Source organism: Streptomyces sp. NPDC059957 (genome assembly GCF_042730015.1).
GTDB lineage: Bacteria > Actinomycetota > Actinomycetes > Streptomycetales > Streptomycetaceae > Streptomyces.
Genome location: NZ_JBHWMB010000043.1, coordinates 1 through 57,671 on the forward strand (window position 1 = coordinate 1; position 57,671 = coordinate 57,671).

Sequence of the window (57,671 nt, forward strand, 5' to 3'; positions counted from 1 at the left end):
AACCGGAAAAACCTTCCCGGCCAAAACACGAGTGCTTGCTGTCACACTCCTGTTGGCAGGGCGTAGGGAGGAAGGGGGGGGTGTGCCGACACCCCCTAGAGCGGCAGCGAGCGGAACTCGTCCAGGACGGCGAAGCCGGTGCGGTCGTAGAGGCTCATCGCCACCTCGTTGCCGCCGAAGACGTTGAACATCAGCGCCCCGTCGCCGCCCTGCCGGGCGGCCCACGCGCCGACGGACATCGCGGCGCGGCCGTGGCCCTTGCCGCGGTGCTGCTCGTACACCTCCAGCGAGAAGCCGAAGGTGACGCCCGGCAGGAAGCCGTGGTTCACCCAGCCCGTGCCGATCACCTGCCCGTCCGCCTCCATCGCGTAGAAGGCGTGCCCGGGGGTGCGGTGACCCTGCGGGAGGTACCGGGCGAAGTCCTCGTCGGACTTGACCTGGGCCTGCTCCGGGGTCAGGGCTCCGGCCCGGACGATGTCCGCGACGTACGCGGCGACCTCGCCGGCGTACCAGCCGGGGTACTCGTCCGCGGTGAGCGGGCGGACGGTGAGGCCCGGCGGCAGTGCGGGGCGCTCGGCCACGGCGCGCAGCCGGTTCTGCCCGCGCACGCGATAGCCGGCGAACAGTCCGGCTGTGGCTGTGCCTGTGACTGCGGGTCCCGGTTCGGCTCCTGCTCCGCCGGTCAGCCGGACCTCCACCCGCCCTGCGCCCCGCTCGGCGCACCACCGCTCGGCCCACGTGCGGGCCGCGGTCGCCGAGTCCGGTCCCGACGCCGTCAGGTCGTGGATCCGGCCCACGGCCGCCCCGTTGTCCTCGGACACCCCGACCGCCGCGATCCACCCGGCGTCGTCGCCCGTGGCCACCGTCCAGTCGTCGACGCCCTTCAGCGCCCGTTCCAGCAGGGCCCGGGCCAGGGCCTGCGAGCACCCCGCTGCCCGGTACCCGGCGAGCACCCGCTCCTCGAAGCCGCCCCGCCACTCGGACCGGTCGGCCACGATCCCTATGCCGCTCGTCCCGCTGTTCCCGCTCGTGCCGCTGTTCCCGCTCGTGCCGTCCATCCGGCCACCCTAGGCAGGGCCGCCGAGGGGGCTCCAGGGGATTTAGATCGCTTCCTTGCGCGTCAGGAAGTTGAAGGAGATCCATCCCGGCAGCACCGGCAGCCAGAACGTCACCACGCGGAACAGCAGCACCGCCGAGAACGCCACCTGGCCGTCCAGCCCCGCCGCGACCAGGCCCAGCGTCAGCGCGCCCTCCACCGCTCCGATGCCGCCCGGTGTGGGAGCGGCCGAGCCCAGGGCGTTGCCGGCCAGGAAGACCACCGCGATGCTCGCGTAGCTGATGGCCTCGCCGCCGCCGAAGGCGCGGATCGAGGCGTCCAGGCACATCACGAAGCAGCCCGTCAGCAGCAGCATCCCGCCGATGCCGGTCAGCAGTTTCTGCGGCCGCTGGAGCACGTCCAGCATGCGCGGGACCACTCCCGCGAACAGGGCCCGCACCCGGGTCGCCACGAACTTCCGCAGGAAGGGCACGGCCGTGACCACGAGCACCAGCACGGCCACCGTCAGCAGACCGGCGATGACGGTCCTCGACGGGGTCATCTCGGGGGTCTTCTCGGTCCCCGTCAGATAGCCGAAGGACAGCAGCAGCAGGATGTGGCTCGCCAGCCCGAAGAGCTGCGAGGCGCCCACGCTGGCCACCGCCAGCCCCGGCCGGATGCCGGCCCGCTGCAGGAAGCGGGTGTTCAGCGCGACACCGCCGACCGCCGCCGGAGCCACCAGCTTCACGAAGGATCCGGCGACCTGGGCCAGCACGGTCCGCAGGAACGGCACCCGCTCGGGCACGAAGCCCAGCAGGCTCATCGCCGCCGCGAAATAGGTGAGCGCCGAGAAGGCGAGCGCCACCCCGACCCAGCCCCACTGCGCGTCGCCGATGGTGGTCGCGAAGTCGACGTGCGCGATCTGCGTGACCAGGAAGTACGCGCCGAACGCGCCCGCGATGAACGACACCAGCGTGCGCGGCCGGATCCGCTCCAGCCGGGCCGGCTCCACCGGCGCCTGCGGGCGGATCAGGAGCACCTGCTGGCGGATCTGGCTCAGCAGGTCCTCCTCGCGGGCCCCGTCGAGCGCGTCGTCCAGGGCCTTCTTCTCGGCCTTCTTCTCGACGGCCGAGCGGGTGGCGGGCGAAGCGGAGCCCGCCTCGCGCAGGGCTTTCGCCGCCCGCGAGGATTCCAGTACGGCCTCCCGCTCGCGGTCCGCACGCTCCCGCGCCAGCTTGCGCAGCGTCGCCCGCGTGGAGCGGCTCAGCGCGATCGGCTGGAGCAGCGGCAGACAGTCCGCGACCGCGTCCGGGCCGAGCACCGACACCGCCGAGGCGACCGAGCGCTCGGCGCCCACCCGCAGGCCGAGGGTGGTGAGCAGCTGCGCGATGTCCATGCGCAGCACGAGGTCGCCGGCCGCGATCTCGCCGCCGCGCAGGTCGGTCAGGGTGATGGTGCCCGCCGCGGAGCCGCCGCCGGCGGTGCCGCTGCCGCTGCCGCTGCCGGAACGATCCACCACGAGGGCGTCCCCGGTCAGCCGCCGGTGCGCGATCCGCCGCGACTGCAGGGCCCGTACCTGCTGCCAGGCGTTGCGGCTCAGCTCGTCGGTGATCTCCTCGTCGGCCAGCTGGTCCAGGCTCCGGCCGCCCAGGTGCTCGTAGACGAGCATCACGGCGTCCGGACCCAGCTCGGAGGTGGCGATGAGCTTGGGCGCGTTGGCTCCGGCGGCGATGGCCGCGTACGCGAGCAGCGCCTCCTGCTCCAGCGCCTGGCGCAGGGACTGCAGACTGCGCCGGGTGGTGATCCCGCGCAGCGTGAGGCGGCGCCAGACCCGGTAGTAGAAGCCCTGGGCCTGCTGCTCCCGGTCCACGACGGTGACGTCGAGCGGCGGGCCGTCCTCCAGGGTGACGTGGTAGCGCCGCCCGCGGTCGCTGACCTCGGTGCTGTCGGGGCCCTCCGGGGACTCGGCGCGCATTGCGCTGACGGGCTGGAATCCGACCCGGCGCAGGCCCGCGAGGAGGTTCTGCCCGGTGGGGCGGACGTTCGGCGAGCCGACCGCGTACAGGGTTCCGTACGCGACGCTCCAGCCGATCAGTACGGTCAGGATGATCGAGAAGGGGGTGGTGTAGCCGCCCACCAGCATCGCGAAGGCGTCCAGCAGCAGGACCACCCACAGGGCGACGCGCCAGCGCGGACGCCGGGTCATCCCGACGGCGGTCATGTACGCGATCACGGGCGCGAGGTAGCCGTGCACCGGATCGGTGAGGGCCCCGTCGGCCATGGTGGGACGGGTGAGGGCTTCCTGGATGGTCGCGGGCGCGGCCTGGGAGACCCAGAGGTCGGTGGCGAGGGTGACCCCGTGCGCGAGGACGGCGGCGAGCACGCCGTCGGCGATGCGCAGTCCGTCGCGCTTGATCAGCCGTTCGATGGCGAAGGCCACGGGGACGAGGAGCACGGCGATGCTGGACACCAGCCCGGCGACCTTGATCAGTACGTCGGGCGCCTGGCCCGTGCCGTTGCTGATGTCGGCTTCCAGACCCGCGGTGGTGCCGTGGGCGAAGGCGGCGATGGCGAGGACGACGGCGATGCCGAGGATCCCGACGAGGAGGCGTACGAGGTCGGAGGGGCGGTGCACGCGGGCGGCGAGCAGCGGCTCGTCGACCTCGACCTGGTCGGCGGCCGTCGGGGTGTGGCCGTGCGGGGTGTCGACGTCCTCGGGGGCCGGGGCCGGGGCTGAGGCTGAGGGCGGGACCGGGACCGGGGCCTGGACCGGGACCGGAGCCTGGGACGGAGCCGGCGTCAGCTCCGCGCGGGTGTCCTTGCGACTGTGCTCGCGACCGTCGTCCCGGCTGTCGTCGCGGCTGTCGTCGCGGCTGTCCTCACGACCCTGTGGCGGGCCTTCGTCTGGGCGCGCGCCGTCGTTCGCCGCCGCGCCGTCCGGAGGACTCACACCCTGCTCCTTTCCCGTCACTTCCGTCTCTTCTTGATCACGTATCACGCGTCACCGCCCGGAAGATGGTGGCATGGACCGGCGGCCACGGGGGGCAGCAGGGTGCGAGCCGGTCCGGAACACCGGCTTCCACGCGCTTGCCGCTCCCGTACCGGTCCGGTGCGGCACCATGGGCCGAATGAGCGAAGAGCTGCCGGCGTACGCGGAACGGGTGCTGGAGGCGGCGGAGCGGATTCCGCCCGGCCGGGTGATGACGTACGGCGACATCGCGGAGTGGCTCGGCGAGGGCGGGCCCCGTCAAGTGGGCCGCGTCATGGCGCTGTACGGCGGAGCCGTTCCCTGGTGGCGCGTGGTGCGGGCCGACGGCCGTCCGCTGCCCGGCAGCGAGCGGCGGGCGCTGGAGAACTACCGCGCCGAGGCCACCCCGCTGCGACTGACCGGCGACGGCGAACCGCGGCTCGACATGCGGCGGGCACGCTGGGACGGGGACGGCGGGGACACAGCGCGGGACGAAGGTCACATGTGACAGCTTCGGCCATGTGCGGCCCGGAGGGGTGGTCGAAGGGACGTGCGAAGCCCCGTAAGGGGGACGCGTGGGACCGGATGGCAGTGAGGGCGCGCCCGAAGGCCGGTGCGAGGCCCGGCGCGACGCCCGGCGTGAGGACGGGAGTCCCGGGGAAACTGCGCCCGCCGCGCGCGTTGCCGTAGCGTTGCCTCTTCGGCTCCGACTCAGGCTCCGACTCAGGCCTCGGCTTCGGCTTGGGCTTGGGCTTCGGTTTGGGCCATCGCCTCGGCTCCGGCTCCGGCCACCGCCCGGGACGGCACCACAGGAGCAGCAGCAACCGCTGCGGCAGCGACCGCCGCAACGGCAGACCCACCAGGACCGGCACCCCACGTGAACACCTCTTCCTCCGACGGCCACCGCTCCGAGCGGCGGCGTACGCGGACCCCGGACGCGTACCGCCTGGTGCGTACCGGTGCGGAGCGGGTGGATCCCCCTGTGCTGGACGCAGGGCAGCGGGCGGTGGTTGAGCACACCGGCGGACCACTGCTGGTCCTGGCCGGACCGGGCACCGGAAAGACGACCACGCTGGTCGAGGCGGTCGCGGCCCGCGTGGAGTCCGGGACCGACCCCGCCCGCATCCTGATCCTCACCTTCAGCCGCAAGGCCGCGGTGGAACTGCGCGACCGGACCGCCCTGCGGCTCGGCGGAGCGCGCGCCCCGCAGGCCACCACCTTCCACTCCTTCTGTTACGGACTGGTCCGCTCCCACCAGGACGCGGAACTGTTCGCGGACCCGCTGCGGCTCCTCTCCGGCCCGGAGCAGGACGTCATGGTCCGCACCCTCCTCGAAGGCCAGCGCCGGATCCGCTCGATCCGCTGGCCGGACGACCTGCGGGCCGCGCTGACCACGCGCGGCTTCGCGGACGAGGTCCGCGCGGTGCTCGCCCGCGCCCGCGAGCTGGGCCTGGGCCCCACCGCCCTCTCCGACTTCGCGTCCCGCCTCGGCCGCCCGGACTGGAAGGCGGCGGCGGCCTTCCTCGCCGAGTACCTGGACGTACTGGACCTCCAGGGCACCCTGGACTACGCGGAACTCCTCCACCGCGCGGTCCTCCTCGCGGAGCGCACCCCCTCGCTCTCGTCCTTGTACGACGTGATCTACGTGGACGAGTACCAGGACACGGACGCCTCGCAGCTGCGCCTGCTGCGCGCACTGGCCGGCCCCTCCGGCCGGCTGACCGCCTTCGGCGACCCCGACCAGTCGATCTACGCCTTCCGCGGCGCGGACATCAACAACATCCTGGACTTCGAGAGCTCCTTCCCCGGAGCGCAGGTCCGCGCCCTCACCACCTCCCGCCGCTCGTCCGCGGTCCTCCTGACCGCCACCCGCCACCTGACCACCCGCATGCAGGTGCCGCGCCTGCCCTCGGCGGCGGTACGGGCCCACCGCGCGCTCGCGTCGACCCGCGAGGGCGGCCGGGTCGAGGTGTTCACCTACCCCACGGCCGGCGCGGAACTGGACAACATCGCCGACATCCTGCGCCGGGCCCACCTGGAAGACGGCGTGCCGTGGCAGGACATGGCCGTCCTGGTCCGCGCGGGCGGCCGTACCCTGCCGCAGATGCGCCGCGCCCTGATCGCGGCGGGAGTTCCGGCCGAAACGGACGGCACGGACGCCCCCCTCCGCCACGAGCCGGCGATAGCCCCCCTCCTCACGGCCCTCCGCACCCTCGCGGAATCCACAACCCCGAACACCCCACAGCCCCCACCCGAGCCGACCACCCCCACCCTCCCCGCCGGACAGCCCACCCCCGGCCTGCCCGCCGGACAGCCCACCCCCGGCCTGCCCGGCCAACAGGCCTTCCCCACGACCTCCGCCGAAGCAGGCCTGCCCGGCCGGCAGGCCGTGCTCGCCACCGCCGCCGAAGGCGCCTCGGAGCCCTCCGGCCCGCAGGCCGTGCCCGGCTCGGCCGGTGCCTCGGCCGGGGCCGAGGGCGAGCCGTCCGACGGAGTCGGGGCCGCTTCCGGCGCCGCCGGCGCCGGGGTGGGCGAGCTCGCTCGCGACCTCGGGGTGGGCGGGCGGGAATCTCCCCCCGCCGCCCAAGGCGGCACCGGCCGCCCCGGCCCCGCCGTCGAGCCCGCCGCAGCGGACGGAGCCCTGCCGGACGGGCGGCAGCCCACCGCAGGCGAAGGGTGGATCGGGGTCGAGGCCGCGCTCGTGCTGCTGTCCTCGCCGCTCGGCGGGATGGACGCCGCCGACCTGCGCCGCCTCGGCCGCGCCCTGCGCGACGAGGAGCGGGCCGCCGGGGTCAAGACGCCCGCGCCCTCCGACGTACTCCTCGCCAGAGCCCTCGCGGAGCCCGAGCGGCTCGTCGCCCACGACCCCGCCTACGCCCGCGGAGCGCAACGCCTCGGACTGCTGCTGCGCAAGGCCCGCGAGCTCCTCGCCGGCGGCGGCACCGCCGAGGAGGTCCTGTGGACCCTCTGGGACGGCACCCCCTGGCCGCAGCGCCTCGAGCGCGGCGCCCGCCGCGGCGGCCCCGCCGGCCGCAACGCCGACCGCGACCTCGACGCGGTCTGCGCGCTCTTCGACACCGCCGCCCGCGCGGAGGAACGTACCGGCGGCCGCGGCGCCCTCAACTTCCTCGAACAGCTCGAAGCCGAGGACATCGCCGGAGACACCCTCACCCCCCGCGCGACCCGCCGCGAGGCCGTCCGCCTCATGACCGCGCACCGCTCCAAGGGCCTGGAGTGGGGACTCGTCGTCGTCGCGGGCGTACAGGAAGGGCTCTGGCCCGACCTGCGCCGCCGCGGCTCCCTCCTCGAAGCCGACCGCATCGGCCGCGACGGCCTCGCCGAACCCCTCACCCCCGGCGCGCTCCTCGCCGAGGAGCGCCGCCTCTTCTACGTCGCCGCCACCCGCGCCCGCGAGCGCCTCGTCGTCACCGCCGTGAAGGCCCCCGCCGAGGACGGCGACCAGCCCTCCCGCCTCCTCACCGAGCTCGGCGTCCCCGTCAAGGACGTCACCGGACGCCCCCGGCGCCCCCTCGCCGTGCCCGCGCTCGTCGCGGAACTCCGCTCCACCACCGTCGACCCCGACGCCTCGCCCGCCCTGCGCGACGCCGCCGCCCGGCGCCTCGCCCGGCTCGCCGTGCTCACCGACGACGAGGACCGCCCGCTCGTCCCGGCCGCGCACCCGCAGCGCTGGTGGGGGCTGTACGAGCCCACCCGCAGCAGCGTCCCGCTGCGCGACCGGGACCACCCCGTGGCCCTGTCCGGCTCCGCCCTGGAGCAGCTCGCCAACACCTGCTCCCTCCAGTGGTTCCTGGGCCGCGAGGTCAAGGCCGACGCCCCCTCCACCGCCGCCCAGGGCTTCGGCAACGTCGTCCACGTCCTCGCCGACGAGGTCGCCTCCGGCCGCACCCCCGCCGACCTTGCCGTCCTCATGGAACGCCTCGACTCCGTCTGGGACTCGCTCGCCTTCGACGCCCCCTGGAAGTCCCGCCAGGAGAAGGACAACGCCCGCGCCGCCCTGGAGCGCTTCCTGCGCTGGCACACCACCGACCGCGGCGGCCGGGCGGCCGTGGCCACCGAGCACGATTTCGACGTCACCCTGGAAGCGGGGGAGTACGCCGTCCGGGTGCGCGGCTCCATGGACCGCGTCGAGGCGGACGCGCAGGGCCGCGCGTACGTCGTCGACTTCAAGACCGGCAAGTCCGCGCCGACCTCCAAGGAGGTCGAACGCCACCCGCAGCTCGCCGTTTACCAGCTCGCCGTACGAGAGGGCGCCGTCGACGAGGTCTTCGACGGCCTGCGCCCCGCACCCGGCGGCGCCGAACTCGTGCAGCTCCGCCAGGGCGCCGCCCAGCGCGACGGAGGCGACACGGTGCCCAAGATCCAGGCGCAGCAGGCCCTGGAGGGCGGCGCCCCCGGCGAATGGGTCGGCGACCTGCTCGCCACCGCGGCCGGCCGGGTCCTCGACGAGCGCTTCGCCCCCGTCCTCGGCAAGCACTGCGACCACTGCTCCTTCCGCGCCTCGTGCAGCGCCCGCCCGGAGGGCCGCCAGACGGTGGAGTAGCCCACGCACCGCCCCGGACATCCGGCCCCCGCCGAGGCACCCCGGCGGGGCACCCCGGCGGGGCATCGAGGCCGGGCACCCCGCCGAGGCACCCCGGCCCGGCACCCCTGCGGGGCATCGAGGCCCGGAACCCCCGGAACCCCCGGAACCCCCGGCGCTCCTGCCTCCGTGGCGGGGCCCGGGCTGGCCCGAGACAGCGGGCGCCCCGGCCGGGCACCACGGCCGGGCTTCCTGGGGGCTCCGCAGCCCTGCCCCCGCCCTCCGCCCCCCCCGGCTCTCCGGCATCCCGGCCCGGCATCCCGGCGGGGCATCGCGGCCGGGCATCCCCGGCATCCCCGGCATCTCCGGCACCCCGGCACTCCTGCCCCCAGGGGGAGGGCCCGGGGCCCCCGGCCGGGCATTCCGGCGGCGCACGGCAGCCCGCCCCCTGGCCCGGCCCCGGGCCGGCGGCCCGCCCCGCTCCGGGCGGGCGGGACTGTCAGAGCGGGCGGCTAGCCTTTTCATGTGCCCGCGCGTCCGTCCGTCCCTCCGGCCCTGCCGCTCTCCGCGCCCGCAAAAGCGCCGCAGGCAGCGGTCCTCACCGATCCCGAGCAGCTCAAGGAGCTCCTGGGGATCCCCTTCACGCCCGAACAGATGGCCTGCGTCACCGCCCCGCCCGCCCCGCAGGTCATCGTGGCCGGCGCCGGCTCCGGCAAGACCACCGTCATGGCCGCCCGCGTGGTCTGGCTGGTCGGCACCGGCGCGGTGGCACCCGAGCAGGTACTCGGCCTGACCTTCACCAACAAGGCCGCCGGCGAGCTCGCCGAGCGCGTACGGACCGCCCTCGCGCGCGCCGGGATCAGCGATCCGGACCCCTCCCCGGCCGAGGCCGACTCCGCGGGCGGGGAGCCGCGCATCTCCACGTATCACGCCTTCGCCGGCCAGCTCCTCAAGGACCACGGCCTGCGCATCGGCCTGGAGCCCAGCGCCCGGCTGCTCGCCGACGCCACCCGCTTCCAGCTCGCCGCCCGCGTGCTCCGCGAGGCCCCCGGGCCCTACCCGTCCCTCACCAAATCCGTTCCCGACCTGGTCAGCGACCTGCTCGCGCTCGACGGGGAGCTCTCCGAGCACCTCGTACCGCCGGAGCGCCTGCGCGCGTACGACACGGAGCTCCTCTCCGCCCTCGCGGACGTCAAGCTGAGCAACGAGGACCTGCGCAAGGTGCCCGAGGCGGTCCGCGGCCGCCTGGAACTGCTGGAGCTGGTCTCCCGCTACCGCGCGGCCAAACACTCCCGCGACCTCCTCGACTTCGGCGACCAGATAGCCCTCTCCGCGCAGCTCGCCACCACCCGGCCCGAGGTCGGCGCCCTGCTGCGCGAGGAGTTCCGCGTCGTCCTGCTCGACGAGTACCAGGACACCTCGGTCGCGCAGCGACTGCTGCTGTCCGGGCTGTTCGGCGGAGGCACCGGGCACGCCGTGACCGCCGTCGGCGACCCCTGCCAGGCCATCTACGGCTGGCGCGGCGCCTCCGTGGCCAACCTCGACGACTTCCCCGAGCACTTCCCGTACGCCGACGGCAGCCCCGCCACCCGCTTCTCCCTCAGCGAGAACCGGCGCAGCGGCGGCCGCCTCCTGGACCTCGCCAACGAGCTCGCCGCCCCGCTGCGCGCCATGCACGAGGGAGTCGAGGCCCTGCGCCCCGCACCCGGCGCGGAGCGCGACGGCTCCGTCCGGTGCGCGCTGCTGGAGACCCATGCCCAGGAGCTCGACTGGATCGGCGATTCCATCGCCCACCTGGTCCGTACGGGCACGGAGCCGCGGGAGATCGCCGTACTGTGCCGCTCGGGCGGGGACTTCGCGCGGATCCAGGCGGTCCTCGTCGAGCGGGACGTCCCGGTCGAAGTGGTCGGCCTGTCCGGCCTGCTCCACCTCCCCGAGGTCGCGGACCTCGTCGCCGTCTGCGAGGTCCTCCAGGACCCGGGAGCCAACGCCGCGCTCGTCCGGCTGCTCATCGGGCCGCGCTGGCGCATCGGCGCCCGCGACCTGGCCCTGCTGGGCCGCCGCGCCCGCACCCTGATCTCCCGCTCCCCCTCCTCCTCCGGCGACGACGACCGCCTCGCGGCGGCGGTGGAGGGCGTGGACCCGGCGGAGATCGTGTCGCTGGCCGACGCCCTGGAAACCTTCCTGGACGGTGCGGGCCAGTCGGCCCCCGACCAGCTGCCCTTCTCGGCCGCGGCCAGGGTCCGCTTCGCGCACCTGGCCCAGGAACTGCGCGACCTGCGGCGTTCCCTCTCGGACCCCCTGATGGACGTCCTGCACCGCGTCCTGTCGACGACCGGCCTCGACGTGGAGCTGGCTTCGTCCCCGCACGCGCTGGCGGCCCGCCGCCGGGAGACCTTGTCGAGCTTCATGGACGTGGCGGCCGGCTTCGCCTCGCTCGACGGCGAAGCCTCCCTCCTTGCCTTCCTGGCCTTCCTGCGCACGGCGGCCCAGTACGAGAAGGGCCTGGACCACGCCCTCCCGGGCGGCGAGAACACGGTCAAGGTCCTGACGGCCCACAAGTCCAAGGGCCTGGAGTGGGACGTGGTGGTGGTCCCCGACCTCTCCGCGGGCTCGTTCCCGAAGGAGAAGGCCCCGGAGGCCTGGACCTCGTACGCGAAGGTCCTCCCGTACGCCCTGCGCGGGGACGCCCCGACCCTCCCGCCGGCCCCGGAGTGGACCTCGCAGGGCCTGCGCGCCTTCAAGTCGGCCCTCAAGTCCCACAAGGCCGTCGAGGAACTCCGCCTCGGCTACGTCACCTTCACCCGCCCGCGCTCGCTCCTCCTGGCCTCGGGCCACTGGTGGGGCCCGACGCAGAAGAAGCCGCGGGGCCCGTCCTCCTTCCTCTCCGCCCTGTACGACCACTGCGCCGCGGGCCACGGCGAGATCGACGCCTGGGCCGACGCCCCCGCCCCGGACGCGGAAAACCCGTCCCTGTCCACGGACTCCACCCCGGACCACTCCTGGCCCCTCCCCCTGGACCCCACCTCCCTCACCCTCCGCCGCGAGGCGGCCGCCCTGGTCGAGTCCTACCTCCACCCACCCCGCGAGGCGTCCCCGCACGCGGGCTCCCGGGGCACCCGGGGCGACTCGGCGGACGCCGGCACCCGTGGCGACTCGGCCTACGCCGGGCCCCGGGGTGACTCGGCCTACGCCGGGACCCCGGGAGCCGCGGACCACACGCGGACCCGGGATCGGTCGCAGTACTCCGATCACCCTGGGCCCTGGGAGGAACCGGAGCACCAGGCGGAGCCCTGGGAGCACCCGCCCGCCCCGGAGGACGCCTACCTCTGGCCCCCGCACTGCGAAGACCCCGCCTACGACGAAGAGCCCCCGCCCCCGTGGCAGGACCCGTCCGACGCCCCCACGGCAACGACCGCCCCGTGGTCGGCCCCGTCGGACGCCTCCACGGCAACGACCGTCCCGTGGCCGGCCCCGGCTGACGCGTCGGCGGCCGATGCCCCGTGGCAGGACCCGTCAGGCGACCCCGCCATCCCGGACGCCACCCGGCCGCACGCCGGAGCGGACCAGCCCGCGCCCGCCGCCCGCCCCGGCACGGCGCTGCCCGCCGCCGCGGGCGGCACCCCGCAGGGGGTCCGGGGCGCAGCCCCGGTTTCGGGAAGGGGCGGGTTGGGGGAAGAAGAACCCCCGGCCCCCACCGACCCGTGGCCGGAGGCCGCGCCCAGTCCGCGCCCGGCCGCACCCGGCGACGACCTGTGGCCGCAGGACGAGGACCCGGCATGGGCTGAGTCAGGGCCCCGCCCGGCCGCCCCCGCAGACGACCTGTGGCCGCAGGACGGCGACCCGGCACGGTCCGCACTCCGCCCCCACCCCGCCGCACCCGATGACGACCTGTGGCCCGAGGACGGCTCCGCGACCGCGCCCCATCCCCGCCCCCACCCCGCCGCCCCCGGCGACCCGTGGCCCGGCGACGGCGACGGCGACGCAGACGGCGACGGCGCCGCGGCCGCGCCCAAGCCCCGGCCGCGCCGCCCCGCGACGCCCGCCGCCGGCGACGGCGGCGTCGAGGACCTGTGGCCCGAGTACACAGCCGGCCCCGGCCCCGCCCCCCGCCTGACCCCCGAAGACGCAAGAGCCATCGCCTCCTGGGACCGCGACCTCGACGCCCTGGAGGGCGAACTCCGCCGAGCCCGCGAGGCCGTCCGCGACGTGGAGCTCCCCCCCGCGCTCTCCGCGAGCCAACTGCTCCGCCTCGCCTCCGACGAGCAGGGCTTCGTACGCGACCTCGCCCGCCCCATGCCCAAGCCCCCGCAGCCCGCCGCCCGCCAGGGCACCCGGTTCCACGCGTGGGTGGAGTCCCGCTTCGACGAGCTCCCGCTGCCCCACCTCGACGTCCTCGACCCCCTCACGGACCTCCCCGGAGCTCCGGCCCCCGGAGGGGACGGCTCCGACCAGGACATCGTGGACGAGGCCGACCTCGATTCGCTCAAGGCGGCCTTCGAGCGGAGCGCGTACGCCGACCGGACCCCGTACCGCATGGAGGTCCCGGTCCAGCTGACCCTCGCCGGCCGGGTGATCCGGGGCCGGATCGACGCCGTGTACCGCAACGAGGAAGACGGCGGCTACGAGATCGTCGACTGGAAGACCGGCCGCACCACCGAGGCCGACCCGCTCCAGCTGGCCGTCTACCGCCTGGCCTGGGCGGAAGCCACGAACACCCCCCTCGCCGAGGTCACGGCAGTATTCCTGCACGTCCGCAGCGGCCGCGTGATCCGCCCCCGCAACCTCCCCGACCGCGCTCGTCTTGAGCAGATCCTCCAAGGCAAAACGGACACGGAAAGCGACCATCGAACGGACGGCTAGGCTCGTGGCCATGAGCGACACCCCGGCGGACAGCGTCGTCCGCACGTACATCGACACCCACCGCGCCGCCTTCCTCGAAGACCTCGCCGAGTGGCTCCGCATCCCCTCCGTCTCGGCCCAGCCCGAGCACGCGGACGACGTACGGCGCAGCGCCGACTGGCTGGCCGCGAAGCTGGGGGAGACCGGTTTCCCGGTCACCGAGGTCTGGCAGACGGCCGGCGCTCCCGCCGTCTTCGCCGAGTGGCCGAGCGCGGACCCCGCGGCCCCCACCGTCCTCGTCTACGGGCACCACGACGTGCAGCCCGCCGCCCTCGCCGACGGCTGGCACACCGACCCGTTCGAGCCGGTGATCAAGGACGGCCGGATGTACGGGCGCGGCGCCGCCGACGACAAGGGGCAGGTCTTCTTCCACACCCTCGGCGTCCGGGCCCACCTCGCCGCGACCGGCGCGTCCGCCCCCGCCGTGCACCTCAAGCTGATCATCGAGGGCGAGGAGGAGTCCGGTTCCCCGCACTTCCGCGCCCTCGTGGAGCGCGAGGCGGCCCGCCTCGCCGCCGACGTCGTGATCGTCTCCGACACCGGCATGTGGTCCGAGACCACGCCCACCGTCTGCACCGGCATGCGCGGCGTCGCCGACTGCGAGATCGACCTGTTCGGGCCCGACCAGGACATCCACTCGGGTGCCTTCGGCGGCGCCGTGCCGAATCCGGCCACCGTCGCCGCCCGCCTCGTCGCGGCCCTGCACGACGCGGACGAGCGGGTCACGATCCCCGGCTTCTACGACAACATCGCCGAACTCACGGACGCGGAGCGGGCGCTGATCGCCGAGCTCCCCTTCGACGAGAGCGAGTGGCTCCGTACGGCCAAGTCGTACGCGGCCTCGGGCGAGGCCGGCTACTCCACGCTGGAGCGCGTCTGGGCCCGTCCGACCGCCGAGGTCAACGGCATCGGCGGCGGCTACCAGGGACCCGGCGGCAAGACCATCGTGCCCGCCTCGGCGCACCTGAAGCTGTCTTTCCGCCTGGTCTCGGGGCAGGACCCGTACGAGGTCGAAACGGCCGTCACGGCCTGGGTCGCGGAGCGCGTCCCGGCCGGAATCCGGCATTCCATCACCTTCGGCGCCCCGACCCGGCCGTGCCTGACCCCGCTGGACCACCCGGCGCTGCAGTCGGTCGTACGCGCCATGAGCAGGGCCTTCGGCCAGAAGGTCCGCTTCACCCGCGAGGGCGGCTCGGGGCCGGCGGCCGACCTCCAGGACGTGCTGAACGCCCCCGTCCTCTTCCTCGGGATCTCCGTGCCCTCCGACGGCTGGCACTCGCCGAACGAGAAGGTCGAGCTCGACCTGCTCACCAAGGGCGTCGAGACGGCCGCCTACCTCTGGGCCGACCTGGCCGCCCACTGGAAGCCGGCGTCCGCTTGAGGACGCCACACGCGCCACACGCGCCACACGCGCGACGAGCACCACACACGCCACCGCACACCCGTCCGTCCTGCTGAGCCTGCCTGTGTCCCGCCACCGGGGGAGTTGGAAGTACCTGTGAGCACCCATACCGAGTCCGAGCGCCCGATCTCGCTGGCCGCGCCCAGCGGCATCGACCGCGCCGCGCACCACCGCCTCGACGAGGCGTGGCTCGCCGCGGCGTGGAGCCACCCCAGCACCCGCGTCTTCGTCGTCTCGGGCGGTCAGGTCCTGATCGACGACACCCCCGACGGCGGCACCGCGATCGTGATGACCCCGGCCTTCGAGGCCCCGGTCACCGAGACGCACCGGTACTTCCTGGGGACCGACGAGGACGGCGTACGGTACTTCGCGCTGCAGAAGGACTCGCTGCCCGGCCGCATGGACCAGTCGGCCCGCCCGGCCGGCCTGCGCGAGGCCGGAATGCTGCTCTCCGCGCGGGACGCCGGGCTGATGGTGCACGCGGTGGCGCTGGAGAACTGGCAGCGCATGCACCGTTTCTGCTCCCGCTGCGGCGAGCGCACGGTGGTCGCCGCGGCCGGGCACATCCGCCGCTGCCCGGGCTGCGGTGCCGAGCACTACCCGCGGACCGACCCGGCCGTGATCATGCTGGTCACGGATGACCAGGACCGCGCGCTGCTGGGCCGCCAGGTGCACTGGCCCGAGGGCCGCTTCTCCACCCTCGCGGGGTTCGTCGAACCGGGCGAGTCGATCGAACAGTCGGTCATCCGCGAGGTCTGGGAGGAAGCGGGCGTCAAGGTCGGCGAGGTCGACTACGTCGCCAGCCAGCCCTGGCCGTTCCCGTACAGCCTGATGCTGGGCTTCACGGCGCGCGCCGTGACCTTCGAGATCACCGTCGACGGCGACGAGATCCAGGAGGCCCGCTGGTTCTCCCGCGACGACCTGCGCACGGCGATCGAGACCGGCGAGGTCCTCCCGCCGGCGGGCATCTCCATCGCGGCCCGCCTGGTCGAGCTCTGGTACGGCAAGCCGCTCCCGAAGCCGGTCACGACCGCCTGACAGCCGGCCCCCGCACCGCCCGGACAGCGACGAAGGCCCCCGCTCCGCCGGGGGCCTTCGTCCGTCCCCGGTCAGGCGGTACTGCCCCCGTCGCGGCCGGCCGGTCGGACAGCGGTTCGGCGAGCGGGTCGGCCAGCGGTTCCGCCAGCCGGTCCAGGCGGACGCGCTGGGCCCCGGTCAGCCGGAGGCCCTCCGCGGCGAGGTTCTCCTCGAGGTGGGCGATCCGGGACGTGCCCGGGATCGGGAGGACCACCGGCGAATGCCCGAGGAGCCAGGCGAGCGCGACCTGCGTGGGCGTGGCTCCGGCCTCGGCCGCCACGGCGGCGATCTCGGCGGTCGCCCCCGACCGCCCCCAGGCGACGGTCGCCCACGGCAGGAACGCGATGCCCGCCGCCTCGCAGGCCGCGAGCACGGGCTCGTGCTCCCGGTCGAGCAGGTTGTAGCGGTTCTGCACGCTCGCGATGTCGACGATCTCCCGCGCCGCGTCGAGTTCGCCGACGGTGACCTCCGACAGCCCGATGTGGCCGATCTTGCCCTCGGCCCGCAGGTCCCGCAGCGTGCCGATCTGGTCGGCGAGGGGCGTCCGCGGATCGATGCGGTGCAGCTGGAGCAGCCCGATCCGCTCGACGCGCAGCCGGCGCAGCGCCTGCTCGACCTGCTCGCGCAGCGCGGCCGGCCGCGCGTCCTGCGTCCAGTCGCCCGACGGGACGGACCGGGCGATGCCGACCTTGGTGGTGACGAGGACCCCGTCCGGATAGGGGTGCAGCGCTTCGGCCAGCAGCTCCTCGTTGGCGCCCCAGCCGTACATGTGGGCGGTGTCGATCAGCGTGACGCCCAGCTCGACGGCCCGCCGGGCCACCGCGAGCGCACCCTCACGGCCCGGACCCGGGGCCGTGGGCAAGCGCATGGCCCCGAATCCGAGCCTGCGCACTTCCAGATCCCCGCCGATGCGAAACACGGTCGTAGTCGTCACGTGTCGTTCCTTCCCCCTTGATCAAGGGGGGACGCTAACAGGGCGGTTGACCGGACCCGCCCCGGAAACGCAGAAGCCCCCGCCTCGGCGGGGGCTTTCCGTGCGTGGTGCTCAGCACGTCAGACGGCGAGGGCCTGCTTGACCTGGGCCAGGCTCGGGTTCGTCATGACCGACTCGCTGCCGGCCGCGGAGGTGACGAGGACGGTGGGAACCGTCTGGTTGCCGCCGTTCGCCTTCTCCACGAACGCCGCGGACTGGGGGTCGAGCTCGATGTTGATCTCGGTGTAGGCGATGCCTTCCCGGTCCATCTGGCTCTTCAGCCGACGGCAGTAGCCGCACCAGGTCGTGCTGTACATCGTGACCGTTCCCGCGTCCTGCATGCTGCGCTCTCCATTCGTGGGTGCTCGTTGGCCCGATCGGCCCAGGTGCTTGAACGTACGGGACCGCGCCCCCATTCCCGGAGCGCCCGTACCCCGCTCCGGTACGCCCCAGGCCGGGTACGCCCCCGCTCCGGTACGACCATGTTCCTGTCGGACGAGCGCGGGCGGCCTGTGGACGGATTTCCCGGCCTCCCCACGAGACCTGGCAGCATGGCGGGGTGACATCAGCAACGCACTCCTCATCCTTCACGCCCGGCGCCGACTCGGCCGACGCGGTGCTCCTGGGCCTGGACCCGGAGCAGCGCGAGGTCGCGACGACCCTGCGCGGGCCGGTGTGCGTGCTCGCGGGCGCCGGTACGGGCAAGACCCGGGCGATCACCCACCGCATCGCCTACGGGGTCCGCTCCGGCCAGCTGATGCCGGCGAGCGTGCTGGCCGTCACGTTCACCAACCGGGCCGCCGGCGAGATGCGCGGCCGCCTGCGCGAGCTGGGCGCCGGCGGGGTGCAGGCACGGACCTTCCACTCCGCCGCCCTGCGCCAGCTCCAGTACTTCTGGCCCAAGGCGGTCGGCGGCGACGTGCCCCGGCTGCTGGAGCGCAAGATCCAGTTCGTCTCCGAGGCGGGCGCGCGCTGCCGCATCCGACTCGACCGGGGCGAGCTGCGCGATGTCACCGGCGAGATCGAATGGGCGAAGGTCACCCAGACGGTTCCCGCCGACTACCCGGCGGCCGCCCGCAAGTCCGGCCGCGAGGCACCCCGGGACCTGGCCGAGATCGCCCAGATCTACGGGACGTACGAGCAGCTCAAGCGCGACCGCGGCATGATCGACTTCGAGGACGTGCTCCTCCTCACCGTCGGCATCCTGCAGGACCGCCACGACATCGCCGAGCAGATCCGCACCCAGTACCAGCACTTCGTCGTCGACGAGTACCAGGACGTCAGCCCGCTCCAGCAGCGGCTGCTGGACCTCTGGCTCGGCGAGCGCGACACCCTCTGCGTGGTCGGCGACGCCAGTCAGACGATCTACTCCTTCACCGGCGCCACCCCCGACCACCTGCTGAACTTCCGCACCAAGTACCCGCAGGCCACCGTGGTCAAGCTGGTCCGCGACTACCGCTCCACCCCCCAGGTGGTCCACCTCGCCAACGGGCTCCTCGCCCAGGCCAAGGGCCGAGCCGCCGAGCACCGCCTGGAGCTGGTCTCCCAGCGCGAGACCGGCCCCGACCCGGTCTACGCCGAGTACGCGGACGAGCCCGCCGAGGCCGAGGGCATCGCCCACCGGATCCGGGACCTCGTCAAGGCCGGCGTCCCGGCGGGCGAGATCGCCGTGCTCTACCGCATCAACGCCCAGTCCGAGGTCTACGAGCAGGCCCTCGCCGACGCCGGGGTCCCCTACCAGCTGCGCGGAGCCGAGCGCTTCTTCGAGCGCGCCGAGGTCCAGAAGGCGATCCTCGCCCTGCGCGGAGCCGCCCGCTCCGGCGGCAACGACCGGCTGCTCGACGACGTCGTGGAGCTCGGCTCCCAGGTCCGGGCCGTGCTCAGCTCCACCGGCTGGACCAGCGCACCGCCCGCCGGTTCCGGCGCCGTCCGCGACCAGTGGGAATCGCTGGCCGCGCTGGTCCGGCTCGCCGAGGACTTCGCCCGCAGCCGGCCGTCCGCGACCCTGGCCGACCTGACGGTCGAGCTGGACGAACGCAAGGCCGCCCAGCACGCCCCGACCGTCCAGGGCGTCACCCTCGCCTCGCTGCACGCGGCGAAGGGCCTCGAGTGGGACGCCGTGTTCCTCGTCGGCCTGACCGACGGCATGATCCCGATCACCTATGCGAAGACCGACGAGCAGGTCGAGGAGGAGCGCCGGCTGCTCTACGTCGGCGTCACCCGCGCCCGGCACCACCTGACGCTCTCCTGGGCCCTCTCCCGGACTCCCGGCGGCCGCGGGTCCCGACGGCCCAGCCGCTTCCTGAACGGCCTGAGGCCGGGCTCCCTGGCGCCGGGAAGCAGCCCGGGCGGTCCGGTCGAGCCCGGGGCCCGCAAACGGGGCCGCCGCGGTCCGGCCGTGTGCCGGGTCTGCCGCAAGACCCTGACCGACGCAGGCGAGCTGAAACTGATGCGCTGCGAGGACTGCCCTTCGGACATGGACGAAGGCCTCTACGAGCGCCTGCGCGACTGGCGCGCGGTCCAGGCGAAGGAGCAGGGCATGCCCGGCTACTGCGTCTTCACGGACAAGACCCTGATGGCCATCGCGGAGGCCGCACCCTCGCAGGAGGGAGAGCTCTCGATGATCTCCGGAGTGGGTGCCCGGAAGCTCGAGCGGTACGGAGCCGACGTGCTGGCCATCTGTGCAGGTGGGGAGCCCGGGACGGAAGATCCTGACGACGCGTAGAAACTCGTCGTAAAAATAGTTTGCACATGCCCAGCGAAGCCCCATAGGTTCTTAGCAACGGAAACGGTGGCTTCTCCGAAGCCCCTGATCCGTGCTGTACTTATCCGAATACGCATGGGATGAGGCCTTCGGGCCGAAGTCCCCGAGACGCCGAGAGGAGGCGAAACCAGTGACCAGCTTCATCACCACCACCAAAATGACCGATCGCTCGGTTGTCGCTTCCTGCACGCTCGGCTCCTCCACGCTCCTCGCCCTCACGGGTACCGCTCTGCCGGGTACCGGTCTGTCCGTCATTTGCGCTGACAGCCCCGTCCTGCCCGCCGCACTGCCGGTCAGTGAGCGCAATGAGCGACGGACCAAGGCACCGGTGGCAGTACTGGCAGCAGAAGCCCAGGCGCATGGCGCCTATGCCTTTGCGGCCGCAGCCGGTGCCGGATCCCAGACGAAGCAGACGAAGAAGCAGCACCACCTGATGTGGGCCTACCGCGGGCTCGAACCCTGGAGTGATCCAGTCTGATCTGACGATCAGGCAGGCGCCTTCAGGGCCGCGGAACCCCACCCGGGATCCGCGGCCCTTCTGTTTGTCCCCGAACAGGGGACGACGGACCGAAGGGGCGAGGTACCCCAGCCGCCCCCGGCCGACCGGCCGGAACGACTAGACGAACAAGACGAGGAAGAAACCACCGTGCAACTCGAAGCGCACGCCCCGTCCGTACCGAAGACCCAGACCCTCTCCCCGCCCGCAGTCCCGGAGGACTCCACCTTGACTCCCCTCACCGCGCTGACCGCGCTCGACGACGCCATCGAGAACCTCGGCGTCCCCGTCGCCTGTCGCACCTACGACCCCGAGGTCTTCTTCGCCGAGTCCCCGGCCGACGTCGAGTACGCGAAGTCCCTCTGCGGCACCTGCCCGCTGGTCGAGGCCTGCCTCGCCGGTGCGCTGGAGCGCCGCGAGCCCTGGGGTGTCTGGGGAGGCGAGCTCTTCGTCCAGGGTGTCGTCGTCGCCCGGAAGCGTCCCCGTGGCCGTCCGCGCAAGAACCCGGTTGTTGCGGCATGACCGCCAACGGAACCATCGACCGCCCCCTCACGCACGACCCCCTGAAGCAGGCCCTCATGTCCCCCCACGCCACCACGAGCGAGCAGCCGCACGGCTCCGCCACCGCAGACTTCATCACCGCCGGCGCGATCACCTCGCGTCAGAACAGGACCCGCGAAATGCAACTCATCCCAGAAGCCATGGCTCGTGCCCATATGGACGACCGCATGCGTGAGGTCGACGCCGAGCGTCGCGCCGTGCGCCTGGTCGCCGCGCGGCGCATGCAGCGTCGAGCCGAGCGCGTCTCGCTGCGCGCCCGGCGCGCGCTGGCCATGGCCGTCATGCACTAAGAGAGAGCTGGAGCCGGCTCGAAGGAAATGACCGGGGGACCGGCCCGAAGGGGCCGGTCCCCCGGTGCGTTGCGGAGCGTCCGCCGGCCCCCGCGGGGATATCGTCTGGAGGTGGACCAGCCGACTCCCCACCCGGCCCCGCCGGGAACCGAGGCCCCGCCCGTCGTCTGCGCGCGCTGCGGCGCCCAGTCCCCGGCCGGCGCCCCGCCCACCTGGACCTGCTCCGTCGAGAACGGGACCAGACAGTACTTCTGCGTCGACTGCGCGCGAGCGAACCTCCGCGCCATCGAAGGCCGCCTCGACTCCGCCTGGTGGTGAGCCCCGGCCCGGGACCGCGCGCCCGGCTCAGCCCTCGTCGGGCAGGAACCCCGGCAGCCAGGAGTCCAGTTCCTCGCGGAGCCTGACCGTGGCGCCGAGCTGGCACAGCACCCCGATGGTGCTCAGCGTCACCCGGTGGATCAGCAGGTAGGAGGGCGGCAGATTGATCTGCCGGCCCAACTGGTGCGCGGGGGAGCGGGGGTCGGCGATCCGTGCGGCCTGACCGCGCAGCCAGGTCCGCGTGAAGGTGAACTCATCGGCCTCGGCCGGTTCGAGCATCGGCCTCAGATAGTCGAGCACCGCGTCGGCTTCCAGCTCGATGGACTCGCGCACGAACCCCTCCGCGCGCAGGTGTCCGTAGACCCCCTCGGCATCGGCGTCCAGGGCCATCCGCAGCGACCGGCCTATGGGCTTGGGCCAGCCGCCCGGCAGCCGGTCGACCGTCCCGAAGTCCAGTACGCCCAGCCGCATCCGACCGTCCGCCCCGGAGATCAGCCGGAAGTTGCCCGGGTGCGGATCGGCGTGCAGCAGCCCGGTGCGCGCGGGGCCGGAGAAGAGGAACCGGGCCAGCAGCTGTCCGGCGCGGTCGCGCTCCTCCGGGGTGCCGTCGGCTATCACCTCCGACAGCGGGGTCCCCTCGATCCACTCGGTCACCAGCACCTGGTCGCCCTGGTGCACCACGTCCGGCACGACCACGTCCTCGTCGCCGTCGAAGGCGTCCGCGTGCGTCCGCTGGGCCTCGGCCTCCAGCTCGTAGTCCAGCTCCTCCGAGACCCGGTCGCGCAGCTCCTTGATCAAGGGCTTGATGTCCATGCCCGGGATCAGCGGCCCCAGCAGTCCGGCGAACCGGCTCAGCTGCTTCAGGTCCGACAGCAGGGCCTCGCCGGCCCCCGGGTACTGGACCTTGACCGCCACCTGGCGGCCGTCGTGCCACACCGCCCGGTGCACCTGCCCGATCGAGGCCGCCGCGGCGGGCTTGTCCTCGAACTCCTCGAACAGATCACGCCAGTCCGCGCCGAGCCGCTCCGCCAGCACCTGGTGCACGGTGGCCGCGGGCAGCGGCGGGGCCGCCTCCTGCAGCTTCGTCAGTGCGGCCCGGTAGGGTCCGGCGACCTCTTCGGGCAGTGCCGACTCGAAGACCGAGAGCGCCTGGCCGAACTTCATGGCGCCCCCCTTCAGCTCTCCCAGTACGCGGAACAGCTGCTCGGCGGTGCGCTGCTGGAGCTCACGCGCCACGATCTCCGCCGACTTGCCGCCGATCCGCTTGCCGAGCCCCCAAGTGGCCCGGCCCGCTATGCCGAGCGGCAGCGCGGCCAGCTTGACGGTACGGGTGACCGCCTTCCGGGGAAGATCAGACATGAGCCCCTCCAATTCCCAGACAGCTGAGCCGGAAGCGGCGTTCGGGGGAGTCCCCCGAAGTCCTTCCCGGCCAAAGGCATCCTGTCATGACCCTCCGCGCCCACCCCGCCCGAGTCTCTTGCCCGGAACCCTGGGTGAATCCGCCGGTCGGCAGACGACGGCCGCACCCATGGGACAGCATGGCGGTGGAGCGGGCCGCGTAATGCCGGTGGAGGAGCTGGGGATGGCGGGGCGGAGACCTTCGAGGCAGGAACTGATCCGGCGGCGCCGTTCCGTCGGCTTCATCGGCAGGCAGGGCGAGGTCAGTGCCTTCCGGGACGCCCTCAGACAACCCCCGGAGGAAGCGGCGCAGTTCCTCTTCCACATCCGCGGCCCCGGCGGCGTCGGCAAGTCGACCCTGGTACGGCACCTGGAGACCATCGCGCGCGAAGGTGGGGCGGTCACCGCGTACGTGGACGAGTCGGTCGCGGACGCCATTGAGACGATGGAGCTCGTCAGCGCCCAGTTCGCCCAGCGCGGCCTGGCCATGAAGGGCTTCGACAAGCTTCTGACCACCTACCGCCAGCGCCGCCACGAGGCCGACGCCGGACTCCTCGCGGCCGCCACCGGGCCCGACCCGGTGACCGCGGGCGCCCCGCCCCCGTCCCCTTCCAGCATGATCGCCTCGCAGCTCGGCCTTGCCGGGCTCGGCCTGATCCCGGGCGTCGGCGCGTTCACCGGCGCAGTCGACCCCCACCAGGTGGCCGCCGGCGCGGACCGGGCCAAGGCCCTCCTCAGCACCCGGCTGCGCAACCACGGCGACGTCGAGCTGGTCCTCTCCCCACTGGACACGCTGACCCCGGTGTTCCTCGAAGAGCTCGCCGAGGTGGCACGCAAACACCCGTGGATCGTGCTCTTCTTCGACACCTATGAGCGCACCGGCCCGATGCTGGACACCTGGCTGCGCGACGTGCTGGGCAGCGAACGCTACGGGGAGTTCCCCGCGAACGTGCTGGTCACCCTGGCCGGACAGTCGAAGCTCGCCGCCCGCACCTGGGAGGACTGGCACGATCTGGTCACCGACTGGCCGCTGGAGGTCTTCACCGAGCCCGAGGCACGCCTCCTCCTCACCGGAAAGGGAGTCACCGACGAGCGGGTCGTCGAGGTGATCCTGCGCCTGTCGGGACGCCTCCCGGTCCTGGTCTCCACCCTGGCCGAGACACAGCCGGGCACGGTGGAGGAGGTGGAGGAGATCGGGGACCCCAGCGGCACCGCCGTCGAGCGGTTCCTCAAGTGGGTGCCCGACCCCGCCCGCCGGGCCGCGGCCCTGGCCTGCGCGTTTCCGCAGGAGCTGGACGAGGACGTCTTCCGGGCCGCGGTCGAGGAGGAAGCAGCCGAACTCTTCGGCTGGCTCCGGTCGATGCCCTTCGTCACCGACCGCTCGGGCCACTGCCGCTACCACGAGGTGGTCCGCAGCGCGATGCTCCGCCTGCAGCGCAGGCAGTCCCCGATCCGCTGGGAGCAGCTCCACACCCGGCTGGCCGACGCCTTCCGGCGGCGCCGCGAGCACCTGGAGGAGGCGACGGCCCCGTCCGAGGGCTGGTGGTCGGACGAAACCTGGCGCGGCCACCGCCTGGAGGAGGCCTACCACCGGCTCTGCGCCGACCCACGCACAGCCCTCCCGGCCGTCCTCCGGGACCTGGTTGACGCCTACGACCACGACATCACCACCCTCCACCGCTGGGTCGCGGCACTGGCCGCCGCGGCCCGCGACACGGACTCCCAGGCCCTGACCCGCTGGTCCGAGGACCTCCGCGCGGCCCTGGACCAGCCCGCCCCGGGCATCGCGGTTCTGACCCTCCTCCTGACCCGGGCCGGCCTCGCTCCCGAGGACAGGTCCCTGGCCCTGACCCTGCGCGGCCGGGACCGCCGCCTCGCAGAGGACTACGCGCAGGCCGTTGCCGACTACACCCAGGCCCTTGCCCTGGACCCGGGGGCCGAGCGTGCCTACCTCGGCCGGGCAGTGACCCACCTGCTCACATCGAGCGAGGACGAGGCGATCGCGGACTACACCCGGGTCATGGAAATCAATCCCGGCCACGTTTCCAGCCTGGTCAGCCGCGGGATGCTGTATCGCTGGGCCGACAGGTGCGAAGAGTCCCTGGCCGACTTGAACCGTGCGATGGAGTTCGTCCCGGACGATCAGCAGGCGCTCACGGACCGCGGCGCCACCTATCACGCGATGGCCCGATACGAGGAAGCCCTGGCCGACTTCACGCGCGCCCTCGCAACCCAACCCGTTGACGCGGCCCAGACCTTGGTGCATCGGGCCGGCACCTTCGAGTCGATGGGGCGCTACGAGGAGGCGTTCGACGATTACAGGCAGGCCGTCGCACTTTCCCCGGACGACGGCTCGGCCTTCCTCCGCCGCGGCCTCGCCCACCGGAAGGTGGAGAGGTACGAAGAGGCCCTGGCCGACTTCACGCGGGCTGTCGAGCTGAGGCCCGACGACGCCCGTCCCGTTGCCTGGAGAGCCGACGCGTACCGCGAACTGAGGCAACACGAGGCCGCGTTGGCGGACTACAGCCGGGCGATCGAACTCGACCAGGGCTACGGCTGGGCCCACACCGGCCGCGGCCAGGTCTTCCTGTCGCTGGAACGATACGACGAGGCCCTGAGCGACTTCGATCGCGCCATCGCCCACGAGCCGGACGAGCCGTTGGGGTTCTTCCTGCGCGCGATGACGTGGGTGAAGCTCGGCGGATTCGAGCGGGCTCTCGCGGACTACGACCGGCTCCAGGACCTGAGCTCTGAGAAGGGTTGGGGCATCAGACGAAGGGGTGACTGCCACCGCATGCTGGGCGCGTACGAGGAGGCCCTGGCCGACTACGGTCGCGCGGTCGAGATCCTTCCCACCAGCGCCTCCACGCTCACGGCCCGCGGTCTGGCCCACCGTCTGCTCGGCCACTATGACGAGGCGCTCGCCGACCTCGCCCGTTCCATCGAACTCGACCCCGATGACGCGTGGACGCACTACGAGATGGCCGTTGTCATGGCCGTGCTCCGACACCCGGACCGTGACCGCCACCTGACGCGCGTGGTGGAACTGCGGAGCGCTCCTGATGCCGAGGTGCCGGGTGTCCTCGAAGCGGACAGTCTTCTGCTCGCCCACTGCCTGAGGTCCGATGGGGAGCGGGCCGAGCAACGCTTCGCGGAGTTCCTGGAAGCCGCTCCGCTCCCCGGGCAGCTGCGCGCGCTGATCGTCAATCTCCGCAGCCTCGTCCCCGTGGTCCCCTCGGCCGAGACCCGCATCGCGCGGTACTGCCAGGTCGTCGAGGAGCGGATCGCCGCGCTTCCCCAGTAGCCCCCTCATGCCCCCACCCCCTGCCCCGCCGGGACGCTCGCCGCCGCGCACGGGCAGTCGGGGTGCGGGTGGACCGGGGTGGACTGCCAGTCGAGGGTGGGGAGGGAGGCCTCCCAGCGGGTGGCGGTGGAGGCGGGGAGTTCGCCGTCGAGGAAGGACAGGGCGTGGGCCGCGGCCAGGCCGGCCACGGCGGTGGACAGGCCCAGGTCACAGGCGGCGGCCGTGCGGCGGCGGTGGGCCGAGCGCCACTGGACCAGCATGCGCGGCCAGGCCGGGTCCCGGTCGATCCGGTCGCGCTCCATGCAGCCGGCGCACGCCGTGGCTCCGGGGAGGACCAGCGGTCCCACCAGCCCGGTCCCCTCCAGTACCCCCGCGTACAGGTGAGGGGTGCCGGTGGTGACCCAGTCGGCCGCCGTCTGTGGATCAGGGGCCCAGGACTGCAGCCCGTCACGGGGCGCGACCACCACCAGGGCCAGCCCCGGCTCCGGTCCCTCGCTCTCCCCGGTCCGCGGCCCGCGTCCGGGGGCGGCGTCGCGGACCGCCGTCCGCGCGGCCTCGGCGCGCAGCCGTCCCACACTGCCGGGGCCCAGACCGCCCGGCGCCACGTCCGCCGGCTGCGTGCGGCCCCCGTCGAGCACCTCGACCCGGCCGATGCCCGCTCCCGCCAGGACCGAGGCGATCACCGCGCCCACCCGGCCGCTCCCGCGCACTTGAACCCGTATCACCCGGCGGGCGGCGACCCCCTGTAAGTCCCCGCCCGGCCGGGGGCGGACCAAGGACAGCGACCCCAGATCCGGGCCGAGCCGTTCCAGGGTCTCCGGGCGGTCCCGCACCGCCTGGGCGCGGGGGCCGCCCGCGGTGGCGTCGTCGAGCAGCCCGGCCATCGCCAGCCTGCGCACCACCTCGTCGACCAGGCCGTCCGGGAGCCCCATCCCCTTGCCCTCCGACCGCAGCAAGTCCATGCCCCGCGTCCCGTCGATCAGGTCCAGGAGCGCGCCCGTCGCCGTGTCCACCGGTCCGAGCACCACCGCATGTGCGGGCGTCACACCGAATTGCACCGTCTGCAGATCCCGCCAGGCCCGTGCCAGCGCCGGCTTCACCTTCGGATACATCGCTGTCCTCCCTCGATTCACGGTTCGTTCCGCGCGCCGCATTCCCTTGGATCCGCTCGGTTCGATCAGTTCGATCGGTTCGCTTGATTGCCGGGTCCGCCGGGTCCGCGTCGCTTTCCGCAAGATTGCCCGGCTGGCGAAAGGCCTGCATGAGTTTGTCCACAGGCGAGGGGTATTAGGTATATGAAATGAATGGTGGGCGTTCTTTGTCGCGCCCGTGCCGCCGACTGCGCATCGGTTCGTGTCAGACCCAGGGCGGGGCGGGACTTCCGCCGTGGCGAGCGGGTACCGTCATGGCGTGTCCGCCGATCCACCTCAGCGCGCCGTCGAAGTCCGCCGGAGCGCACGCCGCCGAAGGACCGTATCCGCCTACCGCGAGGGTGACCGTACGGTCGTCCTCATCCCTGCCCGGATGTCCGAGGCCGAGGAGCAGCGCTGGGTGGGCGTCATGCTCGACAAGCTGGCGGCGCAGGAGAGCAAGCGGACCCTGGGGGACGCGGAACTCGCCGAGCGCGCCGAGCGCTTGTCCGAGCAGTACTTCAGCGGCCGCGCCCGCCCCCGCACGGTCCGCTGGGTCACCAATCAGAACACCCGCTGGGGCTCCTGCACCCCGGCCGAAGGCAGCATCCGGCTCTCGCACCGCATCCAGGGCATGCCGGAGTACGTCGTCGACTACGTGCTGCTGCACGAGCTGGCGCACCTCCTCGTGCCCGGCCACGGTCCCAGCTTCTGGGAACTCCTGGAGGCGTACCCGCGCACCGAGCGGGCGCGCGGGTACCTCGAAGGAGTCGTCGCCGCGGAACGCCTGCCGAAAGTCCCTGCCGCCCGCGAGGAATGATCCATATTTGTCCGCTATATACCCGTCATGTCACGCCTCGTGATATGTACCGGGTCGGTACCGACTTGGCCGGATGTCCGAGGTTGCCGTTAGCCTGAGCGGCACGCATTCACAGTCGGGATGGGGGACGGTCTTACGTATGGCCAGGGAATTCCAACGCGGTCACAAGGCCAAAATCAGTGATCTGACAGCGGGCACAGACCTCTATGTGGGTGTCCAGATCGCCGGGCCAGGACTCGCCATCGACATCAGCTGCTTCGGCCTCGACGTCAACGAACAGCTCTCGGACGACCGCTACTTCGTCTTCTTCAACCAGCCGAAGTCGCCGGAGGAGTCCATCCAGCAGCTCGGCACGCAGGCCGGCGACACGGAATCCTTCCGGGTGACCCTGGACCGCATTCCGGCCAACATCCACAAGCTCTCCTTCGCCGCCTCGATCGACGGCGCCGGGCAGATGTCGCAGATCGGCCCCGGCTACATCCGCATCGTGGCGGGTGGCGAGGAGGTCGTCCGGTACTCCTTCTCGGGCTCGGAGTTCAGCACCGAGCGCGCGCTGATGATCGGCGACTTCTACCTCAAGGACGTGTGGCGCTTCGCCGCCGTCGGCCAGGGCTTCGACGGCGGGCTCGCCGCGCTGCTCCAGAACTTCGGCGGCGAGGTCGCCGAGGAGGAGCAGCCCGCACCGCAGGCGCAGGCCCCGGCCGCGACGCCCGGCTTCGCCCCGCCCCCGCAGGCCGCCGCCCCGGCGCCCTCCTTCGGCGCTCCCGCGCAGGCGCAGCCCCCGGCCCCGGCGCCCTCCTTCGGCGCGCCGGCCCAAGCGCCGGCCCAGGCCCCGCCGCAGGCCCCTGCCCCGGCACAGGCCCCGGCCCCCGCGCCGTACCAGCAGCCCGTCCACGCGGCCCCCACCATGGCCGCGCCGATGGGCGCCCCCCTGGCCCCGCCCGCCCCCGCGCCCTACGGGCAGGTCCCGCCGCCCGCCCCGGCCCCCGCGCCGTACGGGCAGCAGCCGCAGCCCTCGTACGGCCAGGTCCCCGGCCAGCAGCAGCCCCCGTACGGCCAGCAGCCCGGCTTCGGCCAGCAGCCCCAGGGCTACGGCCAGCCCGCGCAGGCGGTGCCCGCCGCCGGCGCCGGACTCGCCGCCGCCCTCCAGCCGTACAAGGAAGCCCCCACCGGCGCCCGGTGGACCCCGCAGAACCAGCAGCTCATGCGCGTCGACCTGGCCATGGGCGGCCAGGCCGTCCTCGCCCGCCAGGGCAGCATGGTCCTCTACCAGGGCAAGGTCGACTTCAGCTACAAGGGCGCGGGCTTCGCCGGCCGCGTCGTCGGCAACGCCACCGGCCAGGAGATGCAGCTGATGCGCTGCGCCGGCCGCGGCCAGGTCTTCCTCGCGGAGGAAGGCGCCCACCTGCACGCCATCGAGCTCCAGGGCGACGCCATCTGCGTCTCCGCCGAGAACGTGCTCGCCTTCGACGAGTCGCTCCAGCACGAGGTCCGCCGCATCGAGGGCCACGGCATCCCGGGCGGGGCCCTGTTCACCATGCAGTTCCAGGGCACCGGCACGGTGATCGTCAAGACGCACGGCGTGCCCGTCGTCCTGCCCGTCACCCCGACCACCTTCGCGGACAGCAACGCCATAGTCGCGTGGTCGGCCGCCTCCCAGGTGATCATCTCCAGCCAGGTCCGGCTGCGCCGCAACGCCTACCCCGGCCACAGCGGGGAGACCGTGAACCTCCAGTTCCGCGGCGCTCCCGGCAACTTCATCGTCGTCCAGCCGTACGAGGTCTGAGGGAGCCCCACATGAATGCCATGAACGCAATGAACCAGCAGCTCGCGGGCTACGCCCCGACCCCCGTCACGGCCCGCATGGAGAACCACGGCCGCGCGATGCTCAAGGTCGCCATGCAGAGCGGCCAGGACCTCTTCGCGCGCACCGGATCGATGGTCGCCTACGAGGGCTTCGTGCAGTACGAGCCCAACCCGCCGGCCGTCCGCCAGATGGCCTCGCAGTGGCTCACCGGCGAGGGCGCTCCGCTCATGAAGTGCACGGGCGACGGCCTGCTCTACCTCGCCGACTACGGCGCGGACGTCGTCGTGATCAACCTCAACAACGACTCGCTCTCCGTCAACGGCACCAACCTGCTCGCCTTCGACGCCCACCTCCAGTGGGGCGTGGAGCGGGTCAAGGGCATGGCCAAGTTCGCCGGCCAGGGCCTGTTCAACGTGTCGGTCGCCGGCACCGGCTGGGTCGCGATCACCTCGCGCGGCACGCCGATCGTGGTCGACTGCGGCCGCGGCGACGACGAGACGTACGTCGACCCCGACGCGCTCGTCGCCTGGTCCCCGAACCTCAAGGTCAAGGGCAAGCGCAGCTTCAAGGCCTCGTCCATGCTCGGCCGGGGCAGCGGGGAGGCCTACCAGATGGCCTTCTCCGGCCAGGGCATCGTCGTCGTACAGCCCAGCGAGGACAGCACCGACCGGCTCCGGGCCCGGGGCTGAGGGGGAGAAGACACACCATGCAGAGCTCACTTTTCGCCCACGCAGAGGCGCAGTCCCAGGAGCGGTACGCCGTCCAGAACCCGCAGCTGCTGCGGGTCTCACTGAGCGGTTCCGACGACGTCCTCGCCCGCAAGGGCGCGATGGTCGCCTACCAGGGGATCATCGACTTCGACGGCGAGTACCAGAGCACCACCCAGCGCAATGCCCGCGCCCGCACCGGCGAGGGCCTCGACCTGATGCGCTGCTCCGGTCAGGGCACGGTCTACCTCGCCAACCTGGCGCAGTACGTCCACGTCGTGGACGTGGACCAGGAAGGCCTCACGGTCGACAGCAGTTACGTGCTGGCCCTGGACTCCACCCTGCACACCGAGGCCATCGCGGTGGACAGCCAGTACGGGATCTCCGGCTCCGGCAAGTACCAGCTCAACATCACCGGCCGCGGCAAGGTCGCGCTGATGACCTCCGGGCAGCCGCTGATGCTGCAGGTCACGCCGGACAAGTACGTCAACGCCGACGCGGATGCCATCGTCGCCTGGTCCACCTCGCTGCGCGTGCAGATGCAGGCTCAGACGCACTCCACCGGCGTCTGGCGGCGCCGTGGCAACACCGGCGAGGGCTGGGAACTGAGCTTCCTCGGCACCGGTTTCGCCCTGGTCCAGCCGAGCGAGGCCCTCCCGCCGCAGAACGCCCAGATCGGCCAGGGCGCGGCAGCGCAGTTCGGTATGGGCCAGCACGGCGCCCACGCGCAGAACCAGAACAACGCCTGGAACTGATCCGGGTACGGACGGATCCGGTTACGGACGGACGGAAGGGGCGGCCCCGCATCGGCGGGGCCGCCTCTTCCTCCTGTTCCCACCGGCTCAGAGCCGCGCGAGGGTCGCCTCCAGCAGCCGCACCACCGAGGTGTCGGCCACCTCCGCCACCTGGGCGTACGGGAACCAGCGCAGGTCCAGCGACTCGTCGCTGATCGCTTCGAGGGCACCGGCGGGCGCCAGCACCGCGTACTGCACGTCCAGGTGCCAGTTGCACGGAGCCGGGATCGGGTGCCGGTCCAGGCGCACCGGGCCGCCGGGCAGCAGGGTCAGCCCCTCGGCGATGCCCGACTCCTCCACGGCCTCGCGCATCGCGGCCCCGGCGATGGTCGTGTCACCGGGCTCGCAGTGGCCGCCCATCTGGAGCCACATGCCGAGCTTCTTGTGCAGGGTCAGCAGGACGCGCTCGTGCTTCGGGTCGATCACCAGCGCGCTGCCGGTCACGTGCCCCGCCTGGCAGGGCTTGTAAACCCCGTCCGGGTGGGCGGCCAGGTGCTCCAGGTACACGTCGCGCAGCTCGGGCTGGTCCTCGTAGGACTTCAGGACCAGCACCGTGTCGTCGTACAGGCTCACTTCTTGTCGTCGCCGTCCTGCTCGCGCTTCTGGGCGGCCTCGCCCAGCATCTTGTCGATCTCGGAGAAGTCCAGCTGCTCGCGGTGCACGAACCCGTCCGGGTCGTCCAGGTCGGAAGCGGTCGGCAGCATGTCCGGGTGCTCCCACAGCCCGTCGCGCCCGTCCACGCCGCGCGCGTCGGTGAGCGAGGCCCACAGCCGCGAGGCGTCGCGCAGCCGGCGCGGCCGCAGCTCCAGTCCGATCAGCGTGGCGAAGGTCTGCTCCGCCGGGCCGCCCGAGGCGCGCCGCCGGCGCATGGTCTCGCGCATGGCGTCGGCCGAGGTCAGCCGGGGCTTGGCGGCCTCGTGCACGACCGCGTCCACCCAGCCCTCGACCAGCGCGAGCGCCGTCTCCAGGCGGGCCAGCGCGGCCTTCTGCTCGGGGGTGTCCTGCGGCTGGAACATGCCGCCCTGGAGTGCTTCCTGAAGCTGCTCCGGGTTCGACGGGTCGAGCTGGCCGACCACGTCCTCCAGCTTCGAGGTGTCGACCTTGATGCCCCGCGCGTACCCCTCGACCGCACCGAAGAGGTGCGAGCGCAGCCACGGCACGTGCGCGAAGAGCCGTGCGTGCGCGGCCTCGCGCAGCGCCAGGTACAGCCGTACCTCGTCGGAGGAGACGCCCAGGTCCTTGCCGAAGCTCTCGATGTTCAGCGGCAGCAGGGCGGCCTTGCCGGCCGGCCCCAGCGGGAGCCCGACGTCGGTCGAGCCCACGACCTCGCCCGCGAGGGTGCCCACGGCCTGCCCGATCTGCTGACCGAACATGGCCCCGCCCATGGAGCGCATCATCCCGAGCAGCGGGCCCGCCATGGCCTGCATCTCCTCGGGCAGGACGCCGCCCATGGCCGCACCGACGCGCTCGGCGACCGGGTCCACGAGCTCCTTCCACACCGGCAGGGTCGCCTCGACCCATTCGGCGCGGCTCCACGCCACGGCGGTGGCGGCGCCCGAGGGCAGCGAGGTGACGTCGTCGAGCCAGTGGTCGGCGAGGCGCACGGCCTCCTCGACCGCCGACTTCTCGGCGAGGCCGACGCTTGCGTCCTTGACCCCGTCCGCGGTGCCCTGGGCCACGGTCTGGCGGGCGATGTCCTTGGCCATGTCCCAGTTGACGGGGCCGCCCTCGTAGCTCAGCATCTGGCCGAGCTGCTGGAAGGCGGCGCCGAGGTCGTTCGGGTTCATGGAACCGAACATCGCGGCGAAGGGGTTGTCGGCGTCTCCCGGGGCGCCGGAGCCGCCGGGCAGGCCGGCGCCGCCGGGCAGGCCCGTGCCGAACCCGAACGGATTCGGGCCGCTCTGACCGCCCTGGTTGCCCTTCTTCTTGCCCTCGTCGCCGTTGTCCGGCTCCTCGGGCGGAAGGCCGAATCCGAATGGGGTGTCGCTCACGGGTTTCCTCGGCTCGTAGGGCCGCCGGCGGGAACCGGCGGGCAATGGTTCGACAACAGTGCTTCGACAACACCACCCAGCGTAGACACCAGACCCGCTTCCGGGCTCGGTGCTCCGCTGACTCCTGGGCTGCGGCAGGATGGACATCAACTGGTGGGTCCGCGTCACGGCGCGTCCCTACTGAAGACAACCGCTGGAGACGCCTGGTGAGTTCCCCAGATCCGCACGCTTTGGACGAACAGGGCCCGGAAGACCGCCCTGAGCACGGCGAGGACGCCCCCGGCGTTCGCCGGACGCGAAACCCGGGCGGCTCCGCGCGCCGAGGCCCCGTGATCGCCGTGACCGGCGCCGCTTCGGGGGTCGGGGCGGCCCTGGTGACCAGGCTGGCCGCGTCCGACGAGGTCAAGCAGGTCGTCGCGATCGACGAGCGGCGCGGGGACTGCACCGACGCGCAGTGGCACCTCCTGGACGTACGGGACCCCGCGATCGCGGAGAAACTGCGCGGCGCGGACGTCGTGGTGCACCTCGCCCTCGACCTCGACCTGGAGACGGACCCGGCAGCCCGTACGGCGTACAACGTGCGGGGGACCCAGACCGTGCTCACCGCCGCCGCGGCGGCCGGGGTGCACCGGGTCGTGCTCTGCACCTCGGCGATGGTCTACGGGGCCCTGCCGGACAACGACATCCCGCTCTCGGAGGACGCCGAGCTGCGCGCCACCGCCGAGGCCACCGGCGTGGGCGACCTGCTGGAGATCGAGCGGCTGGGCCGCCGGGCGCCGCGCGCGCACCCCGGCCTGAACGTCACCGTGGTCCGCCCGGCCGTACTGGTCGGCGGCACGGACACCGCGCTGACCCGCTACTTCGAGTCCCCGCGCCTGCTGGTGGTCGCGGGCTCCCGCCCGACCTGGCAGTTCTGCCACGTCGAGGACCTGGTCAGCGCGCTGGAGTACGCGGCCCTGGAGAAGGTCGAGGGAGAGCTGGCGGTCGGCTGCGAGGGCTGGCTGGAGCAGGAAGAGGTCGAGGAGCTGAGCGGGATCCGCCGCATGGAGCTCCCGTCGGCCGTGGCCCTGGGCGCGGCGGCCAGGCTGCACCGGATCGGCCTCACCCCGTCCCCGGCGGGGGACCTCGCGTACACGATGCACCCGTGGGTGGTCAGCGTCAGCAGGCTGCACGCCGCGGGGTGGCGGCCGCGCTGGACCAACGAGGAGGTGCTGGCGGAGCTGCTCCAGGAGGTCGCGGGGCGGCACACCGTCGCGGGGCGCCGGCTGGGACGCAAGGACGCCACGGCCGCCGGTGCCGCGGGGGCGACGGTCGCGCTGCTGGGCGCCGCCGCGGCGATCCGTGCCGCCCGTCGGCGCCGGGGCATCTGACCCCGGCGGGGTCGGGGGCGGCCTCCGGCGCGGCGCCGCTCCCGGGGGCGCCGCCCCCGGACCCCCGCGCCTCACACGCCGGCGGGGCTGGATCGTGCCGGGGTCGGCCTGCCCCGTGCGGGCCGGTGGGGCTGAAAGACCGCCTCGAACGCCGCCGGGGCTGGATATCGCCGGGTTCTGTCCGGGCCGCCACCAGGCGGTTTCTGTAGGAGGCTCCCAAGGGGGCCGGTGGGGACCTGGTGAAACTGCTATTCCGCCGGGTCGGCGGCTAGGGCACGATGGAAGGTATGGCACCGCACTTCGACCACCCCGGCGAGTACGCCGCTCCGGACCCGATCCGGCTGCTCGAAATCCGTGAGACCCCGCTCTCGATCGACGAGGTCTTCCAGGCCGTCGGCGACGATGCGACGGGCGGTACGACGCTCTTCGTCGGCACGGTGCGCGACCACGACAGCGGGGCGGACGTCGACCAGCTCGGCTACTCCTGCCACCCCTCGGCCGAGGCCGAGATGCGCCGCGTCGCCGAGCGCGTCGTGGAGAAGTACCCGGTCCGCGCCCTCGCCGCCGTCCACCGCATCGGCGACCTGGCCGTCGGCGACCTCGCGGTGATCGTCGCGGTGTCCTGCCCGCACCGCGGTGAGGCCTTCGAGGCCGCCCGGATGCTGATCGACGACCTCAAGCACGAGGTCCCGATCTGGAAGCACCAGACCTTCGCGGACGGTACGGAGGAGTGGGTCGGCGCCTGCTGACCCAGAGCCCGGCGCGGCCGGTCGACGGACGGAGTCCGGCGCAGGCGGCCGAAGCCTGTGAGGCGCCCCTGGCGCCGAGCAGTGCGAGGGGGCCGTGCAGGATGGGTCCTCAAGCACGAGGTCCCGATCTGGAAGCACCAGACCTTCGCGGACGGTACGGAGGAGTGGGTCGGCGCCTGCTGAGGCGCGGGCCGGTAGGTCCGAGGGCAGGCCGGCGGACGGAGCCCGGCGCGGCCTGCCGAAGCCTGTGGGGTGCCCCCGGCGCCGAGCAGTGCGAGGGGGCCGTGGAAGATGGGCTTGCCCCGTTCGGACGCGCAACACGCCCTCGATTTGCGTAACCCCCTCCCGGGCAGCAGCGTTGAAGCCACCAACAACACGTACTTCGGGGTAGGGAGACACGCCCATGGCGTCTTTGGCGTGGTTGCTGATTCCGTTGTTCGCCGCGATCGGAGCGGCGATATGGGGCAGCTGGGCGGCGCGCGACCGCACTGCCGGCGACATATCCGAGCTCGCGGGTTACGCGCGGTTCCGTGAGGCCATGGGCCAGAACGAACCGGGCGCGGTGAAGGCGGACGCGGACGCGCAGCGCAAGAAGGACACGGTCGACTCCGTCTGACGCCGCGGCGGGCCCCGTACGGACCGGCCCCGGGGGCCGCTCTTCAGGGCCGTCACGTACTGTCGATCCATGCCACGCCGCACTGCGACGATGCTCGCCTCCACCCTCATGCTGTTCGCGCTGCTCTGCGCGGGAGTGTTCATGAAGGCCCCGTACTCCGAGATGAGCCCGGGCCCGACCGTGAACACGCTCGGGGACTCGCACGGCGAGCCCGTCCTGAACATCTCGGGGCACAAGACGTACCCGACCAACGGGCACCTGAACATGACGACGGTCCGCGTCACCGGTGCGGACTACGACATGAACCTGCTGGAGGCCGTGTACGGCTGGGCAGCGGGCGACAACATCGTCGTGCCGCACGAGAACCTGTACCCGGACGGCAAGACGGAGCAGCAGTCCACGCAGGAGAACGCCGAGGAGTTCAGCCAGTCGCAGGAGAGCGCCAAGGTGGCCGCCCTCAAGCAGCTCGGCATCCCGGTCGCCGCCCGCGTGATCGTCGCCTCCGTGGTCAAGGGCAGCCCCTCCGAGGGCAAGCTGCACGCCGGGGACGTCATCAAGGCCGTGGACGGGACGCCCGTCAAGGCTCCCGAGGACGTGGCCAAGCTGGTCACCAAGCACAAGCCCGGCGAGCCCGTCGAGTTCACCATCGTGCCCGCCCCCGAGGCCGCCGAGGCCGAGAAGGCCCACCGCGAGCCCACCGGCACGAAGAAGGTCACGATCATCGCGGGCAAGGCGGAGGGCGACGGTCACGCGGTCGTCGGCATCCGGGCCGGCACCGACCACACCTTCCCGTTCACCATCGACATCAAGCTCGCCGACGTCGGCGGCCCCAGCGCCGGCCTGATGTTCGCGCTCGGCATCGTCGACAAGCTCACCCCGGAGAACCTCACGGGCGGCAAGTTCGTCGCCGGCACCGGCACCATCGACGACGCGGGCAAGGTCGGCCCGATCGGCGGCATCCAGATGAAGACCATCGGCGCCCGCCAGGCCGGCGCCCAGTACTTCCTGACGCCCGCCGAGAACTGCGCCTCCGCGGCGGGCGACGTGCCCGACGGGCTGACGCTGGTGAAGGTCTCCACCATCGACGACGCCGTGAAGGCGCTGGAGAAGATCAGCAAGGGGGACACGGCCGGGCTGACGCAGTGCAGCGCCAAGCCCTGACCGTTCCCCCCGCCGGCCGACAAGATCCGAAAGAGACGACCTAGTCGAGGAAGGTCGCGGCCAGTGCCTCGGCGAGCCCCGGCACCAGCGTGGCGCCGGTCAGCACCTCGTTCGCCGAGTCCTTGTCCCGCAGCCGTACGGCCGACTCCCGCGATCCGTCGCGCAGGACGCCCACGGTCAGCCGTACCTCCTGCCGGTCCGGGTGGGAGGCGACCCATTTGGCCAGCTGCTTGTCGCTGAGCCCCTCCGGTACGGAGGACTCCGCCGACGGCGGCAGCATCAGACGCTCGACCGTCAGCGCGCAGCCGAGGATCGACGGGGGCCAGGCGATGGTCCCCAGGAACTTGTCCAGCGGAGTCCCGGCCGGCACCTCGTCCTGCTCGATCGGGGTGAGCTGGTTCTTGCCCGTGTCGTCCTGGTCGAGGCCGAGCTGGCGGGCGACGCCCGGCGCCTCCTTGCGCAGCTTGGCCGTGTCGACCAGGGCGAAGAGCCGGGCGGGCTTGTCCCAGCCGAGGGTGGAGGCGTACTCGTCGATTTCGAGGACGGCACGGGTCAGCGGGCTTGCCGCCATAGGGGTGCCGGGGGACGGCGAAAGGTTGGACATGGGCAACATCCTGCCTCCTTTCCACCCGATACCGGGAACTGACTAAAGCCTCAGTAAGTTCCATGAGTGGGCCCTACGATCGGGGGCCCATGCTTTGAAAACTCATCGCATCACTTACACACAGCGACTTTCGAGGTGCGCACCTTGGCTTTCCAGATGCCGGACCGCGGCGGAGGCCCCTCCGGGCCACGGATGAGAGTCGGCCGCCCGTCCCGGCGCGCCCGGACTCTTCTGATGACCTTGGGCGTGCTGGCCGTCCTGGCCATGGCGTTCATCATGTTCGCCGGCTTCTGGACGGACTGGCTCTGGTTCCGCTCCGTCAACTACTCCACCGTCTTCACCACCACCCTGTGGACCAAGGTCGGCCTCTTCGCCGTCTTCGGCCTCCTCATGTCGGGCGCCGTCGGGCTGAACATCTGGCTGGCCCACCGGCTGCGGCCGCCGCTCAGCGCGATGTCGCTGGAGCAGCAGAGCCTCGACCGCTACCGGATGACCGTCGCGCCGTACCGCAAGTGGCTGCTGCTCGGCATCTCCGCGCTGGTCGGCCTGATCGCGGGCGCCTCGGCGGCGGGCCAGTGGAAGACCTGGCTGATGTATGTGAACGGGGTGCCCTTCGGCACGAAGGACCCCCAGTTCAACCTGGACGTGTCGTTCTACACCTTCGACCTGCCCTGGTACCGCTTCCTGCTCGGCTTCGGCTTCGCCGCCGTCGTGCTCTCGGTCATCGCCGCCGCCGTCGTGCACTACCTCTACGGGGGACTGCGCGTCACCAGCCCGGGTGCGCGGGCCACCGCCGCGGCGACCGGCCACCTGTCGGTGCTGCTCGGCCTCTTCGTCACGCTCAAGGCGGTCGCGTACTGGCTCGACCGGTACGGCCTCGCCGTGAAGTCCAGCGACTTCAAGGCCGCGGACAACTGGACCGGCCTGCGCTACGTCGACGCCAACGCCTACCTGCCGGCCAAGACGATCCTCGTCGCCATCGCGGCGATCTGCGCGGTGCTGTTCTTCGCGACGCTGTGGCGCCGCACCTGGCAGCTCCCGGTCATCGGCTTCGGCCTGATGGTCCTCTCGGCGATCCTGATCGGCGGGCTGTACCCGGCGATCGTGCAGAAGTTCCAGGTCCAGCCGAACGAGCAGGCCAAGGAATCCCCGTACGTCCAGAAGAACATCAAGGCGACGCGCGACGCCTACGGGGTCGCCGACGCCTCGGTCACGGACTACCCGGGCCTGCCGGACCCCAAGGCGGACAAGAAGAAGCTCCGCCAGGACGCGAACACCACGGCGAGCATCCGCCTGCTCGACCCGAACATCGTGTCCCCGGCCTTCCAACAGCTCCAGCAGAACAAGGGCTACTACGGTTTCCCGGCCACGCTGGCGGTCGACCGGTACAAGGGCCAGGACACGGTCATCGGGCTCCGTGAGATCAACCTCGCGGGCATCCCGAAGAACAACTGGATCAACGACCACTTCCGTTACACCCACGGATACGGCGTGGTCGCGGCCAAGGGCACCGAGGTGACAGCGAACGGCGAGCCGCTGTTCACCGAGTCGGGCCTGCCCGCACAGGGCAACCTCGGCGAGTACGAGCAGCGGATCTACTACGGCGAGCAGACGAAGCAGTACTCGATCGTCGGCGGACCGCAGAAGGAGCTCGACTACGCCAACGACGCGGGCGAGAAGGAGACCACCTACCAGGGGGACAGCGGGGTGAGCCTGGGCAACCCGGTCAACCGCGCCGCGTACGCCCTGGCCTTCAGCGAGCCGCAGATCCTCTACTCCGGCGCCATCGACGACAAGTCGAAGATCCTCTACAACCGCACGCCCAAGGCCCGGGTCGAGGCGGTCGCCCCGTGGCTGACGATCGACGGAGCCGTGTACCCGGCGGTGATCGACGGCCGGGTCCAGTGGATCGTGGACGCCTACACCACCACCAACGGCTACCCCTACGCGTCCCGCACCCAGCTCGGGGACACGACGGCGGACTCGCTGACCAACTCCCAGCGCGCCGTGGTCGCGCAGGAGAACCAGGTCAACTACATCCGCAACTCGGTGAAGGCCACCGTCGACGCCTACGACGGCACGGTGAAGCTGTACCAGTGGGACACCAAGGACCCGGTCCTCAAGACGTGGATGAAGGCCTTCCCCGGTACGGTGAAGGAGAAGAAGGCGATCTCGCCGACCCTGATGGAGCACCTGCGCTACCCGCAGGACCTCTTCAAGGTCCAGCGTGAGCTGCTGACCCGCTACCACGTCACGGACCCGCAGACCTTCCTCAGCGGCAGCGAGGTCTGGGCGGTGCCGGACGACCCGACCACCAAGGCGGGGACGGCCGTTCCGCCGTACTACCTCTCCATGAAGATGCCGGGTCAGAAGGACCCCAACCAGGCCTTCTCCCTCACCACGACGCTCACGCCGAACGGCAGGGACAACCTGAGCGCCTTCATGGCGGTCAACGCCGATCCCACCACCGCGGACTACGGCAAGATCCAGTTGCTGAAGCTGCCCACCCAGAACCCGGTGGACGGCCCGAAGCTCGTCCAGGCGAGATTCAACTCCAAGCCGGAGATCGCCCAGGAGATCAACATCCTGAGCCGGGGCGATTCCCAGGTGGAGTACGGCAACCTGCTCACGGTTCCGCTCGACAAGGGAATGCTCTACGTCGAGCCGGTGTACGTGCGCGGTGGCGGCCTCAAGTACCCGCTGCTGAAGAAGGTCCTGGTGACCTACGGGGACCAGACGGCCTTCGAGGACACGCTGGAGAAGGCGCTGAACGTGGTGTTCGGGGCCGAGTCGGCGACCACCCCGCCGGGCGACGGGACGACGACCCCGCCGGGTGACGGGACCACCACCCCGCCGACCAGCCAGGACCCGACGGTCAAGGCGGCCCTCGCGGAGGCGCAGAAGGCGGTCGAGGACGCCGACAAGGCGCTCAAGGCCGGCGACTGGGCGGCGTACGGAAAGGCCCAGAGCGATCTGCAGGCCGCGCTGAAGCGGGCCATCGAGGCCGAGGCGAAGGTGGCGGCGCCCGCGCCCACCCCGACGCCCAGCGGATAGCGGTAATGGTTCCACCCCGCGTCGTGCTACTGTTGGTTTACCGACGCGGGGTGGAGCAGCTCGGTAGCTCGCTGGGCTCATAACCCAGAGGTCGCAGGTTCAAATCCTGTCCCCGCTACTGAAGACGAAGGCCCGGATCCGATGGATCCGGGCCTTCGTCATGCCCAATCGGGTTTTTCGCCGACTCGGGGTCACTGAGATGGGTGAGTTGGGGTGTGAGCGTGTTTGACTTGTCTCTCTGTGGGCATGTCGACAAAACGCTGTAGTGACCTCACTGACTGCGACATACCAGGTGTACGCGGGTAGCAGGTGATGCGACGATGGGATTTATGGGGGACAGGTCAACTCTGCTGGAGACAGGGCGGTTTGTGAGGGCGGACTCCGAATCGGATGCGGAGGCCGATGGGGCGGCTCAGGCCGTTGACGTGCGGACCGCGATGACCACGCGGGCAGTACGGACCACGGCCACGGCGCCGACCACGCCGGACGTGTCGGTCGACGCGATGTTCGACGACGCGGTCTTCGGGCTGACCGACGCGGCCGGCGACGCCGCGCTGGAGGCCCGGCACCGGGTCGCCGCCGACAAGGGGGACCCGGGCGCGATGAGCGTACTCGGGGCCCTCCTGCTGCGCCGCGGCGACCTCGCGGGAGCCGAGCCGTACCTGCGCGGGGCGACCGGCGAGGGCGACCGCGCGGCCGCCAACAACCTGGGCGTACTGCTGCACCAGCGCGGCTACCCCGAGGAGGCCGCCGGCTGGTGGCGCGTGGCCGCCGTGGCCGGATCCGCTCCCGCGGCGCACGCCCTGGGCCGCTACTACCGCGAGCGGGGCGACGAGCCCGCCGCCGAGTACTGGATGCGCCAGGCGGCGGAATCCGGCCATGCCCTGGGGGCCTACGGCCTCGCCGACCTGCTGGAGCACCGCGGGGACAAGGGCGTCGAGCGCTGGTTCAGGGCCGCCGCCGAGCAGGGGCACCGCGAGGCCGCGTACCGGCTGGCCCGGCACCTGAGGAAGGGCGACCCGGCCGAAGCCGAGCAGTGGTACCGGCAGGCCGCCGCGCGCGGGCACCGCCGCGCCGGGCTGCACCTGGGCGCGCTCCTGGAGGCGCGCGGGGAGCTGAAGGAGGCCGGCCGCTGGTACCTGACCTCCGCCAAGCAGGGCGAGCCGCGGGCCGCGTGCGCGCTCGGCTTCCTGCTGCGCGACGCCGGCGACCAGGAGAACGCGGCCACCTGGTGGCTGCGGGCCGCGCAGGACGGAGACGGCAACGCCGCGAACGCCCTGGGCGCACTGCACGCCGCGCGCGGCGAGACCCAGACGGCCGAGAAGTGGTACCGGGCCGCGATGGACGCGGGCGACCAGAACGGGGCGTACAACCTCGCGCTGCTCTGCGCCGCCCAGGAACGGACCGGACCGGCCGAGCAGTGGTACCGGCGCGCCGCGTACGCGGGACACCGCGAGGCGGCCAACGCGCTGGCCATCCTGCTGCTGCAGGGCGGTGACGCGGAGGGCGCGGAGCCGTGGTTCTCGAAGGCGGCGGAGGCGGGGAGCGTGGACGCCGCCTTCAACCTCGGGATCCTGTTCGCCAGCCGCGACGAGGACCGGACGGCCCTGAAGTGGTACGAGCGGGCCGCCTCGGCGGGACACACCGACGCGGCGCTCCAGGTCGGCATCGCGCTGGTCCGCGACGGCGAGGAGCGGGCGGCGGAACGCCACCTGCGGTGCGCGGCCGGCGGCGGCAGCGCGGAGGCCGCCTTCCGGCTGGCCGCGCTGCTGGAGTCGCTGGCGCCGCCGCCGGAGCCGGTGGCGCTGGGCGAGCCGCTGGGCGGGGCCGCGCGCACCGAGAGCGAGGAGTGGTACGAGCGTGCCGCCGAGCTGGGGCACCGCCGTGCCCAGGTCCGGGTCGGCATGCTGGCCGCCGCGCGGGGCGAGCTGGCGGCCGCCGCGCGGTGGTACCGGGAGGCGGCGGAGGCCGGCTCCCGCAACGGCGCCTTCAACCTGGGGCTGCTGCTGGCGCGCGAGGGCAACGAGCCCGAGGCGGCGCTGTGGTGGACCCGGGCGGCGGTGGCCGGACACGGGCGGGCGGCGCTGCGGCTGGGACTGCTCGCGGCCCGGCAGGGAGACCTCACGGAGGGGCAGAAGTGGTGCGTCCGGGCCATGGAGCTGGGCCCGGCCGAGGTCTCGGAGCGGGCCGGCCGGCTGCGCGAGGCCCTGGCCGAGGAGCTGTCCGCGTAGGTGTCCGGCAGGTGTCCGCGTAGGGCCCGCCAACTGATTTGCATCTGCCGTCCCCGTTCACGTAGAGTCAGGTTTACCGACGCGGGGTGGAGCAGCTCGGTAGCTCGCTGGGCTCATAACCCAGAGGTCGCAGGTTCAAATCCTGTCCCCGCTACTGAAGGCTCGAAGGCCCGGATCCTCTGGATCCGGGCCTTCGGTCGTTTCTGAGTGCAATGCGCGAAGGATGCGATGTGCGAAAAGGAGGGCCGGGGCTCAGTGAGCCCCGGCCCTCCTTCGTGTTTCAGTCCCTCAGGCGCCGGCGCAGTTCGGGCACACCCCGCGGTACGTGACCTCGACCGCCGACACCACGAAGCCGAAGCGCTCGGTGTCCGGCAGGTCGGCCAGCGGGTTGCCCGCCGGGTGCACGTCGCGGATCGCCCCGCACTGCGCGCACACCAGGTGCTGGTGGGGGCGGTGGGCGTTCGGGTCGTACCGCTTGGCGCGCCGGTCCGTGGAGACTTCCAGGACCTCGCCCAGGGTGACGAGCTCGCCCAGCGTGTTGTAGACGGTCGCGCGGGAGATCTCCGGCAGCCTGTCCACGGCGCGCGCGTGCACCTCGTCGGCCGTCAGGTGAACGTGGTCACCGTCGAGCACCTCGGCCACGACGCGCCGCTGTGCGGTCATGCGCCATCCGCGTCCGCGAAGTCGTTCCAGCAGGTCACTCATGCACGCCAGCCTAACAGTGAGGGGATTCGGTGTAACTCCCGAATCTGTGTCGACTTGGATGTCGGCTTGACTTAGACAAAGTCCATCGTAGGATCGGTTACGTTAGGGCGCAGGACAGGTTTGCAGCAAATTTACGCAGGAGGCGCAACGTGACGCAGGGACCGCTCACCACGGAGGCCGGAGCTCCGGTCGCCGACAACCAGAACAGCGAGACCGCCGGCATCGGCGGACCCGTTCTGGTCCAGGACCAGCTGCTGCTGGAGAAGCTCGCGCACTTCAACCGCGAGCGCATCCCGGAGCGCGTGGTGCACGCCCGTGGCGCCGGTGCGTACGGCACGTTCACGCTGACCCGTGACGTCTCGCAGTGGACCCGCGCGAAGTTCCTGTCCGAGGTCGGCAAGGAGACCGAGACCTTCCTGCGGTTCTCCACCGTCGCCGGCAACCTCGGCTCGGCCGACGCCGTGCGCGACCCCCGCGGCTGGGCGCTGAAGTTCTACACCGAAGAGGGCAACTACGACCTCGTCGGCAACAACACCCCGGTGTTCTTCATCAAGGACGCCATCAAGTTCCCCGACTTCATCCACACCCAGAAGCGCGACCCGTACACGGGCTCGCAGGAGGCGGACAACGTCTGGGACTTCTGGGGTCTGTCGCCCGAGTCCACCCACCAGGTGACCTGGCTGTTCGGTGACCGCGGCATCCCGGCGTCCTACCGCCACATGAACGGCTTCGGCTCGCACACGTTCCAGTGGAACAACGAGGCCGGCGAGGTCTTCTGGGTCAAGTACCACTTCAAGACCGACCAGGGCATCAAGAACCTCACCCAGGCCGAGGCCAACCAGCTCGCCGGTGAGGACCCCGACTCGCACCAGCGCGACCTGCGCGAGTCCATCGAGCGCGGCGAGTTCCCGTCCTGGACCGTGCAGGTCCAGATCATGCCGGCGGCCGAGGCGGCCGACTACCGCTTCAACCCGTTCGACCTCACCAAGGTGTGGCCGCACGCGGACTACCCGCTGATCGAGATCGGCAAGCTGGAGCTCAACCGCAACCCGGAGAACGTCTTCGCCGAGGTCGAGCAGTCGATCTTCTCCCCGGCGCACTTCGTCCCCGGCATCGGTCCGTCCCCGGACAAGATGCTCCAGGGCCGTCTCTTCGGCTACGGCGACGCCCACCGCTACCGCGTCGGCATCAACGCCGACCACCTGCCGGTGAACCGTCCGCACGCCACCGAGGCGCGCACCAACTCCCGCGACGGCTACCTGTACGACGGCCGCCACGCGGGCGCCAAGAACTACGAGCCGAACAGCTTCGGCGGCCCGCACCAGACGGACCGTCCGCTGTGGCAGCCGGTCGCGCTGACGGGCGGCACGGGCAACCACGCCGCGCCGGTCCACAGCGAGGACAACGACTTCGTCCAGGCGGGCAACCTCTACCGCCTGTACTCGGAGGACGAGAAGACCCGCCTGATCGAGAACCTCTCCGGCTTCATCGCCAAGGTCTCCCGCGACGACATCGTCGAGCGCGCGATCAACAACTTCCGTCAGGCGGACGGTGACTTCGGCAAGCGTCTCGAGGCTGCGGTCCAGGCCCTCCGCGCCTGATCGACGCCTTGCCGTAGCAGGCCGACGGGCCGGCGCTCCCCGAGGGGGGCGCCGGCCCGTCGGCCGTTCCTACGCGGGAACGGAGGCGGGTACGGAGGTGCGCCGCGCCGGTGCCCAGCAGCGGATGACATCGCGTACGGACACGATGCCCACCGGGCCGCCGTGCTCCAGGACGATCAGATGCCGGAAGCCGCCGTGGGCCATCGCCTCGGCGGCTTCCTGTACGGTGGCGTCCGGGGTGCAGAAGACCACGTTGTTGGTGGTGTGCGCGCCCACGGACTCCCGGTCGGGATCGTGGCCCGCGCCGATCGAGTTGAGGATGTCGCGCTCGGTCAGGATGCCGATGCCGCTGTTGTCGGGATCGAGGACGACGGCGGCGCCGACGCGCCGGCCGGACATCAGGCAGGCTGCCTGCCGCAGGGTGTGAGTGGGTCCGAGGGTGAGGATCACGGTGCTCATGGCGTCGCGGACGAGCATGAAGAGAGCCACCTCCTGGTGAGTCCCTCCGCTTGGGTGGGTGCGCACGAAGGGCCGCACTTAGAGAAGTCCTTCACAAGCGCACAAGCGGAGGAGTCTCAGATTCCCACGCCCGCGGAAAGCCAGCAAGGAGGCGTGCAAGGGGCGCTTTCGACAGGTGCGGGCGCAGGCCACCGTCACGGCGGCGTGCGCCCGTCCCCCACGCGTCAGCCGCGCGGGCGCAGCAGGTCCAGCATCTCCGCGTGCAGCAGCCCGTTGGAGGCCGCCGCGTTGCCGCCGTGCACGCCGTCCGCCCCGTCCAGAGCGGTGAAGCGGCCGCCGGCCTCCTCCACCACGACGGCCAGGGCCGCCATGTCCCACAGGCTCAGCTCGGGCTCGGCGCACAGGTCGAGCGAGCCCTCGGCGACCATCATGTACGGCCAGAAATCGCCGTAGCCCCGCGTACGCCAGCACGCGCGGGTCAGGTCCAGGAAGCCGGGCAGCCGCCCCTGCTCCTCCCAGCCGCTCAGTGAGGAGTAGGCGAAGGACGCGTCGCCGAGGGTGGCGACCTTGGAGACGCCGAGCGCGGTGGTCCCGCCGAGCGCGCCGCCCGTGAAGGCACCCCGGCCCCGCGCCGCCCACCAGCGGCGGCCCAGGGCGGGCGCGGACACCACGCCGACGACCGGGCGGAAGACGCCGTCGGCCTGCTCCTCCATGAGGGAGATCAGCGTCGCCCAGACCGGAACGCCGCGCACGTAGTTCTTCGTACCGTCGATCGGGTCCACGACCCAGCGGCGCGGGCCGTCGCCCTTGAGGCCGTACTCCTCGCCCAGGATGGCGTCGGCGGGCCGTGCGGCGGAGATCCCGGCCCGGATGATCTCCTCGGTGGCGGTGTCGGCCTCGCTCACCGGGGTCATGTCGGGCTTGGTCTCGACCTTCAGGTCGAGGGCGCGGAACCGCTCCATCGTGGCGGCGTCCGCCGCATCGGCGAGTTCGAGGGCAAGGCGCAGGTCATCGTCATACTCGGGCATGCCAGAACCCTACCGAGGCGGCCGCGGCGAAGCGGAAGGCGTCCACGGTGCGGCACGGGCACCCTTGACAGGATCTGTCGGTCCGTCAACTCTGGCGGAGACGTCGACCGGAGGCGTCGAAGGGGAGGCGACGGTGCCGACGGCCCGGGAGTCCTTGCTCGAAGCGGCGGGAGCGGCGCTCGCGGAGCGCCCGTGGCCGGCCGTGCGGATGATCGACGTGGCCGCCGCGGCCGGGGTCTCGCGGCAGACCCTCTACAACGAGTTCGCGGGCAAGACGGGTCTGGGCCACGCCCTGGTCCGGCGCGACGCGGCCTGGTACCTCGACGGGGTGGACCGGGCCCTGGCCTCCGCGGGCGCCCCGGCCGAGCGGCTGGCGGCGGTGGCGGAGTGGACCGTGCGCGCGGGCCGGGAGCGCCCCCTCGCGCGGGCCCTGCTGACCGGGTGCTGGAACGGCAACTTACCCGTCCCGGCCGGCCGTGGGGTCCGGCCGGGGCTGCCCGCCCTGGGGCCCGCCGAGCTGATCCGCGGGGTCCGCGAGCGGGCCGACGCCGTGTTCGGGGCGCAGGAGGGGGCGCAGCGGTGCGAGCTCGCCGTGCGGCTCGCGCTGTCCTACCTGATCGCCCCGGCCGAGCCGCCGGGGCCGGGCCGCGCCGGGCTGATCCGGCTGCTCAGTGGGACGAGCCCGAGAGCTGGAGCCCGATGACGCCGAGGATCACCAGCGAGATCGAGACGAGCTTGAGGGTGGTGACCAGGTCCCCGAGGAAGACCATCCCGTAGATCGCCGTACCGGCCGCTCCGATGCCGGTCCACACCGCGTAGGCCGGACCCACGTCCAGCTTCTTCAGGGCCAGCGTCAGCAGGCCGAAGCTGCCGAGCGCGAAGCACGCGAAGGCGATGGTCGGCCACAGCCGGGTGAAGCCGTGCGACAGCTTGAGGCAGACCGCGAACCCCGTTTCCAGGATCCCGGCGACCACGACCAGCAGCCACGCCATGGCGTACGCCTCCCCGCGTCATGTGACGCGCTCACGGGGCGGGCCCGAGCGTCACTTGGTGCGATTATGCATTTACCAGACATCGGGTACGGCAAACCCCGCCGGTCGATCGGCCGGCGATCTCCCGGGGATCAGTCGCCCTCGCGGCGCTCCCGCGTCTGCAGCAGCCGGCGCAGCGAATACAGCCGCGCCGGATCCGCGTGGCCGTCCTCCACCCACTTGTCGAGCGCGCAGTCCGGTTCGTCGTGGCTGCACGCGCGCGGGCACCCCTCGGTCCCCGGCACCAGCTCCGGGAAGGCCAGGATGACCCGGGACGGGTCCACGTGGTGCAGGCCGAAGGACCGTACGCCCGGGGTGTCGATGACCCAGCCGTCCCCGCCCGGCAGCGGCAGCGCGAGCGCCGAGGTGGTGGTGTGCCGGCCCCGGCCGGTCACCGAGTTGACCACGCCGGTCGCGCGCTGGCGGCCCTCGGCGACCAGTGAGTTCACCAGCGTGGTCTTGCCGACGCCCGAGTGGCCGACGAAGGCGGTGATCCGCCCGTTCAGGTGCTCGCGCACCCGGTCGGCCGCATCGCCCGTCGCCAGCTCCTCGCGGTTGGTGACCACGTAGTTCAGGCCGAAGGTCGAGTAGATCTCCAGGATCTTGTCCGCGGAGGTCAGGTCGGACTTCGTGAGCACCAGCAGCGGCTGGAGCCCGGCGTCGTACGCGGCCACCAGGCAGCGGTCGATCATGCGGGGGCGCGGCTCCGGATCGGCCAGCGCCGTCACGATGGCCAGCTGGTCGGCGTTGGCGACGACGATGCGCTCGTACGGATCGTCGTCGTCGGCCGTGCGCCGCAGGACGGACTTGCGCGCCTCGATCCGTACGATGCGGGCGAGGGTGTCCTTCTTGCCGGACAGGTCACCGACGATCCAGACCCGGTCCCCGACCACCGCCGCCTTGCGGCCCAGCTCGCGGGCCTTCATCGCGTGCACCGGACGGTCATCGACCAGGCAGGTGAGCCGGCCGCGGTCCACGGTCAGGACGAAGCCCTCGGCCGCGTCCTCGTGCTTGGGGCGGATGGTCGTACGCGGCCGGTTGCCCTTGGGGTTGGGCCGCTGGCGGATGTCGTCCTCGTCGGTGTGCTTCCCGTACCTGCGCATGGCGGGCCCTACGCTCCCACGCCTGCCGGAGCCGTTCCGGCCCGCGCGAGCATGTCCGCCCACATCTGCGGGAAGTCCGGCAGGGTCTTCGCGGTCGTCGCCACGTTCTCGATGAGCACGCCCTCGACCGCGAGGCCGATCACCGCGCCGGCCGTGGCCATCCGGTGGTCGTCGTACGTGTGGAACGTGCCGCCGTGCAGCTTGCGCGGCCGGATCCGCAGACCGTCCGCGGTCTCCGTGACATCGCCGCCCAGCCCGTTGATCTCCTTCGTGAGCGCCGCCAGCCGGTCCGTCTCGTGCATGCGCAGGTGCTGCACCCCGCGCAGCACCGACTCCGAGTCGGCCAGCGCCGCGACCGCCGCGATGCCCGGGGTGAGCTCGCCGACCTCGCCCAGGTCCACGTCGATGCCGTGGATCTTGCCGGTGCCGGTGAAGACCAGGCCCGCGTCGTTGAGCTCGCAGGAGCCGCCCATCTCCGTGAAGATCCGGCGCAGCGCGTCCCCGGGCTGCGTGGTGCGGCGCGGCCAGTCCGGGATGGTGACCGTGCCGCCGGTGATCAGGGCCGCCGCCATGAAGGGCTGCGCGTTGGAGAGGTCCGGCTCCACGACCAGGTCGCGGCCGAGCAGGGCGCCGGGAGCGACCCGCCAGACGTTCTTCTCGCCGCCGGATTCGGGGGTGTCGACCTGCGCGCCCGCCGCGCGCAGCATCTCCACCGTCATCCGGATGTGCGGCATGGACGGCAGGTTGGTGCCCACGTGCCGGACCTCGACGCCCTGGTTGAAGCGCGGGGCGGCGAGCAGCAGCGCGGAGACGAACTGCGAGGAGTTGGTGGCGTCGATCTCGACGGTCCCGCCCTCCAGGGCCCCGCCGCCCTGGACGGTCAGCGGCAGCGCCCCGCGGCCGTCGTCGTCGATGCGGGCGCCGAGCGTGCGCAGCGCCGTGATGACCTGGCCGAGGGGGCGCTCGTAGGAGCGCGGGTCGCCGTCGAAGCGGATGTCGCCGGAGGCGAGGGTGGCGACGGGCGGCAGGAAGCGCATGACCGTGCCCGCGTTGCCGACGTCGACCGTGGCCGGGCCGTGCAGCGCGGCCGGGATGACCCGCCAGGCCTCGCCGGCCTGGCCCTCGCCGCCGGAGCTGGAGGAGACCGTCTCCTCGATGCCGACGCCCAGCGCGCGCAGCGCGTCGGCCATCAGCTGGGAGTCGCGCGAACGCAGCGGGCGGCGCACCCAGCCCGGCTCGGAGGCGAGCGCGGCGAGCACGAGGGCGCGGTTGGTGACCGATTTGGACCCGGGCACGGTGACGGTGGCCTGGACGGCGGTGTCGGCGAGCGGAGCGGGCCAGAGGGCGTGGAGCGCGGGGGTCTCGGTCATGGCCACCACTTTAGTGGCTTCCCATGGCCGCAGATCTTGATCACCGGGGGAGTCTCGGCGGGCGGACACGCGTCGGTCAGAGGGCGAGCAGCCAGCGGCCGCCGCCGATGAGCGAGGACAGCGCCACCACGTGGAAGAGCAGCAGCCACACCACCGGGTGCACGTGGGTAAGCCGTCCGAGCTGGTCCGCGTCGGAGTCGGGAGCCCCGCCGCCGCGGCGCTTGGCCCCCAGCTCGAAGACCGGCCGGACGCCGCCGAGGAGCAGGAACCACACCACGGCGTACGCGAAGACCGCCTGGACGTCCGCCGGGGCCAGCCAGGAGACCAGTACGAAGGTGGCGCCGGTGGCCAGCACCGTCAGCAGCCCGTACGCGTTGCGGATCATCACCAGCACCGCCAGCAGCAGGGCCGTCGCCGCCCACAGCAGCAGGGTGATCCGGTGCGCCGAGAGCAGGGCGGCCCCGCCGAGGCCGAGCAGCGAGGGCGCCGTGTACCCGGCGGCGGCGGTGAGCACCATGCCGAGGCCGGTGGGCTTGCCGCGGCTGACGGTGACCCCGCTGGTGTCCGAGTGCAGCCGGATCCCGTCCAGGCTGCGACCCGTCAGCAGGGCCAGCAGCCCGTGGCCGCCCTCGTGCGCGATGGTGATCGCGTTGCGCGACAGCCGCCACACCGGCCGGGGACCGACCGCGACGAGCGCCACCAGCCCCGTCGTGATCACCAGCCACTGGTCGGGCGCCGCCTGTATGCCGGTGAGCCGGTCCCACAGGCCGGCCGCGGTGCTGGTGTTCATGAGGTGGCGGACTCCTTGTGGTGGCGTTCGGGTGACATGGCAGTGTGGCAGCCATGTGCGGAAGGTATGCAGCGAGTCGTGGGCCGGAGGAGCTGGCCGAGGTCTTCGGGGTGGAGCGGTGGGAGCCCGAGGAGGTGCTCGCACCCGACTGGAACGTGGCTCCGACGAAAGAGGTCCACGTCGTCCTCGACCGTCCACTGAAAGACGCTCCGAGCCCGCGTCCGGTTCGCCAGCTGAGGGTCCTGAAATGGGGGCTCGTCCCGTCCTGGGCGCAGAATCCCGACGGCGCCGCCCGGATGATCAATGCCCGGTCCGAGACCATCGCCGAGAAGCCGTCCTTCCGCGGCCCCTTCGCGCAGCGCCGCTGCATCATCCCGGCGGACGGCTACTACGAGTGGGTCACCGCCCACGACGAGCGGCAGCTCGAGGTCGAGGGCAAGAAGAAGCGGACCCGCAAGCAGCCCTACTTCGTCCTGCCCTGCGACGGCTCCGTCTTCGCCATGGCCGGGATATACGAGTTCTGGCGCGACCGGACGCTGCCCGACGACCATCCGCGCGCCTGGTGGGCGACCTGCTCGGTGATCACCGCCGAGGCCGAGACCGGCCCGCTCGGCGTCGCCCCCGCCGAGGGGCCGCGCTCGCTCGCCGACATCCACCCCCGGATGCCGCTGATGCTCACCCCGGACCGGTGGGACGCCTGGCTGGATCCGGCGCGGACCGACCCCGACGAGCTCCAGGCCCTGCTGGCCCCGCCGCCCGGCGGGCTGCTGCGCGCCTATCCGGTGTCCACGGCCGCGAGCAACGTCCGCAACAACGGGCCCGAGCTGCTGGAGGAACTGGAGGGGCCCGAGGAGGGCACGCTCTTCTGACGGACCCGGCGCCCGACTCGTGGCTCCCCGGCGACCAGGCGACCCGGTGACCCGGTGACCCGGTGACCAGGCGACCCGGCGCTCCGACCGCCCCGGCGCAGCCCCCCACGGCCGCCGCCGACCGGCATCATCGGGGCATGAGCAGCACCACGCGCGCCGCGCGCACCGAGACGGTCGACACCCCGGCGGGCGAGGCCCGCATCACCTGGCACCCGGCCCCGGCGGGCAGGGCCCGCCTGGTGCTCGCCCTGGGCCACGGAGCCGGCGGTGGCATCGAGGCCCGGGACCTCCAGGCCCTGGCCGCCGCCCTGCCCGCTCTGGGGATCACCGTGGCGCTGGCCGAGCAGCCCTGGCGGGTCGCCGGGAAGAAGGTGGCCGCGGCACCCAAGGTGCTGGACGCGGGCTGGACTGCCCTGTGGCCGGCCTTCGCGGAGCCGGGCCTGCCCGTCGTCGCGGGCGGCCGCAGCGCCGGGGCCCGGGTGGCCTGCCGGACCGCCGCGGAACTGGGCGCGGCCGGGGTGCTCGCGCTGGCCTTCCCGCTGCACCCGCCGGGCCGGCCGGAGAAGTCCCGGGCCGAGGAGCTGCTGGGCGCCGGGCGGCCGGCGCTGGTGGTGCAGGGCGGCCGCGACGCCTTCGGGCGGCCGGAGGAGTTCCCGGCGCGGGGAGCGCGCGGAGCCTCGTACGAGCTGGTGGAAGTGGAGGGCGGGGACCACGGCTTCGCCGTGCCGAAGCGGACCGGTCCCACCCAGGAGGAGGCCCTCGCGGTGATCACCGGGGCGGTGGCCGGGTGGCTCGGCAGGCTGCCGGCGTAGCGCCGGTGTGACTTTGGTCCCGAAACCCGCGCCCCGCCGGGGAATGCGCCGCAGCGGCCCTCTGTTGTCCCGGATGTCGGTACGTAAGGGAAGACGTCGGAGGAGAGGCAACGCATGACCCAGGTCATCAGCCAGAACCGTCCGCAGGCCGCTGACCTGGACTGGACAGTGCTGCCCGCGCCCAAGCGCGGCACGGTTCGAGCGGCGGGCGACCGGGATGGTCGACTATTCTCCGATTCGAGCGGGTCCGCTTTCGGGGTCGCCACGCAGTCGGAGGAGGTGGGTCCTGTCGCCGGGACCGACGAAGGCCACGCGGAGGAGACGACCCCGGAGCGCAATGCGCGCTTCGAGAGGGATGCCCTCGGCTACCTCGACCAGATGTACTCGGCCGCCCTGCGCATGACGCGCAATCCGGCCGACGCCGAGGACCTGGTCCAGGAGACGTACGCGAAGGCGTACGCGTCCTTCCACCAGTTCCGCGAGGGCACCAACCTGAAGGCGTGGCTGTACCGCATTCTGACCAACACCTTCATCAACTCGTACCGCAAGAAGCAGCGCGAGCCCCAGCGCAGTGCGGCCGAGGAGATCGAGGACTGGCAGCTCGCGCGCGCCGAGTCGCACATGTCGACGGGCCTGCGTTCCGCAGAGTCGCAGGCTCTCGATCACCTGCCCGATTCCGACGTGAAGGAAGCGCTCCAGGCCATTCCGGAGGAGTTCCGCATCGCGGTCTATCTTGCCGACGTAGAGGGCTTTGCGTACAAGGAGATCGCGGACATCATGGGTACACCCATCGGTACGGTCATGTCGCGACTGCACCGTGGCCGCCGTCAACTCCGTGGAATGCTTGAGGACTACGCCCGTGAGCGCGGGCTCGTCCCGGCCGGCGCGGGAGAGTCGAACGACCTGAAAGGCTCGGGCTCATGAGCTGCGGAGATGCGCACGAGACGGAGTGCTCCGAGGTCCTGGACCACCTTTATGAGTTCCTGGACCAGGAGATGCCCGACAGCGACTGCACGAAGTTCGAGGCGCACTTCGGCGAGTGCAATCCCTGTCTGGAGAAGTACGGCCTGGAACAAGCCGTGAAGAAGCTGGTCAAGCGCTGTTGCGGATCGGACGACGTGCCGACCGACCTGCGCTCGAAGGTGATGGGACGGATCGAGCTCATCCGTTCGGGGCAGGCCGTGCCGGACCATGACATTACGGCCGCTCCGCCCGAGCCGGCCGTCGCCGAGCCGATGCCGGGATCCGCGACGGGCTGAAAAGCCGAAACGCCGAAAAACCGGCCGGGTTCGCCGATGAAGTAGTCACCGATTGAACAATCTTGAACAGCCGCCCCCGGATGGGTACTTCCTTCACTCGAAGGTGGTAATCCGGGGGCGTCCGCATGGCGCAATGCGAAAATGTGGCCCACCTCGCTCCCGGCCCCACTTATTCTCCCCATTCGGGTACTGGTTTGATTCGTACCTGACTTGCACGGCTCAGGGGGAGGAGAGCGCCATGCGGGTACTTCCGCCGATGGCGCGCGCCTACGTCCTGTGCGCCGTCATCGCCGCCTGCGCGTGCGCCGCTCCCGCCGTCACCGGCTCCGCCACCCCATGGCCCTCCGTCGGCCTGCTCTGCGTGCTCTACCTCGGCTGCGAACTCGTCAAGGTCTGCCCGCTCATGGGCCGCCGGGTGCCCGAGGGCCTCGGCTCCTTCTTCCCGGTGGTGCTGGCCGCCGTGTTCCTCCTGCCGCCGGCCGCCGCCGCCCTCGTCGCGCTGCCCGGCGGACTCGCCGGGACCGTGACGGCACGGCCCGCCTGGGTGCGGCGCGTCTGGCACGGGGCGCAGCAGTCCATAGCCGCCTGGACCGCCGGGCAGCTCTACGGGCTGCTGGGCGGGCCCGGGGCGCTGGGCACCGGCTCCTTCGGCGGGACCGGGCCGTCGGGCCCGGACGGATCCGCGGACCCGGCCGCCTGGGTCGCCGACTTCCCGTACGTGATGTTCCCCGCCGCCGCCGCGGCCGTCGCCTTCTGCCTGGTGCTGACCGCGCTGGACGGCGGCATCCTGGCCGCCGCCGAACGCCGGCCCGCCGCCACCGCCTGGCGGGGCCTCGCGACCCGGTCCCTCGCCCCGCACTGCGTGCACGGCCTCGCCGGGCTGATGATGGCCGTCATGTGGCGCAGCCCGTACGGACTGCCGGCCGCGCTGCTCGTCATGCTGCCGATGTACATCTCCTGCTGGGTCTTCGCCCAGTACCACCGCGAGCGCGCCGCCCACCAGGCCACCATCCGTGCGCTGGTCCAGGCCGTCGACATCAAGGACCGCTACACCCGCGGCCACAGCGAGCGGGTCGGACAGGCCTCGGCGATGATCGCCCGCGAGCTCGGCATGGGAGAGGAACGCCTCGAAGTCGTCCGCATCGCCGGGATCCTGCACGACGTGGGCAAGCTCGGCGTCCCGACCCGACTGCTGCGCAAGGACGGACCGCTGACCCCCGAAGAGCGCAGGATCATCGAACTCCACCCCGAGTACGGACACGAGATGGTGCGCGGCATCGGCTTCCTCGGGGATGCCCGGGCGGCGATCCTGCACCACCACGAGCGGGTGGACGGCTCCGGCTACCCCTACGGGCTGACCGGGGAACAGATCCCGGTGCTGGCCCGGGTCGTGGCGGTCGCCGACGCCTTCGACGCGATGACCTCGACCCGGTCGTACAGCAGGGCCCGGCCGGTGCCGGTGGCCCTGGCCGAGCTGGAACGGTGCGCGGGGGCCCAGTTCGACCCGGAGATGGTGACGGCGCTGGTCGACGCGATCGGCCGCCAGGGCTGGCATCCGAAGGTGACCTCGGACGACGACCTCCAGGTGATCCCGGCCGGAGGCGCGCAGACCCCCGCCGCCGCCGGGGCCAAGGGGGCCGAAGGGGCTGAGGTGGCTGAGGCGGCCGTACGGGAGGCCGTGCCCGCCGGCGCGGCGCTGACCGGGCTGCCCGCCCAGGCCGCCCCGGGCGGAACCCCGGCCCAGGCCCGCGGGACCGGGAGCACGCCCCCGGCCACCGGGGCCGGGGACCACTGCCACTGCGTGCCGGGGTCCGCCGCCGAGCCGGGAGAGGCCGCCGGGGAGGCGCCGGGAGCCCCCGGCTCCCCGTCCGCCCCCGCGGCGGGAGCGAACGCGTGAGGGGCTGGGCCGTCGCCGTCGTGCGCGGGGCCGCCGGCGCGCTGACCGTGGCCGCGCTCGGGCACACCGTGTGGAACGGCCTGACCGAGCCGGCCAACGCCCTCGCCTTCGCCACCCTGATCACCATCGGCGAGCTCGCCCGCCGGGACAGCGGCGACGCCGCCCGCCAGCAGCCCGCGCCGCTCGGATCCGCCGGGGCGCTCGCGTACGGCCTGCTCGGGCAGAACGCCGGAGCCTCCACCCACCACGGGGTCCTGCAGATCGTCGCCGTGGTCGTCGCGGCCGCGCTCCTCGGGATCGTCCCGCACATCGCCCGGGGCCGCGGACCCGCCCTGGACCACCTGGCCCGCCGCGTCCTCACCGTCACCTTCGCCGCCGTCTGCTTCCAGCCGCTCTACAACTCCGGGCGGCTGGAGCAATGGGTCGGCCAGGGCCCGTACCTCGTGCTCTTCCTCGTCCTCGTCCTCGGGCTCACGGCCCTGTGCGACGCCGTCCTCGGCGCCGCCCTCGCCGGGGCCCGCACCGGCTGGCCGTTCGCCCCGCTGCTGCGCGACGAGCTGCGCGCCCAGCTGGGCATCGGCTCCGCGATCTGCGCCACGGGCGTGGTCATGGCCCTCGGCGTCGCCGTCGCCGGCCTGTGGGCGGTGCCCGTCTTCAGCGTGCCGCTGCTCCTGACCCAGATGTCCTTCCACCGGATCACAGCGATCCGCACCACCTACCGCCAGACCATCACCTCCCTCGCCCGCGCCACCGAGATCGCCGGTTACACCCGGCCCGGCCACTCCCGGCGGGTCGCCGCCCTCAGCTGCGCCGTGGGGCGGGAGCTGGGCCTCTCGGAGCGCGAGCTCAGGGTGCTGGAGTACGCCGCCCTCATGCACGACATCGGGCAGCTCTCCCTCGTCGACCCGGTCCCGGCCGGGGCCACCGCCGAGCTGCCCGAGGCCGAGGCCCGCCGGATCGCCGGGCTCGGCGGGGAGGTGGCCCGCCAGACGGGCGTCCCGGCCGAGGTCGCGGTGGTGGTGGAGCTGCAGGCGGCCCCGTACCGCGAGCAGCCCGTCGCCGCCCGGATCGTGCGCGCGGTCAACGCGTACGACGACCTCGTCGGCGGTGCCCGTCACCCGGGCGGCTCATTGGAGGCCCTGGAGCGGCTGCGCCTGGGGACCGGGCACGATTACCAGCCGGAAGTCGTGGAGTGTCTCGCCAGGGTGCTCGCCCGGGGCGGACGTGCCAGAGTCGTACCCGTCCCGCCTGGGTAACCCATGGGTAATGAGCGGCCGTCCGAGTGGGCATGGTTGGATGCCAGTGAGAGTGTTTCCAGCAGGAGCGTTCGCAGCAGGAGTGTCCCGAGCAAGAGTGTCCGGCAGGCGGGAATCGTGAGGATCTTCGGGAAGGTACGGCATCGGCCCTCCGCTTCGTGGCGGCAGGCCACCGACCGCGCGTTCACCCTGATCGGCGACGGTCGGTACGAGGACGCGGGCGCGCTCCTGACCAGAGCGGCGGACCTGGAACCCTGGCTGTCCGAGTCCTGGTTCAACCTGGCGCTGCTCCACAAGTTCCGCCACGACTGGGAGCAGGCGCGGGCGGCCGGGCTGCGTGCCGTGGCCCTGCTCGACCGGGAGACCGGCGCCCCGGACTGGTGGAACGTGGGCATCGCCGCCACGGCGCTGCAGGACTGGCCGCTGGC

44 protein-coding genes, 2 tRNA genes and 2 pseudogenes (1 of these 48 running past the window's edge) are annotated in these 57,671 nt (G+C 72.6%); 32 read left to right on the forward strand and 16 right to left on the reverse strand.

The window, feature by feature from the left end:
• Positions 1-95: 95 nt before the first annotated feature.
• Both ACFWBW_RS26115 and ACFWBW_RS26120 read right to left on the reverse strand, forming a co-directional pair.
• Complete coding sequence (locus ACFWBW_RS26115) at positions 96-1,058, reverse strand: GNAT family N-acetyltransferase (RefSeq protein ID WP_385376869.1); 963 nt, start codon at positions 1,056-1,058, stop codon at positions 96-98.
• A 42-nt stretch (positions 1,059-1,100) separates the two neighbouring features.
• Positions 1,101-3,986 (reverse strand): YbhN family protein, encoded by a 2,886-nt coding sequence (locus ACFWBW_RS26120; RefSeq protein ID WP_385376872.1) that lies wholly within the window; start codon positions 3,984-3,986, stop codon positions 1,101-1,103.
• 178 nt (positions 3,987-4,164) lie between these two features.
• On the opposite strand from ACFWBW_RS26120, the gene ACFWBW_RS26125 reads away from it, so the two are divergent.
• The 5 genes from ACFWBW_RS26125 to nudC all read left to right on the forward strand — a co-directional run bounded on the left by ACFWBW_RS26125 (position 4,165) and on the right by nudC (position 15,886).
• Positions 4,165-4,512: an MGMT family protein gene (locus tag ACFWBW_RS26125; RefSeq protein WP_250741795.1), complete on the forward strand. Its 348-nt coding sequence runs from the start codon at positions 4,165-4,167 to the stop codon at positions 4,510-4,512.
• A 441-nt stretch (positions 4,513-4,953) separates the two neighbouring features.
• On the forward strand, positions 4,954-8,565 hold the full coding sequence (locus ACFWBW_RS26130; protein WP_385376989.1) for a UvrD-helicase domain-containing protein: 3,612 nt from the start codon (positions 4,954-4,956) through the stop codon (positions 8,563-8,565).
• Positions 8,566-9,099: 534 nt separating this feature from the next.
• Positions 9,100-13,407, forward strand: coding sequence for a UvrD-helicase domain-containing protein (locus tag ACFWBW_RS26135; protein WP_385376992.1), 4,308 nt, complete (start codon positions 9,100-9,102; stop codon positions 13,405-13,407).
• A 10-nt stretch (positions 13,408-13,417) separates the two neighbouring features.
• Positions 13,418-14,827 carry a dipeptidase gene (locus tag ACFWBW_RS26140; RefSeq protein WP_385376875.1) on the forward strand — a complete coding sequence of 470 codons (1,410 nt, stop codon included), beginning with the start codon at positions 13,418-13,420 and terminating at the stop codon, positions 14,825-14,827.
• Between the two features lie 105 nt (positions 14,828-14,932).
• Complete coding sequence (gene nudC / locus ACFWBW_RS26145) at positions 14,933-15,886, forward strand: NAD(+) diphosphatase (RefSeq protein WP_385376878.1); 954 nt, start codon at positions 14,933-14,935, stop codon at positions 15,884-15,886.
• A gap of 136 nt (positions 15,887-16,022) precedes the next feature.
• Here the strand turns inward: nudC and ACFWBW_RS26150 are convergent.
• Positions 16,023-16,793: pseudogene (locus ACFWBW_RS26150) on the reverse strand (aldo/keto reductase); the annotation flags it as partial.
• Positions 16,794-16,978: 185 nt separating this feature from the next.
• On the reverse strand, positions 16,979-17,239 hold the full coding sequence (locus ACFWBW_RS26155) for a mycoredoxin (RefSeq protein ID WP_385376881.1): 261 nt from the start codon (positions 17,237-17,239) through the stop codon (positions 16,979-16,981).
• A gap of 218 nt (positions 17,240-17,457) precedes the next feature.
• Here ACFWBW_RS26155 and ACFWBW_RS26160 point away from each other — a divergent pair, with 218 nt between their 5' ends.
• The 5 genes from ACFWBW_RS26160 (at position 17,458) to ACFWBW_RS26180 (ending at position 21,327) form a co-directional block, all read left to right on the forward strand.
• Positions 17,458-19,623, forward strand: a complete 2,166-nt coding sequence (locus ACFWBW_RS26160; protein ID WP_385376884.1) for an ATP-dependent DNA helicase UvrD2 — start codon at positions 17,458-17,460, stop codon at positions 19,621-19,623.
• A 169-nt stretch (positions 19,624-19,792) separates the two neighbouring features.
• Positions 19,793-20,140 (forward strand): hypothetical protein, encoded by a 348-nt coding sequence (locus ACFWBW_RS26165; protein ID WP_385376887.1) that lies wholly within the window; start codon positions 19,793-19,795, stop codon positions 20,138-20,140.
• Positions 20,141-20,308: 168 nt separating this feature from the next.
• Positions 20,309-20,680, forward strand: a complete 372-nt coding sequence (locus tag ACFWBW_RS26170; protein ID WP_214949242.1) for a WhiB family transcriptional regulator — start codon at positions 20,309-20,311, stop codon at positions 20,678-20,680.
• Positions 20,677-21,009, forward strand: coding sequence for a hypothetical protein (locus ACFWBW_RS26175; protein ID WP_254384046.1), 333 nt, complete (start codon positions 20,677-20,679; stop codon positions 21,007-21,009). Before ACFWBW_RS26170 ends, ACFWBW_RS26175 begins: the two co-directional genes overlap by 4 nt.
• A gap of 111 nt (positions 21,010-21,120) precedes the next feature.
• The gene (locus tag ACFWBW_RS26180) at positions 21,121-21,327 is read left to right on the forward strand and encodes a hypothetical protein (RefSeq protein ID WP_243336061.1); all 207 of its coding nucleotides are present in this window, start codon (positions 21,121-21,123) and stop codon (positions 21,325-21,327) included.
• Between the two features lie 27 nt (positions 21,328-21,354).
• Here the strand turns inward: ACFWBW_RS26180 and ACFWBW_RS26185 are convergent, their stop codons facing one another.
• On the reverse strand, positions 21,355-22,686 hold the full coding sequence (locus ACFWBW_RS26185) for an ABC1 kinase family protein (RefSeq protein WP_385376891.1): 1,332 nt from the start codon (positions 22,684-22,686) through the stop codon (positions 21,355-21,357).
• A gap of 223 nt (positions 22,687-22,909) precedes the next feature.
• On the opposite strand from ACFWBW_RS26185, the gene ACFWBW_RS26190 reads away from it, so the two are divergent.
• Positions 22,910-26,029 (forward strand): tetratricopeptide repeat protein, encoded by a 3,120-nt coding sequence (locus tag ACFWBW_RS26190; protein WP_385376894.1) that lies wholly within the window; start codon positions 22,910-22,912, stop codon positions 26,027-26,029.
• Positions 26,030-26,034: 5 nt separating this feature from the next.
• Here the strand turns inward: ACFWBW_RS26190 and ACFWBW_RS26195 are convergent, their stop codons facing one another.
• Positions 26,035-27,141, reverse strand: a complete 1,107-nt coding sequence (locus ACFWBW_RS26195) for a TOMM precursor leader peptide-binding protein (protein ID WP_385376896.1) — start codon at positions 27,139-27,141, stop codon at positions 26,035-26,037.
• Between the two features lie 298 nt (positions 27,142-27,439).
• On the opposite strand from ACFWBW_RS26195, the gene ACFWBW_RS26200 reads away from it, so the two are divergent.
• From ACFWBW_RS26200 to ACFWBW_RS26215, 4 genes are all read left to right on the forward strand, one after another.
• Positions 27,440-27,979, forward strand: a complete 540-nt coding sequence (locus tag ACFWBW_RS26200; protein ID WP_243336065.1) for a M48 family metallopeptidase — start codon at positions 27,440-27,442, stop codon at positions 27,977-27,979.
• 139 nt (positions 27,980-28,118) lie between these two features.
• Positions 28,119-29,765: a TerD family protein gene (locus ACFWBW_RS26205; RefSeq protein ID WP_385376900.1), complete on the forward strand. Its 1,647-nt coding sequence runs from the start codon at positions 28,119-28,121 to the stop codon at positions 29,763-29,765.
• 29 nt (positions 29,766-29,794) lie between these two features.
• Positions 29,795-30,475, forward strand: coding sequence for an AIM24 family protein (locus ACFWBW_RS26210; protein ID WP_266912721.1), 681 nt, complete (start codon positions 29,795-29,797; stop codon positions 30,473-30,475).
• Between the two features lie 17 nt (positions 30,476-30,492).
• Entirely contained in the window at positions 30,493-31,248 is a 756-nt protein-coding gene (locus tag ACFWBW_RS26215) for an AIM24 family protein (RefSeq protein WP_385376903.1), read from the forward strand.
• An 87-nt stretch (positions 31,249-31,335) separates the two neighbouring features.
• Here ACFWBW_RS26215 and ACFWBW_RS26220 read toward each other — a convergent pair whose 3' ends face one another.
• Both ACFWBW_RS26220 and ACFWBW_RS26225 read right to left on the reverse strand, forming a co-directional pair.
• Positions 31,336-31,860, reverse strand: coding sequence for an NUDIX hydrolase (locus ACFWBW_RS26220; protein ID WP_385376906.1), 525 nt, complete (start codon positions 31,858-31,860; stop codon positions 31,336-31,338).
• Positions 31,857-33,278: a zinc-dependent metalloprotease gene (locus tag ACFWBW_RS26225; RefSeq protein WP_385376908.1), complete on the reverse strand. Its 1,422-nt coding sequence runs from the start codon at positions 33,276-33,278 to the stop codon at positions 31,857-31,859. Before ACFWBW_RS26225 ends, ACFWBW_RS26220 begins: the two co-directional genes overlap by 4 nt.
• Before the next feature lie 230 nt (positions 33,279-33,508).
• Here ACFWBW_RS26225 and ACFWBW_RS26230 point away from each other — a divergent pair, with 230 nt between their 5' ends.
• The 4 genes from ACFWBW_RS26230 (at position 33,509) to ACFWBW_RS26245 (ending at position 37,174) form a co-directional block, all read left to right on the forward strand.
• Entirely contained in the window at positions 33,509-34,648 is a 1,140-nt protein-coding gene (locus tag ACFWBW_RS26230) for an SDR family oxidoreductase (RefSeq protein WP_385376995.1), read from the forward strand.
• Between the two features lie 287 nt (positions 34,649-34,935).
• Positions 34,936-35,397 (forward strand): molybdenum cofactor biosynthesis protein MoaE, encoded by a 462-nt coding sequence (locus ACFWBW_RS26235; protein WP_385376911.1) that lies wholly within the window; start codon positions 34,936-34,938, stop codon positions 35,395-35,397.
• Between the two features lie 403 nt (positions 35,398-35,800).
• Positions 35,801-36,013 carry a hypothetical protein gene (locus ACFWBW_RS26240; protein ID WP_385376914.1) on the forward strand — a complete coding sequence of 71 codons (213 nt, stop codon included), beginning with the start codon at positions 35,801-35,803 and terminating at the stop codon, positions 36,011-36,013.
• A gap of 69 nt (positions 36,014-36,082) precedes the next feature.
• Positions 36,083-37,174, forward strand: a complete 1,092-nt coding sequence (locus tag ACFWBW_RS26245; protein WP_385376917.1) for a PDZ domain-containing protein — start codon at positions 36,083-36,085, stop codon at positions 37,172-37,174.
• A 40-nt stretch (positions 37,175-37,214) separates the two neighbouring features.
• Here the strand turns inward: ACFWBW_RS26245 and ACFWBW_RS26250 are convergent, their stop codons facing one another.
• On the reverse strand, positions 37,215-37,787 hold the full coding sequence (locus tag ACFWBW_RS26250) for a PPA1309 family protein (RefSeq protein WP_385376919.1): 573 nt from the start codon (positions 37,785-37,787) through the stop codon (positions 37,215-37,217).
• A gap of 126 nt (positions 37,788-37,913) precedes the next feature.
• Between ACFWBW_RS26250 and ACFWBW_RS26255 the strand changes: the two genes are divergently transcribed.
• The 4 genes from ACFWBW_RS26255 to ACFWBW_RS26270 all read left to right on the forward strand — a co-directional run bounded on the left by ACFWBW_RS26255 (position 37,914) and on the right by ACFWBW_RS26270 (position 43,217).
• A complete protein-coding gene (locus tag ACFWBW_RS26255) occupies positions 37,914-40,832 on the forward strand; it encodes a UPF0182 family protein (RefSeq protein ID WP_385376922.1) in 2,919 nt (972 codons plus the stop codon).
• Positions 40,833-40,876: 44 nt separating this feature from the next.
• Positions 40,877-40,950 (forward strand) — tRNA-Met (locus tag ACFWBW_RS26260).
• Between the two features lie 385 nt (positions 40,951-41,335).
• Entirely contained in the window at positions 41,336-43,063 is a 1,728-nt protein-coding gene (locus ACFWBW_RS26265) for a sel1 repeat family protein (protein ID WP_385376998.1), read from the forward strand.
• A gap of 80 nt (positions 43,064-43,143) precedes the next feature.
• Positions 43,144-43,217 (forward strand) — tRNA-Met (locus ACFWBW_RS26270).
• A gap of 134 nt (positions 43,218-43,351) precedes the next feature.
• Here the strand turns inward: ACFWBW_RS26270 and ACFWBW_RS26275 are convergent.
• Entirely contained in the window at positions 43,352-43,768 is a 417-nt protein-coding gene (locus tag ACFWBW_RS26275) for a Fur family transcriptional regulator (protein ID WP_243336077.1), read from the reverse strand.
• 149 nt (positions 43,769-43,917) lie between these two features.
• On the opposite strand from ACFWBW_RS26275, the gene ACFWBW_RS26280 reads away from it, so the two are divergent.
• The gene (locus ACFWBW_RS26280) at positions 43,918-45,369 is read left to right on the forward strand and encodes a catalase (RefSeq protein ID WP_385376925.1); all 1,452 of its coding nucleotides are present in this window, start codon (positions 43,918-43,920) and stop codon (positions 45,367-45,369) included.
• Between the two features lie 69 nt (positions 45,370-45,438).
• On the opposite strand, the gene ACFWBW_RS26285 is transcribed toward ACFWBW_RS26280, so the two are convergent.
• On the reverse strand, positions 45,439-45,846 hold the full coding sequence (locus tag ACFWBW_RS26285; protein WP_385376927.1) for a cyclic nucleotide-binding/CBS domain-containing protein: 408 nt from the start codon (positions 45,844-45,846) through the stop codon (positions 45,439-45,441).
• Between the two features lie 206 nt (positions 45,847-46,052).
• Positions 46,053-46,856 carry a histidinol-phosphatase gene (gene hisN, locus ACFWBW_RS26290; protein WP_385376930.1) on the reverse strand — a complete coding sequence of 268 codons (804 nt, stop codon included), beginning with the start codon at positions 46,854-46,856 and terminating at the stop codon, positions 46,053-46,055.
• Between the two features lie 133 nt (positions 46,857-46,989).
• Here hisN and ACFWBW_RS26295 point away from each other — a divergent pair, with 133 nt between their 5' ends.
• The gene (locus ACFWBW_RS26295) at positions 46,990-47,559 is read left to right on the forward strand and encodes a TetR/AcrR family transcriptional regulator (protein WP_385376933.1); all 570 of its coding nucleotides are present in this window, start codon (positions 46,990-46,992) and stop codon (positions 47,557-47,559) included.
• Here ACFWBW_RS26295 and ACFWBW_RS26300 read toward each other — a convergent pair.
• From ACFWBW_RS26300 to ACFWBW_RS26315, 4 genes are all read right to left on the reverse strand, one after another.
• Entirely contained in the window at positions 47,525-47,848 is a 324-nt protein-coding gene (locus ACFWBW_RS26300; RefSeq protein ID WP_385376936.1) for a DMT family transporter, read from the reverse strand. The two genes, ACFWBW_RS26295 and ACFWBW_RS26300, sit on opposite strands and share 35 nt — an antisense overlap.
• 131 nt (positions 47,849-47,979) lie before the next feature.
• Positions 47,980-48,990 carry a ribosome small subunit-dependent GTPase A gene (gene rsgA / locus ACFWBW_RS26305; RefSeq protein WP_385376939.1) on the reverse strand — a complete coding sequence of 337 codons (1,011 nt, stop codon included), beginning with the start codon at positions 48,988-48,990 and terminating at the stop codon, positions 47,980-47,982.
• Positions 48,991-48,998: 8 nt separating this feature from the next.
• Positions 48,999-50,360: a 3-phosphoshikimate 1-carboxyvinyltransferase gene (gene aroA / locus ACFWBW_RS26310; RefSeq protein WP_385376942.1), complete on the reverse strand. Its 1,362-nt coding sequence runs from the start codon at positions 50,358-50,360 to the stop codon at positions 48,999-49,001.
• 76 nt (positions 50,361-50,436) lie between these two features.
• Complete coding sequence (locus tag ACFWBW_RS26315) at positions 50,437-51,150, reverse strand: M50 family metallopeptidase (RefSeq protein ID WP_385376944.1); 714 nt, start codon at positions 51,148-51,150, stop codon at positions 50,437-50,439.
• A gap of 53 nt (positions 51,151-51,203) precedes the next feature.
• On the opposite strand from ACFWBW_RS26315, the gene ACFWBW_RS26320 reads away from it, so the two are divergent.
• The 7 genes and pseudogenes from ACFWBW_RS26320 to ACFWBW_RS26350 form a co-directional block, all read left to right on the forward strand.
• Positions 51,204-52,019 (forward strand): SOS response-associated peptidase, encoded by an 816-nt coding sequence (locus tag ACFWBW_RS26320; RefSeq protein WP_385376947.1) that lies wholly within the window; start codon positions 51,204-51,206, stop codon positions 52,017-52,019.
• Positions 52,020-52,156: 137 nt separating this feature from the next.
• Positions 52,157-52,831: an alpha/beta family hydrolase gene (locus ACFWBW_RS26325; protein ID WP_385376950.1), complete on the forward strand. Its 675-nt coding sequence runs from the start codon at positions 52,157-52,159 to the stop codon at positions 52,829-52,831.
• Between the two features lie 279 nt (positions 52,832-53,110).
• Positions 53,111-53,755: a sigma-70 family RNA polymerase sigma factor gene (locus ACFWBW_RS26330; protein WP_008741505.1), complete on the forward strand. Its 645-nt coding sequence runs from the start codon at positions 53,111-53,113 to the stop codon at positions 53,753-53,755.
• Positions 53,752-54,090 carry a mycothiol system anti-sigma-R factor gene (rsrA, locus tag ACFWBW_RS26335; RefSeq protein WP_385376952.1) on the forward strand — a complete coding sequence of 113 codons (339 nt, stop codon included), beginning with the start codon at positions 53,752-53,754 and terminating at the stop codon, positions 54,088-54,090. Before ACFWBW_RS26330 ends, rsrA begins: the two co-directional genes overlap by 4 nt.
• Before the next feature lie 238 nt (positions 54,091-54,328).
• Positions 54,329-55,735: pseudogene (locus ACFWBW_RS26340) on the forward strand (HD-GYP domain-containing protein); the annotation flags it as partial.
• A 248-nt stretch (positions 55,736-55,983) separates the two neighbouring features.
• Positions 55,984-57,243, forward strand: coding sequence for an HD-GYP domain-containing protein (locus tag ACFWBW_RS26345; RefSeq protein ID WP_385376955.1), 1,260 nt, complete (start codon positions 55,984-55,986; stop codon positions 57,241-57,243).
• 117 nt (positions 57,244-57,360) lie between these two features.
• Positions 57,361-57,671: the 5' end (the start) of a tetratricopeptide repeat protein gene (locus tag ACFWBW_RS26350; RefSeq protein ID WP_385376958.1), read on the forward strand. It continues 697 nt past the right edge of the window; the window shows 311 of its 1,008 coding nt (coding positions 1-311); it begins with the start codon at positions 57,361-57,363; its stop codon lies beyond the right edge, outside the window.

Bases quoted from the DNA above. Each gene is read 5' to 3' on its own strand.
- ACFWBW_RS26115 (WP_385376869.1), bottom strand. From the start codon at position 1,058: ATGGACGGCACGAGCGGGAACAGCGGCACGAGCGGGAACAGCGGGACG.
- ACFWBW_RS26125 (WP_250741795.1), top strand. From the start codon at position 4,165: ATGAGCGAAGAGCTGCCGGCGTACGCGGAACGGGTGCTGGAGGCGGCG.
- ACFWBW_RS26140 (WP_385376875.1), top strand. From the start codon at position 13,418: ATGAGCGACACCCCGGCGGACAGCGTCGTCCGCACGTACATCGACACC.
- ACFWBW_RS26155 (WP_385376881.1), bottom strand. From the start codon at position 17,239: ATGCAGGACGCGGGAACGGTCACGATGTACAGCACGACCTGGTGCGGC.
- ACFWBW_RS26175 (WP_254384046.1), top strand. From the start codon at position 20,677: ATGACCGCCAACGGAACCATCGACCGCCCCCTCACGCACGACCCCCTG.
- ACFWBW_RS26185 (WP_385376891.1), bottom strand. From the start codon at position 22,686: ATGTCTGATCTTCCCCGGAAGGCGGTCACCCGTACCGTCAAGCTGGCC.
- ACFWBW_RS26190 (WP_385376894.1), top strand. From the start codon at position 22,910: ATGGCGGGGCGGAGACCTTCGAGGCAGGAACTGATCCGGCGGCGCCGT.
- ACFWBW_RS26195 (WP_385376896.1), bottom strand. From the start codon at position 27,141: ATGTATCCGAAGGTGAAGCCGGCGCTGGCACGGGCCTGGCGGGATCTG.
- ACFWBW_RS26205 (WP_385376900.1), top strand. From the start codon at position 28,119: ATGGCCAGGGAATTCCAACGCGGTCACAAGGCCAAAATCAGTGATCTG.
- ACFWBW_RS26210 (WP_266912721.1), top strand. From the start codon at position 29,795: ATGAACCAGCAGCTCGCGGGCTACGCCCCGACCCCCGTCACGGCCCGC.
- ACFWBW_RS26215 (WP_385376903.1), top strand. From the start codon at position 30,493: ATGCAGAGCTCACTTTTCGCCCACGCAGAGGCGCAGTCCCAGGAGCGG.
- ACFWBW_RS26235 (WP_385376911.1), top strand. From the start codon at position 34,936: ATGGCACCGCACTTCGACCACCCCGGCGAGTACGCCGCTCCGGACCCG.
- ACFWBW_RS26240 (WP_385376914.1), top strand. From the start codon at position 35,801: ATGGCGTCTTTGGCGTGGTTGCTGATTCCGTTGTTCGCCGCGATCGGA.
- ACFWBW_RS26245 (WP_385376917.1), top strand. From the start codon at position 36,083: ATGCCACGCCGCACTGCGACGATGCTCGCCTCCACCCTCATGCTGTTC.
- ACFWBW_RS26250 (WP_385376919.1), bottom strand. From the start codon at position 37,787: ATGTTGCCCATGTCCAACCTTTCGCCGTCCCCCGGCACCCCTATGGCG.
- ACFWBW_RS26265 (WP_385376998.1), top strand. From the start codon at position 41,336: ATGTTCGACGACGCGGTCTTCGGGCTGACCGACGCGGCCGGCGACGCC.
- ACFWBW_RS26275 (WP_243336077.1), bottom strand. From the start codon at position 43,768: ATGAGTGACCTGCTGGAACGACTTCGCGGACGCGGATGGCGCATGACC.
- ACFWBW_RS26285 (WP_385376927.1), bottom strand. From the start codon at position 45,846: ATGCTCGTCCGCGACGCCATGAGCACCGTGATCCTCACCCTCGGACCC.
- hisN (WP_385376930.1), bottom strand. From the start codon at position 46,856: ATGCCCGAGTATGACGATGACCTGCGCCTTGCCCTCGAACTCGCCGAT.
- ACFWBW_RS26300 (WP_385376936.1), bottom strand. From the start codon at position 47,848: ATGGCGTGGCTGCTGGTCGTGGTCGCCGGGATCCTGGAAACGGGGTTC.
- rsgA (WP_385376939.1), bottom strand. From the start codon at position 48,990: ATGCGCAGGTACGGGAAGCACACCGACGAGGACGACATCCGCCAGCGG.
- aroA (WP_385376942.1), bottom strand. From the start codon at position 50,360: ATGACCGAGACCCCCGCGCTCCACGCCCTCTGGCCCGCTCCGCTCGCC.
- ACFWBW_RS26315 (WP_385376944.1), bottom strand. From the start codon at position 51,150: ATGAACACCAGCACCGCGGCCGGCCTGTGGGACCGGCTCACCGGCATA.
- ACFWBW_RS26320 (WP_385376947.1), top strand. From the start codon at position 51,204: ATGTGCGGAAGGTATGCAGCGAGTCGTGGGCCGGAGGAGCTGGCCGAG.
- ACFWBW_RS26325 (WP_385376950.1), top strand. From the start codon at position 52,157: ATGAGCAGCACCACGCGCGCCGCGCGCACCGAGACGGTCGACACCCCG.
- rsrA (WP_385376952.1), top strand. From the start codon at position 53,752: ATGAGCTGCGGAGATGCGCACGAGACGGAGTGCTCCGAGGTCCTGGAC.